The organism is Pseudomonas sp. LBUM1671 (assembly GCF_059695685.1).
Map to the genome: position 1 here is coordinate 4,742,655 of NZ_CP166782.1, position 56,741 is coordinate 4,799,395.

At 59.9% G+C, this 56,741-nt stretch carries 54 protein-coding genes and 2 pseudogenes (2 of these 56 cut by a window edge); 22 read left to right on the forward strand and 34 right to left on the reverse strand.

All coding sequences use genetic code 11. The features are described from left to right. Both ACA060_RS21930 and ACA060_RS21935 read right to left on the reverse strand, forming a co-directional pair. Positions 1–543, reverse strand: partial view of a GntP family permease gene (locus tag ACA060_RS21930; protein WP_497313162.1) — the beginning only. It extends 810 nt beyond the left edge of the window; the window shows 543 of its 1,353 coding nt (coding positions 1–543); its start codon is at positions 541–543; the stop codon falls past the left edge of the window. Between the two features lie 82 nt (positions 544–625). Further along, a complete protein-coding gene (locus ACA060_RS21935; protein ID WP_497313164.1) occupies positions 626–1,159 on the reverse strand; it encodes a gluconokinase in 534 nt (177 codons plus the stop codon). A gap of 215 nt (positions 1,160–1,374) precedes the next feature. Between ACA060_RS21935 and gntR the strand changes: the two genes are divergently transcribed. Next, positions 1,375–2,406, forward strand: coding sequence for an HTH-type transcriptional regulator GntR (gene gntR, locus ACA060_RS21940; RefSeq protein ID WP_497313166.1), 1,032 nt, complete (start codon positions 1,375–1,377; stop codon positions 2,404–2,406). Positions 2,407–2,487: 81 nt separating this feature from the next. Here the strand turns inward: gntR and ACA060_RS21945 are convergent, their stop codons facing one another. Beyond that, on the reverse strand, positions 2,488–3,360 hold the full coding sequence (locus ACA060_RS21945) for a LysR family transcriptional regulator (protein WP_497313167.1): 873 nt from the start codon (positions 3,358–3,360) through the stop codon (positions 2,488–2,490). A 121-nt stretch (positions 3,361–3,481) separates the two neighbouring features. On the opposite strand from ACA060_RS21945, the gene ACA060_RS21950 reads away from it, so the two are divergent. The 3 genes from ACA060_RS21950 to ACA060_RS21960 all read left to right on the forward strand — a co-directional run bounded on the left by ACA060_RS21950 (position 3,482) and on the right by ACA060_RS21960 (position 5,293). Next, positions 3,482–3,913 carry a PACE efflux transporter gene (locus ACA060_RS21950; RefSeq protein WP_497313168.1) on the forward strand — a complete coding sequence of 144 codons (432 nt, stop codon included), beginning with the start codon at positions 3,482–3,484 and terminating at the stop codon, positions 3,911–3,913. Positions 3,914–3,970: 57 nt separating this feature from the next. Then, positions 3,971–4,603 carry a glutathione S-transferase family protein gene (locus ACA060_RS21955; RefSeq protein ID WP_497313169.1) on the forward strand — a complete coding sequence of 211 codons (633 nt, stop codon included), beginning with the start codon at positions 3,971–3,973 and terminating at the stop codon, positions 4,601–4,603. Positions 4,604–4,762: 159 nt separating this feature from the next. Further along, entirely contained in the window at positions 4,763–5,293 is a 531-nt protein-coding gene (locus ACA060_RS21960; RefSeq protein ID WP_497318332.1) for a hypothetical protein, read from the forward strand. Positions 5,294–5,438: 145 nt separating this feature from the next. Here the strand turns inward: ACA060_RS21960 and ACA060_RS21965 are convergent, their stop codons facing one another. The 3 genes and pseudogenes from ACA060_RS21965 to ACA060_RS21975 form a co-directional block, all read right to left on the reverse strand. Next, positions 5,439–6,008 carry a methyl-accepting chemotaxis protein gene (locus ACA060_RS21965; protein WP_497318334.1) on the reverse strand — a complete coding sequence of 190 codons (570 nt, stop codon included), beginning with the start codon at positions 6,006–6,008 and terminating at the stop codon, positions 5,439–5,441. Next, positions 5,982–6,836: pseudogene (locus tag ACA060_RS21970) on the reverse strand (PAS domain-containing protein); the annotation flags it as partial. The pseudogene ACA060_RS21970 and the gene ACA060_RS21965, both read right to left, overlap by 27 nt. A gap of 283 nt (positions 6,837–7,119) precedes the next feature. Continuing rightward, positions 7,120–8,016, reverse strand: a complete 897-nt coding sequence (locus tag ACA060_RS21975) for a LysR family transcriptional regulator (RefSeq protein ID WP_109634196.1) — start codon at positions 8,014–8,016, stop codon at positions 7,120–7,122. 99 nt (positions 8,017–8,115) lie between these two features. Between ACA060_RS21975 and gstA the strand changes: the two genes are divergently transcribed. Further along, positions 8,116–8,715 carry a glutathione transferase GstA gene (gene gstA, locus ACA060_RS21980; RefSeq protein ID WP_497313170.1) on the forward strand — a complete coding sequence of 200 codons (600 nt, stop codon included), beginning with the start codon at positions 8,116–8,118 and terminating at the stop codon, positions 8,713–8,715. A gap of 141 nt (positions 8,716–8,856) precedes the next feature. On the opposite strand, the gene ACA060_RS21985 is transcribed toward gstA, so the two are convergent. The 4 genes from ACA060_RS21985 to ACA060_RS22000 all read right to left on the reverse strand — a co-directional run bounded on the left by ACA060_RS21985 (position 8,857) and on the right by ACA060_RS22000 (position 12,496). Beyond that, on the reverse strand, positions 8,857–9,870 hold the full coding sequence (locus ACA060_RS21985) for an ABC transporter substrate-binding protein (RefSeq protein WP_497313171.1): 1,014 nt from the start codon (positions 9,868–9,870) through the stop codon (positions 8,857–8,859). Beyond that, positions 9,867–10,400, reverse strand: coding sequence for a sigma-70 family RNA polymerase sigma factor (locus ACA060_RS21990; RefSeq protein WP_497313172.1), 534 nt, complete (start codon positions 10,398–10,400; stop codon positions 9,867–9,869). Before ACA060_RS21990 ends, ACA060_RS21985 begins: the two co-directional genes overlap by 4 nt. Positions 10,401–10,627: 227 nt before the next feature. After that, positions 10,628–11,419, reverse strand: a complete 792-nt coding sequence (locus tag ACA060_RS21995) for a phosphate/phosphite/phosphonate ABC transporter substrate-binding protein (protein WP_497313173.1) — start codon at positions 11,417–11,419, stop codon at positions 10,628–10,630. A gap of 135 nt (positions 11,420–11,554) precedes the next feature. Then, positions 11,555–12,496, reverse strand: coding sequence for a fatty acid desaturase (locus tag ACA060_RS22000; RefSeq protein ID WP_497313174.1), 942 nt, complete (start codon positions 12,494–12,496; stop codon positions 11,555–11,557). A 324-nt stretch (positions 12,497–12,820) separates the two neighbouring features. Between ACA060_RS22000 and ACA060_RS22005 the strand changes: the two genes are divergently transcribed. After that, entirely contained in the window at positions 12,821–13,237 is a 417-nt protein-coding gene (locus ACA060_RS22005; RefSeq protein ID WP_497313175.1) for a GNAT family N-acetyltransferase, read from the forward strand. Positions 13,238–13,375: 138 nt separating this feature from the next. Here the strand turns inward: ACA060_RS22005 and def are convergent, their stop codons facing one another. The 3 genes from def to ACA060_RS22020 all read right to left on the reverse strand — a co-directional run bounded on the left by def (position 13,376) and on the right by ACA060_RS22020 (position 15,232). Beyond that, complete coding sequence (gene def / locus ACA060_RS22010; protein ID WP_497313176.1) at positions 13,376–13,915, reverse strand: peptide deformylase; 540 nt, start codon at positions 13,913–13,915, stop codon at positions 13,376–13,378. Beyond that, the gene (locus ACA060_RS22015; protein ID WP_109634209.1) at positions 13,912–14,868 is read right to left on the reverse strand and encodes a YihY/virulence factor BrkB family protein; all 957 of its coding nucleotides are present in this window, start codon (positions 14,866–14,868) and stop codon (positions 13,912–13,914) included. Before ACA060_RS22015 ends, def begins: the two co-directional genes overlap by 4 nt. Before the next feature lie 172 nt (positions 14,869–15,040). Further along, on the reverse strand, positions 15,041–15,232 hold the full coding sequence (locus tag ACA060_RS22020) for a CsbD family protein (protein WP_010457349.1): 192 nt from the start codon (positions 15,230–15,232) through the stop codon (positions 15,041–15,043). 200 nt (positions 15,233–15,432) lie between these two features. On the opposite strand from ACA060_RS22020, the gene ACA060_RS22025 reads away from it, so the two are divergent. After that, positions 15,433–15,810, forward strand: coding sequence for a hypothetical protein (locus tag ACA060_RS22025; RefSeq protein ID WP_109634211.1), 378 nt, complete (start codon positions 15,433–15,435; stop codon positions 15,808–15,810). 228 nt (positions 15,811–16,038) lie between these two features. On the opposite strand, the gene fadD1 is transcribed toward ACA060_RS22025, so the two are convergent. Together fadD1 and fadD2 are read right to left on the reverse strand one after the other, a co-directional pair. Further along, the gene (fadD1, locus tag ACA060_RS22030) at positions 16,039–17,739 is read right to left on the reverse strand and encodes a long-chain-fatty-acid--CoA ligase FadD1 (RefSeq protein WP_497313179.1); all 1,701 of its coding nucleotides are present in this window, start codon (positions 17,737–17,739) and stop codon (positions 16,039–16,041) included. A gap of 357 nt (positions 17,740–18,096) precedes the next feature. After that, entirely contained in the window at positions 18,097–19,785 is a 1,689-nt protein-coding gene (gene fadD2 / locus ACA060_RS22035; protein ID WP_497313181.1) for a long-chain-fatty-acid--CoA ligase FadD2, read from the reverse strand. Between the two features lie 236 nt (positions 19,786–20,021). Here fadD2 and ACA060_RS22040 point away from each other — a divergent pair, with 236 nt between their 5' ends. Together ACA060_RS22040 and ACA060_RS22045 are read left to right on the forward strand one after the other, a co-directional pair. Next, positions 20,022–20,966, forward strand: a complete 945-nt coding sequence (locus tag ACA060_RS22040; protein WP_497313183.1) for an alpha/beta hydrolase — start codon at positions 20,022–20,024, stop codon at positions 20,964–20,966. 42 nt (positions 20,967–21,008) lie between these two features. Continuing rightward, positions 21,009–21,479: a MaoC family dehydratase gene (locus tag ACA060_RS22045; RefSeq protein ID WP_109634218.1), complete on the forward strand. Its 471-nt coding sequence runs from the start codon at positions 21,009–21,011 to the stop codon at positions 21,477–21,479. 224 nt (positions 21,480–21,703) lie between these two features. Here ACA060_RS22045 and ACA060_RS22050 read toward each other — a convergent pair whose 3' ends face one another. From ACA060_RS22050 to ACA060_RS22065, 4 genes are all read right to left on the reverse strand, one after another. Beyond that, complete coding sequence (locus ACA060_RS22050; protein ID WP_497313185.1) at positions 21,704–22,573, reverse strand: efflux RND transporter periplasmic adaptor subunit; 870 nt, start codon at positions 22,571–22,573, stop codon at positions 21,704–21,706. Between the two features lie 10 nt (positions 22,574–22,583). Beyond that, complete coding sequence (locus tag ACA060_RS22055) at positions 22,584–22,790, reverse strand: DUF1656 domain-containing protein (protein ID WP_008151119.1); 207 nt, start codon at positions 22,788–22,790, stop codon at positions 22,584–22,586. Then, positions 22,777–24,765, reverse strand: a complete 1,989-nt coding sequence (locus tag ACA060_RS22060) for an FUSC family protein (protein WP_497313187.1) — start codon at positions 24,763–24,765, stop codon at positions 22,777–22,779. Before ACA060_RS22060 ends, ACA060_RS22055 begins: the two co-directional genes overlap by 14 nt. A gap of 158 nt (positions 24,766–24,923) precedes the next feature. Beyond that, on the reverse strand, positions 24,924–25,391 hold the full coding sequence (locus ACA060_RS22065; RefSeq protein WP_497313189.1) for a ferritin-like domain-containing protein: 468 nt from the start codon (positions 25,389–25,391) through the stop codon (positions 24,924–24,926). A gap of 204 nt (positions 25,392–25,595) precedes the next feature. Here ACA060_RS22065 and ACA060_RS22070 point away from each other — a divergent pair, with 204 nt between their 5' ends. Further along, positions 25,596–25,832, forward strand: coding sequence for a DUF3820 family protein (locus ACA060_RS22070; protein ID WP_010457368.1), 237 nt, complete (start codon positions 25,596–25,598; stop codon positions 25,830–25,832). A gap of 26 nt (positions 25,833–25,858) precedes the next feature. Then, positions 25,859–27,040 carry an aminotransferase class V-fold PLP-dependent enzyme gene (locus ACA060_RS22075; protein ID WP_497313191.1) on the forward strand — a complete coding sequence of 394 codons (1,182 nt, stop codon included), beginning with the start codon at positions 25,859–25,861 and terminating at the stop codon, positions 27,038–27,040. Between the two features lie 2 nt (positions 27,041–27,042). Here ACA060_RS22075 and ACA060_RS22080 read toward each other — a convergent pair whose 3' ends face one another. The 4 genes from ACA060_RS22080 to zwf all read right to left on the reverse strand — a co-directional run bounded on the left by ACA060_RS22080 (position 27,043) and on the right by zwf (position 30,850). Next, the gene (locus ACA060_RS22080) at positions 27,043–27,768 is read right to left on the reverse strand and encodes an intradiol ring-cleavage dioxygenase (RefSeq protein ID WP_497313193.1); all 726 of its coding nucleotides are present in this window, start codon (positions 27,766–27,768) and stop codon (positions 27,043–27,045) included. Positions 27,769–28,000: 232 nt separating this feature from the next. Further along, a complete protein-coding gene (locus ACA060_RS22085; protein ID WP_109634229.1) occupies positions 28,001–28,666 on the reverse strand; it encodes a bifunctional 4-hydroxy-2-oxoglutarate aldolase/2-dehydro-3-deoxy-phosphogluconate aldolase in 666 nt (221 codons plus the stop codon). A 17-nt stretch (positions 28,667–28,683) separates the two neighbouring features. After that, on the reverse strand, positions 28,684–29,397 hold the full coding sequence (gene pgl, locus ACA060_RS22090) for a 6-phosphogluconolactonase (RefSeq protein ID WP_109634230.1): 714 nt from the start codon (positions 29,395–29,397) through the stop codon (positions 28,684–28,686). After that, positions 29,384–30,850 (reverse strand): glucose-6-phosphate dehydrogenase, encoded by a 1,467-nt coding sequence (gene zwf, locus ACA060_RS22095; RefSeq protein ID WP_109634232.1) that lies wholly within the window; start codon positions 30,848–30,850, stop codon positions 29,384–29,386. Before zwf ends, pgl begins: the two co-directional genes overlap by 14 nt. A gap of 227 nt (positions 30,851–31,077) precedes the next feature. Between zwf and ACA060_RS22100 the strand changes: the two genes are divergently transcribed. After that, on the forward strand, positions 31,078–31,938 hold the full coding sequence (locus ACA060_RS22100; RefSeq protein ID WP_172825977.1) for a MurR/RpiR family transcriptional regulator: 861 nt from the start codon (positions 31,078–31,080) through the stop codon (positions 31,936–31,938). Between the two features lie 192 nt (positions 31,939–32,130). Here the strand turns inward: ACA060_RS22100 and ACA060_RS22105 are convergent, their stop codons facing one another. From ACA060_RS22105 to edd, 11 genes are all read right to left on the reverse strand, one after another. Beyond that, complete coding sequence (locus ACA060_RS22105) at positions 32,131–32,985, reverse strand: D-hexose-6-phosphate mutarotase (RefSeq protein ID WP_497313196.1); 855 nt, start codon at positions 32,983–32,985, stop codon at positions 32,131–32,133. A 107-nt stretch (positions 32,986–33,092) separates the two neighbouring features. Next, the gene (locus ACA060_RS22110) at positions 33,093–34,439 is read right to left on the reverse strand and encodes a carbohydrate porin (protein ID WP_109634235.1); all 1,347 of its coding nucleotides are present in this window, start codon (positions 34,437–34,439) and stop codon (positions 33,093–33,095) included. A 230-nt stretch (positions 34,440–34,669) separates the two neighbouring features. Continuing rightward, positions 34,670–35,830 (reverse strand): ABC transporter ATP-binding protein, encoded by a 1,161-nt coding sequence (locus ACA060_RS22115; protein ID WP_109634238.1) that lies wholly within the window; start codon positions 35,828–35,830, stop codon positions 34,670–34,672. A 2-nt stretch (positions 35,831–35,832) separates the two neighbouring features. Further along, a complete protein-coding gene (locus ACA060_RS22120; protein WP_109634240.1) occupies positions 35,833–36,678 on the reverse strand; it encodes a carbohydrate ABC transporter permease in 846 nt (281 codons plus the stop codon). After that, on the reverse strand, positions 36,671–37,579 hold the full coding sequence (locus tag ACA060_RS22125; RefSeq protein WP_010457390.1) for a carbohydrate ABC transporter permease: 909 nt from the start codon (positions 37,577–37,579) through the stop codon (positions 36,671–36,673). Before ACA060_RS22125 ends, ACA060_RS22120 begins: the two co-directional genes overlap by 8 nt. Before the next feature lie 153 nt (positions 37,580–37,732). Continuing rightward, a complete protein-coding gene (locus tag ACA060_RS22130; RefSeq protein WP_497313199.1) occupies positions 37,733–39,034 on the reverse strand; it encodes an ABC transporter substrate-binding protein in 1,302 nt (433 codons plus the stop codon). Between the two features lie 117 nt (positions 39,035–39,151). Beyond that, positions 39,152–40,411 (reverse strand): D-mannose isomerase, encoded by a 1,260-nt coding sequence (locus tag ACA060_RS22135; protein ID WP_497313201.1) that lies wholly within the window; start codon positions 40,409–40,411, stop codon positions 39,152–39,154. Positions 40,412–40,681: 270 nt separating this feature from the next. After that, positions 40,682–42,151, reverse strand: a complete 1,470-nt coding sequence (locus ACA060_RS22140; RefSeq protein WP_109634246.1) for an ATP-binding protein — start codon at positions 42,149–42,151, stop codon at positions 40,682–40,684. Then, a complete protein-coding gene (locus tag ACA060_RS22145) occupies positions 42,141–42,872 on the reverse strand; it encodes a response regulator (RefSeq protein WP_109634248.1) in 732 nt (243 codons plus the stop codon). Before ACA060_RS22145 ends, ACA060_RS22140 begins: the two co-directional genes overlap by 11 nt. A 176-nt stretch (positions 42,873–43,048) precedes the next feature. Beyond that, the gene (locus tag ACA060_RS22150) at positions 43,049–43,999 is read right to left on the reverse strand and encodes a glucokinase (protein WP_109634249.1); all 951 of its coding nucleotides are present in this window, start codon (positions 43,997–43,999) and stop codon (positions 43,049–43,051) included. Next, positions 43,996–45,822, reverse strand: a complete 1,827-nt coding sequence (gene edd, locus ACA060_RS22155) for a phosphogluconate dehydratase (protein WP_109634251.1) — start codon at positions 45,820–45,822, stop codon at positions 43,996–43,998. Before edd ends, ACA060_RS22150 begins: the two co-directional genes overlap by 4 nt. 220 nt (positions 45,823–46,042) lie before the next feature. Here edd and gap point away from each other — a divergent pair, with 220 nt between their 5' ends. The 10 genes and pseudogenes from gap to ACA060_RS22205 form a co-directional block, all read left to right on the forward strand. Continuing rightward, complete coding sequence (gap, locus tag ACA060_RS22160; RefSeq protein WP_010457403.1) at positions 46,043–47,044, forward strand: type I glyceraldehyde-3-phosphate dehydrogenase; 1,002 nt, start codon at positions 46,043–46,045, stop codon at positions 47,042–47,044. A gap of 16 nt (positions 47,045–47,060) precedes the next feature. Then, positions 47,061–47,525 carry a methylglyoxal synthase gene (locus tag ACA060_RS22165; RefSeq protein WP_109634252.1) on the forward strand — a complete coding sequence of 155 codons (465 nt, stop codon included), beginning with the start codon at positions 47,061–47,063 and terminating at the stop codon, positions 47,523–47,525. A gap of 90 nt (positions 47,526–47,615) precedes the next feature. Beyond that, complete coding sequence (locus ACA060_RS22170; protein WP_109634254.1) at positions 47,616–48,134, forward strand: RNA polymerase sigma factor; 519 nt, start codon at positions 47,616–47,618, stop codon at positions 48,132–48,134. Positions 48,135–48,339: 205 nt separating this feature from the next. Then, positions 48,340–49,248, forward strand: a complete 909-nt coding sequence (locus ACA060_RS22175; protein ID WP_497313205.1) for a FecR family protein — start codon at positions 48,340–48,342, stop codon at positions 49,246–49,248. Between the two features lie 122 nt (positions 49,249–49,370). Continuing rightward, positions 49,371–51,962 (forward strand): TonB-dependent receptor, encoded by a 2,592-nt coding sequence (locus tag ACA060_RS22180; protein ID WP_497313207.1) that lies wholly within the window; start codon positions 49,371–49,373, stop codon positions 51,960–51,962. 114 nt (positions 51,963–52,076) lie between these two features. Beyond that, on the forward strand, positions 52,077–52,679 hold the full coding sequence (locus ACA060_RS22185; protein ID WP_109634259.1) for a biliverdin-producing heme oxygenase: 603 nt from the start codon (positions 52,077–52,079) through the stop codon (positions 52,677–52,679). Between the two features lie 159 nt (positions 52,680–52,838). Then, on the forward strand, positions 52,839–53,234 hold the full coding sequence (locus ACA060_RS22190) for a YbaN family protein (protein WP_109634261.1): 396 nt from the start codon (positions 52,839–52,841) through the stop codon (positions 53,232–53,234). A gap of 442 nt (positions 53,235–53,676) precedes the next feature. Next, positions 53,677–54,693 (forward strand): annotated as a pseudogene (locus tag ACA060_RS22195) (methyl-accepting chemotaxis protein); the annotation flags it as partial. Between the two features lie 102 nt (positions 54,694–54,795). Continuing rightward, positions 54,796–55,551, forward strand: coding sequence for a methyl-accepting chemotaxis protein (locus ACA060_RS22200; RefSeq protein WP_497318336.1), 756 nt, complete (start codon positions 54,796–54,798; stop codon positions 55,549–55,551). A 73-nt stretch (positions 55,552–55,624) separates the two neighbouring features. Next, a protein-coding gene (locus tag ACA060_RS22205) for a CoA transferase (protein WP_497313209.1) crosses the window boundary here: on the forward strand, positions 55,625–56,741 show its 5' portion. Its footprint extends 215 nt past the window's final position; 1,117 of the gene's 1,332 nt are visible here — the first part of the coding sequence; it begins with the start codon at positions 55,625–55,627; its stop codon lies beyond the right edge, outside the window.

The following is a 56,741-nucleotide window of genomic DNA, read 5'->3' on the forward strand; positions in this document are numbered from 1 at the left end:
TTTACCGATGTCGGCACCGAACACGCCAATGGCCAGCAACGGACCCGGGTGCGGCGGAACCAGACCGTGCACGGCGGACAGACCGGCCAGCAGCGGGATGCCGATCTTGATGATCGACACGCCGGTACGCCGGGCGACGATGAACACCAGTGGGATCAGCAGTACGAAACCGATTTCGAAGAACAGCGGAATGCCGACCAGGAACGCGGCGAACATCATCGCCCACTGCACCTTGTCCTTGCCGAACGCACGAATCAGCGTCTGGGCAATCTGATCCGCCCCGCCCGACTCGGCCATCATTTTGCCGAGCATCGTGCCCAGCGCGAGGATGATCCCGACGAAACCCAGCACCCCGCCGAAGCCGTCCTGGAACGCCTTGATGATGGTGCCGATCGGCATGCCGGAGGTCAGCCCGAGAAAGGCTGCGGCGATGATCAGGGCAATGAAGGGGTGGAACTTGAACTTGGTGATCAGGACGATAAGCCCGATCACCGTGACCACTGCATCGAGCAGCAGGAACGTCTCGTGGGACATGCCAAACATTAGGGGTGTCTCCTGGTTGTTGTTGTTATTAAAGCGAGTAAGTCGAAAGCCGTAAGGACAGCGCTATCTTTTCTGGCAAAACTCATACGGCTTGTTTCAGGCCATGAGCCTGCCACCAGTCATGGGCTTGCTTCGCCAGTTGCTCGACGCTGTGGTTCGAAGCGTCCAGAGCCAGGGTCAAGGGCTCGCCAACGGGCGATTCAAGGGTGGCGAACTGGCTGTCGATCAACGTCGACGGCATGAAGTGGCCCGGCCGATGGGAGACGCGATCAGCGGCGACTTCCGGGGTCAGTTCAAGAAACACGAAGCCCAGGCCCGGCAAGGCGCTGCGCAGGCGTTCGCGGTAAATGTGTTTGAGGGCCGAGCAAGTCAGCACCGGGCGCTGGCCTTGGGCGTCAACGCGGCGCAGTTCATCGCACAGGCTGTCGAGCCAGCCGGCACGGTCGTCGTCGTTCAGGGGGATCCCCGCGCTCATCTTTTCGATATTGGCGGCAGGGTGGAAAGTGTCGCCTTCAATGGCGGTCGCGCCGCTGAGTTGGCACAAGGCCTCGCTGACGCAAGTCTTGCCGCAACCGGCAACGCCCATGATGACCAGGGCGGTGATGGATTGATTCATGTAACACCTCAGCGCGCAGACAGCGCTACCTTTGCCAGTTGTGACACTTGAACAAAAGTAGAAGTTGCCGACGCCTTCTTGTCATTTTTGTGGGTTGCAGCATGTTCGTTCCCAATGCCAAAAAGCGGGGATCAGGCAAACCCCGCTCACGCATTTGCAGCTGCATCGAGACAGCGCTACCTTAGTGCCTCGAATTTTGTTTGGCAAGCCGTCCGATGATCTCTCCTAAAAACGATAAAAATACGCGCACCACTGGCCGCCCTACCCTGAACGAAGTGGCGCGCCTGGCCGGTGTCAGCCCGATCACCGCCTCCCGCGCCCTGCGCGGCGTCAGCACGGTGGCCACCGAACTGGTGGAAAAAGTGCAGAAAGCAGCCGCTGAACTCAACTACGTGGTCAACCCTGCCGCCCGCGCCTTAGCCTCGGCCCAGAGCCATTCGGTGGTGGTTCTGGTGCCTTCGCTGTCCAACCTGCTGTTCATCGATACGCTGGAAGCCATTCATCAGGTTTTGCGTCCCAAGGGCTTCGAAGTGCTCATCGGCAACTTCCATTATTCGCGTGACGAAGAAGAAAACCTGCTGCGCAATTACATGGCGTATCAGCCGCGTGGCCTGCTGCTCACCGGTTTCGACCGCACGGAAAGTTCGCGCCGGATGATCGAGGCGAGCAACATTCCGTGCGTGTACATGATGGAACTGGACAGTGCGGCCGGGCTCAATTGCGTGGGTTTTTCGCAACTCGCTGCGGGTGAAACGGCGGCGCAGCATCTGCTGTCCCGTGGCCGTAAACGCCTGGCCTACATCGGCGCGCAACTGGATCAACGCACGTTGCTGCGTGGGGAGGGTTTCCGCAAAGCCCTGCAAAAGGCCGGTCTGTATGACCCGGGCCTGGAAGTGCTGACGCCACGGGCTTCATCCGTCGGCCTGGGCGGCGAGCTGTTTCTTCAATTGATGGCCAGTCATCCTGATGTGGATGCGATCTTCTTCGGCAACGACGACCTGGCCCAGGGCGCACTGCTTGAAGCCATGCGCTGCGGGATTAAAATCCCCGAACGTGTAGCGATCCTCGGTTTCAACGACCTACCCGCCTCGGCGCATATGGTGCCGCGACTGAGCAGCATCAGCACCCCGCGCGAGGCGATTGGCCGGCGTTCGGCGGAGTTGATGCTGATGTTGCTGGCGGGGAATCCGGTGGCGAAACCGGTGCAAGACATGGGGTTTGAGTTGAAGGTGCGCGAGAGCACCTGATACCGCCTTCCAGCTGAAATGGATGATGTCAGTCACTGCGCCTTCGCGAGCAAGCCCGCTCCCACCGGAATCACCGCATGCTCAGCGTCCCATCAACTCCACAAACGCCAACGCGCCTTTCTGCAACGGCTGGCTCTTGAGCCACACCGCGTGCACCGGCAGCACCAAACCGTTCTCGATGTTGCGGAAACTCAGGCGCTTGAGCCTTCCGGCATCGAGCAAAGGCTGCACCACCGACAACGGAAAATTGCCCCAGCCCAACCCGGCTTCGACCATGTCCAGCGCCATGGCCAGGGTGTCAGTGCGCCAATAGGATTCGCCCACCAAGGGCCGGGTTTCACTGATCGGCAAGTCACAACTGGCAACGATGATTTGCCGCACGTGAACCAGATCCTCCAGAAACAGATCCTCGCCCTGAAACAGCGGATTGTCAGCCGCCAGCGTGGCGATCATCCGCTCTGTACCGACGAACTGGAATCGCTCCAGCACGTTCATGCTCAACCCGGCGAACGCCAGGCAAACACTGACGCGGCCGCTGTGGAGCATCGCCAGCACATCGTCCTGGGGCGCGCTGAGTACTTCTATTTCCAGCAGCGGATGACGCTCGGCGATGACCTTGATCGCGGCCAGCAAACGGCGCTTGTCGAGGTCTGCCACGACGCCAATCGACAACTTGCTTTCCAGCCCCAGCGACAGTTCGATCGCATGCACTTGCAGCTGCTTGAGTTGTTCGGCGATCAACCGCGCGTGCGGCACCAGCGCGCTGGCCATCGCCGTCGGCACCGGTTCGCGATGGCTGCGATCGAACAGCGGATAACCGAGCTCGGCCTCCAGATTGGCAATGCTCATGCTCACCGCCGACGGCACTTTACCCAACGCACGCGCTGCCGCGGAAAACGAGCCGCGCTCGATCACGGCAAGGAACAACTCGATGCTGTCGCTGTTGAAATTCATCCCTCGTCCTATCAATAAAACTGAAAGCTACTGACTTTTTCTGTCAGCTCTATTGAAGCTATCTTTCGCCGCCTTCGCCAGTGCTCCTGGCTTCAAGTTCGCAAAAAAGAGGCAAATCTGCATGCAAGGCGTTAAACGCAAACTGGTCTACGTGTCGCTGTACGAAGTCATCGGCATGACCTTCTCGGCTCTGGGCCTGGCGCTGTTGTCCGGCACCTCGCCGGGCAGCACCGGCCCGTTGGCGGTGATCATCACCACCATCGCGGTGACCTGGAATTTCATCTACACCTCGTTGTTCGAACGCTGGGAAAGCCGCCAGCCATCGCGCACGCGCACCGTTAAACGGCGCATCGCCCATGCCGTGGGATTTCAACTAACCTTGATAGTGTTTCTCATCCCGCTGATCGCCTGGTGGATGAACATCAGCCTGGTGCAGGCCTTCCTGCTGGACTTGGCGCTGATCATTTTCATCCCGTGCTACACCTTCGCGTTCAACTGGCTGTTTGATCGCACCTTTGGGTTGCCGGCCTCGGCATTGCCGGATCCGGTTTGAAAACCGCGCAAGGTCTGTCAGATTCCTGAAGCGTCGAATCGCTAACGGAGTAGCTCAATGGAACATGCACTGAAAATCCTCGGCAAAGCGTCATCCATCAACGTCAGAAAGGTCCTGTGGACCTGTGAGGAACTGGCTGTTGCTTACGAACGTGAGGACTGGGGCGGCGGTTATGCGTCCACCCACACGCCGGAGTTTCTCCGGCTCAATCCCAATGCCCAGGTGCCGGTGATCATCGACGACGCGGGCGTGCTGTGGGAGTCCAACACCATCTGCCGCTATCTGGCCGGCAAGCACCACAACACCGAGCTGTTACCGCACGACCCGGCCGCGCGCGCTCGGGTCGAGCAGTGGATGGACTGGCAAGCCACCGAACTCAATGCCTCATGGAGCTACGCGTTCACGGCATTGGTGCGCAAGGATCCGGAGTTCCAGGATCCGCATCACATTGCCGCCGGTGTACGTGGCTGGAACCAGAAGATGGGCATCCTCGAGCACCAGCTCACGACCACCAAAGCGTATGTCGCCGGCCCACGTTTCACCCTGGCCGACATCGTCATCGGACTGTCCGTCAACCGCTGGTTGATGACGCCGATGGAGCGGCCCGACTACCCGGCCATCGACGAGTATTTTCAACGACTGGCACAACGTCCGGGCTTCCTCAAATACGGCTGCAATGGTTTGCCTTGATGCCAATGCTGCTTGCCGCCGGGCGGCAAAGGTTAACCGCAAAACCTGCGCCGCCCGCCTCGAAAAACATGTAACTAGCTGACACATATAGTATTTTTTATATAGGCATACTATTTGCTCAACACACTGCACCACAAACACCTACAAGGTCGACTCACTATGTTGGTCAGTGAAAAACAAATACAAATGATCCCCTTGTCCAAGCGGCCAGGGAAGAACTCGACCGCCGAAGCCGCTGACGGACTTCAGGGTGCGATGCTGCAAACGTTGCAAAGCAACGTTCAGGCGAAAGCTGCGCAGATAGAGCAATCGGCCACCCAAAACGCCACGCAGCAAGTCAGTGAGGCGAGCAGAATCAGCGACAACGTGGATGAAGCCTTCGCGAAAACCCGCGTGGGACTGCAAGCCTCGTCCGCCAAACTTCCAGTCGAGACTCAATTAGCCACGGATGCCTTCAAGGAATACATGAGCAAAACCCCGGAAGAGCGCATGCAAGACGCCATTCTGGAAGAGATGGGTTTGACGAAAGAAGAAGTGGAGCAAATGCCGCCGGAGAAACAGCAGGCGATTGCTAAAGAGATGGCCGAGCGCATGGAGGACAAGATCAAACTGGCGCAGGCCGAGAAAGAAAACGCCAGCAGTGAAAAAGGCAGCAGCCAGGTGGTCGACAAGTTTCTTGCTTCGCTTTAACAGCTGGAACAACGCGACCCGTGTATGAGCTGTCGAGTGAAACGAGGCTGCGATCTTTTGACCTTGATCTTTTAGAAGCAAGATCAAAAGATCGCAGCCTCGTTTCACTCGACAGCTCCTACAGGGGCCGTGTTGTTTGCGCGAATCAGTTTATCTGCAAGGTCGAACTGAACTGACTTATCGCATCCACCACATGTCGCGACCCTTGCTGTATCTCCAGAATCACCTCCCCCGCTTCATTCGCCAGTTCCACCCCAAGTCCGGTTCGGCTCAAGCTCGACTGCATGCTCGATACCGCGCTCAACGACAGATCGTGGTTCCTGCGCACCACGTCGACAATCTCCAGCGTCGCCTGGCTCGTGCGTGCCGCGAGGCTGCGCACTTCATCGGCCACCACCGCAAACCCGCGCCCATGCTCCCCCGCCCGCGCCGCTTCGATGGCTGCGTTGAGCGCCAGCAAGTTGGTCTGGTCGGCGATGCCGCGGATGGTCTGTACGATGCTGCCGATGATGTCGGACTGTTTGCTCACCGCATCAATGCTCAGCGCGGCTTCGTTCAGGTCCCGGGAAATGTCCTGAATGATCTGCACGGTTTGCTGCACCACCTGAGAACCTTTCTGCGCACAGGCATCGTTTTGCACCGACGTGCTGTGCGCCGACTCAGCAGCGGTTTGCAGAGTGGTCACTTGCTGGGTGATGTCACTGGCAAACTTCACCACTTTGTATAGCCGGCCCTTGGCGTCGAACAAAGGGTTGTAAGAGGCTTCGAGAAAAACCGTATGGCCGTATTTGTCTTTGCGCTCGAAACGGTGCGAGTGATATTCGCCGCGATTGAGTGACGCCCAGAACGCCTTGTAAGCCTGCGACTCGGCTTCGGCGCGGTGACAAAACAGGCTGTGGTGCTGACCCACCACTTCGTTGAGCGAGTAATGCATCGTCTTGAGGAAGTTTTCATTGGCTGCGATGACTTTGCCTTCCGGGGTGAATTCGATCACCGCCATGGAGCGACCGATCGCGGCGAGCATGCTCTCTTCTTCATGTTCCTTGTAAACCCGGGCGGAGATGTCAGTGGCGACTTTGATCACGCTTTTCACCTGGCGGTCGGGACCGAACACCGGCATGTAACTGGCTTCAAGCCAGATCTCTTTGCCTTTCTTGTTCAGCCGTAAAAAGGTGCCGCTGACCGGTTCGCCACGGGCCAGGTCTCGCCACAACTTCGCGTAAGCGTCGCTGCGGTAATACGTTTCTTCGCAAAAGATCCGGTGATGTTTGCCGCGCACTTCGTCGGCGCTGTAACCCATCACGCTGCAGAAGTTGTCGTTGGCCTCAAGCACGATACCGTCGGGAGTGAATTCAATCATCGCCATCGAACGGCTGACAGCCGCCAACTTGGCATTGGCTTCGCTCAACGCGCCGCTGTAGCGTTCGATTTCCAGCAGGTCAGCCTTGTGATGTAGGTTAAACATGGTCGTATCACCTTTAGCGCGCTCTTTTGAATGATGAAAGTTCTTTGGCCTTTCAACGGATCCGCCACATCGTTCCATGGAACAGGCACACGCGTTCCTCCACGGGAGGAAGTGTCAGGTGATCAATGATGTTCAATCGGAGAGTCCATGTAGCAACGCTCTTATCAAGACATCCTTCTCTTGATAGCCCGGGACCGGGCCAGCCCTGATGTTTTAATAAGTCATTCCCTTAACCGCACAGCTCCTTGTTGCTCCGTGTCGGTGCCTTGGTTTGGGCACTCTTGCTGCGCCCTCTTCAAATGGCGAGCGACATGATTAGCTACGAGTCAGCTTAGCCAGCCACTTCAGGGACGCAAGGCCACTAGTCGGCCAGTATTGAGGACAAAATCGGTTCAGCGAGCATGTCCAGCAATGCCTGCACCGCTGGCGAGGTTTTTTTATCGGGGGCGGCCACCAGGGCGAACTCGCGATGGATTCGCGGATGCACGGGCACCACGCGCAGGCCTTGGCGATTGCCCGGCAAGGTCATTTCCGGCACCAGGGTGACACCGATGTTTTCGCGCACAAGCGTGAACGCGCTGCTCCATTCACGGACCTCGACCCGCACATCACTCAACTGCAAACCAGCCTCGGCGGCGAGGCTTCGTGCGTTGGTTGAGCAACCGCCCGTGGCCAGCACAAAAGGCTGTTCAGCCAACTCCGCAAGTGTCACGCCCTCCTCGTTCGAACGGCGGGCCAGCGGATGCCCGCCGGGCAGCACCGCCATCCACGCATCGCGCCCCAACCGTCCGGCATTGCGCTCGGGCGGCGGGTTCAACACTACGCCGACATCGACCAGCCCGGCCCCTAGCAGGGCTTCCACTTCATCGTCGCTAACTTCCAGCGCCACCACCTGGATGCCGGGATACAGGCGATTGAACCGGCGCAACAGCGGCGGAAGAAAAGTCGCCAGCACCATGGGAAAACTGGCGAGGCGGATAGTCCCACGCTGGATATCTTTGGCGGCATCGACGGTGCTGCGAATGTTTTCCAGGGCGCCAAGCATCATGCGCGCCTGCTCGATGACCGGCAGGCCGATGGCTGTCGGCAGGGTCTGGCGATTCTCCCGGCTGAACAGCTGAACGCCGAGGGTGTCCTCGATCAACGCCAATGCCTGGCTGGCACCGGACTGGGTCATGCCGACCCGCTCGGCGGCCCGGGTGATGTTGCCGGTGTCCGCCACCGCCACCACCATTCGCCAGTGCATCAGATTCATCATGGCAGTAGCTTTCCTTATGGCAGCGCTCTGAAAGATTAATTTTACCGAGGGTGCCGCGCACTATGACACTGGCGCAAATCCCTCACCAGAGCCCTGCCGATGAAGTTGTATTACGCCCCGAACGCCTGCTCGCTGGCGCCGCACATTGTGCTTCGTGAACTGGATTTGCCGTTCGAATTGATTCGCGTCGATAACCGCACCAAGACCACTGTCGCGGGTGATGACTTCCTGGCGATCAACCCCAAGGGTTACGTCGCAGCGTTACAACTTGAGAACGGCGAGGTGCTGACCGAAGGCCCGGCGATCCTGCAATACCTGGCGAACCTGCGCCCCGAGGCAAACCTTGCGCCGCAGATCGACACGTTCGAGCGGGTGCGGTTGCAGGAGTGGCTGAACTTTGTCTCGACCGAGATTCATGGTGGCCTGGGCTGGCTGTTTAATGCCGGGTTTCCAGATGAGGTGAAAGCGCTGATCAAGGCGAAGTTGTTCAAGCGGTTGGCAGTGCTGAGCGAGACGCTGGAGCGCCAGGAGTATTTGATGGGTGATTTCAGCGTGGTTGATGCGTATTTGTTTACGGTACTGCGTTGGGCACCACTGTTTGCGATTGATCTGGGCCAGTGGCCGGCCTTGGTGCGGTTTCAGTCCAGGATTGACCAGAGGCCAACCGTCAAGGCGGCGTTGGCGGCTGAATCCTTGTAAGCCTTGAGACCATCGCGGGCAAGCCCGCTCCCACAGGGATCGTCGGTGAACACACTATTGGTGTACAACCGAGGTCCACTGTGGGAGCGGGCTTGTTCGCGAATGCGGTGGCTCATGTACCGCAAAATCATCAGGAGACAACTACAAACTCGCACTCACTCTGGTCGCCACCTCCCCCGGCACCCAGGCTTTCCAGATCTGCGGCTGATCGCGCAAAAACGCCTCGGCCACCTGACGCGGTTGCTGGCGTTTTTCACTCATCTGCCCCAGCGTCTGGTTCAGCAGATCAATCGGGAAATCGACCTTTTCAAAGAACGCCACCAGGTCCGGGTACTGCGCCTTGAAAGGCGCCGAGACGCCAATCGCCAGGCTCGCCGGCATCGAGCGCGTACCTTTAGGGTTTGGATTTTTCGCATCGGCCAAGGTCTTCCAGGCTTCGGCATCGAACGGCGGCTCGTCGAGCTTCACCAGTTTGAAACGGCCCAACAGCGGCGTCGGCGACCAGTAGTAGAACAGCACCGGTTTGCCGCGGCGGATCGACGAAGCGACTTCGGCATCCAGCGCCGCGCCGGAGCCGGTGCGGAAGTTGACGTAGCTGGCGGTCAGGTCATAGGCCTTGAGTTTCTGACTGTTGACGATCTCCGAGGTCCAGCCGGTCGGGCTGTTGAGGAAACGTCCGCGGCTCGGGTCTTCCGGGTCACGGAACACGTCCTTGTAACGGGCCAGGTCGGCAACGGATTTCAGCTCAGGAGCCAACGGTTTGATGCCGCGCTCGGGGTCGCCCTTGATTACGTATTCCGGCACCCACCAACCTTCGGTGGCGCCCTTGACCGTGTCGCCCACACCAAACACCTTGCCCTCGGCGGACGCCTTGACCCATGCCGGACTGCGCCCGGCCCATTCCTCGCCGATCACCTGAATGTCGTTCTTGGCCAACGCCGCTTCGAGGCTGACGGTGCTGCCCGGCAAGGTATCGGTCGGGTAGCCGTAACCCTTCTCGACGATCAGCCGCAGGATTTCGGTGATCAGGCTTCCACTCTCCCAGGTGATGTCACCGAAGTGAATCGGTGCGGTTTTTTCGGCTGCCGGAACGTGGCTGGCCACCAGGCTCAGGGCCAGCAGCGAACTGCCGAGCAGGGTTTTGATCGATCTCATGCGGACCTCTGGGTCAGGGGTTGGTTGGCGCTGTGCTGGGCGCACAAGGCGTGGGTGCGGGTCATGTAAACGCTGACCGAGCGTTGGGAAATACCCAGTTCGGCGGCGATTTGCGGGTAGGTCAGGCCGTCGACACGGGACATCAGGAACGTCGCCCGGACCTTGCCCGGTATGCGGTCGAGGGCGCGGTCCAGGCTCTTCAGGGTTTGGGATAGCTGCAGCAAATCCTCAGGCGAGCGTCCACCGACAAGGTCGGCCTGCTGCAGTTGTTCCAGGTGTTGGCGTTCCAGGTCGCGGCGACGCCAGAGCTGATAAACCAGGCGACGGGCGATGGTGGTGAGCAAGGCGCGAGGTTCGCGGATGGGTGTCAGCGCTGGCGACTCGAGCAACTGTACGAAGGTTTCGGCGGCGATGTCTTCGACGCTGGCGTTGGTGCCCAGATGTCGGCGCAAGCGTGCGCACAGCCACGGGTAATGAGCGCGGAACAATCCGCCTACGTTGTTTTGATGGGATGCGTCGGTGCCGGACATAGAGGCTCCAAGGGTTAGGGTTCGCTGAATGTCCGGTGATCCGGTGGCGAGATCCTAGCAAGGCGCCTTATTCTTTAATAATACTTAAAAAGTATTTTTATATTCTATTAATGCATTAAGCAGTTGACAGAACGCAGCCTCGTTTCACTCGACAGCTGCTACAGATGGACACCAATCTCCCGTAGCAGCTGTCGAGTGAAACGAGGCTGCGTTCTTTTCGCTCCCCCCTACCGCAATCGCCCATACCCCAACGCTTCAGCCTCCTGCTCATAGTCGAGAATGACTTGATAGTCGTTCTCGGTGGCCGGCAACACTTCCTGCAGGCCGAGGATTTGCGCGACATCGGGCAACTCATGCAATGAGGTGTTCATCACCTGCCGAAGCGCTTCAACCTGTTCATCGGTCAGCGTCGCCGCCGTGATGTACGGCAAGGTCGGGCTGAACGCACTGCGGGCCACGACGCGCAGGCCGGCGACCTCTTTGTCGGCATGCCGCGCCAGGTAGGCGAAGGTCACACTGTCGATGGCCGCCAGGTCTGCAAGCCCTTCGCGCAGCCAGCGCAGACTTTCGCGGTGGCTGCCGCTGATGGCGACACTGGAAAAGAACTGTCCGTCGCGATGCAGTGGCGCCAGTCGGTGCCGCAACAGGTTCATGCCGCTGTTGGAGTCTTGGCCATTGATCACCCCGCGACTGCCGCGCAACTCAAGCAAGGTTCGCCGTGGGTCATCGGCGCGGCTCAGCAGCAGGCTGCAATGGTTGCCGCCATCGCTGTCGGGAAGTTCATAGCGCGGCCGACCGATGACCCGGACTTTGCCGCGCAAGGTGGTCATCAGCGGGTAGCCGCAGGTTTGGGTCAGCAGCACATCCGGCGATAACCAGAGTTCGGGCAGCGACAGGCCTTCGGCACTCAAACGGGAATGGCCCAGGTGATCGAGGATGCGCGAGAGCCAGCGTTCGTTCGCCGCGCGGATCGGCTCGGGGGCGACGTACATCAGGAGTTCAGCGAGGTGTTGTGTCATCGAAATCTTCCCATACAACGATAATCCCCTGTGGGAGCGAGCCTGCTCGCGATGGCGGTGTGTCAGGCAACATCAATGTTGAATTTTAATGGCCCCATCGCGAGCAGGCTCGCCCACAGGGGACCTCATTCGCAATCAGTGGAACGGATGCCTCGGGCTATCGATGGCTTTCACGCCATTCTCCCGCCACAACTGCCCATAACCCCGCACCAGAAACCCGCCGCTGCGCGCCAGCCATTGCTCGCGACGCGCGTGGTAGGCGCGTGGCAAGTCGTACCAGGGCAGGCCCGGCAAGTCGTGATGCACCAAGTGAAAATTCAGGTTCAGGAACAGCCAGCGCCACGGCCAGGCCGCTTCGTTGAGCACGGTGCGTTGTTCGGGTGCGGCGTGTGGGCGGTGTTCATAGTAGGAGCGAATCATCGCAATCGACAGCGCCGGCACGCTGATCAGCAACAGGTAATGCCAGACCGGCAGCACACTGTAGCGCGCGATGAACACCAGCATCAGCAGGGTCAGCCCGCCGTGGGTCAGCCACATCAACCACGCCTGCCGCTCACCGTGGATCAGCCGTTGCAGTTCTTCCTTCGCCAGCGCCAGCAGGGCCAGCGGCGCGCCGAGCATGAAGCGCCCGAGCACGGTTTTGTTCAGCCAGTGCAGGCCTTGCTCAAACAGTGAACGGCCCTGCCACTGCTCGGCCGTCAGGTAACGGCTTTCCGGGTCGCGACCGGGCAAGGTCAGGTCTTCGTCGCGGTGATGCAGCAAATGGCTGTCGCGGTACAGGGTGTAGGGGTACCAGACGGCGAACGGGGCGTAGCCGAGGACTTTGTTCAGCGATGTCCAACGAGTGGGATGCCCGTGAAGCAACTCATGTTGCACCGACAACCAGAGCACCACCAGCGGGATCAGCAACACCGTGCTCCACCAGAGCCCCAGTCGATTGCTCCCCAGAACAATGCTGAACCAGCCGCCATACACGCCGATCAGCAACAGCCAGGTCGGCCACTCGGTGCGAGCGGTCAGGCGTTGGCGCAGGGTTTCGATTTCTTCTCGGTGGGCGGCATCGAAGTAATGGGGCATGGCGTTGCTCAGATCGGGGACCAGTCCCCTTCTGTGCAATGGCGCAGGGAAATCTTGCAGATTATTTGGTGATCGTTCCCAGAGCGTGGGAACGATCGATTAAAGCGGGATCAATGACCGAACACATCCACCTTCTTGGCCTTCTTGTCTGCGCGCTTTTCATCGGCGGTTTTCGCCGGTTTCTTCTTTGCCGCTTTTTTTGAATCCATGCCTTTGGCCATGATACGTACTCCACTCATACGGGATGTGAGATCAGGTATACACCTATCCCCGGCCGCGCGTTCTTTTATAATCGTCCGCTTTGCGCACCGACAGATCAAACCCATGCCCGACACCCAGTACACCCTGCTCGCCGAGCCGTTATGGCCGCTGATGAACAAGTTTTATCGCGCCCACCAATCGTCGATGAAAGCCGTCCGTGATGCTCAGCTGTGGGTCGCCCGGCGCGACGAGATCATTGGCGCGCTGTGTCTGCGGCCGGTCTCGGGTGGGCATTGGTTGACGGGGTTGTTCATCGATCCGGCCTGTCGGGGACAGGGGATCGCGGCGGGGTTGATCGCCGAAGCGGTGCGCGGTCTCGACCAACCGGTCTGGCTGTTCTGCCACCCGGACTTGCGAGGCTTTTATGAACGCCGAGGATTTTCCTTCGATCCGCACATGCCCTACGCCATGATCGAACGCCTGAGCCGTTACGCGCGCAGCAAACCGATGATTGCCATGGGCCTGGATCCAGCCAGGTAACTCACGCCAGCCTTTTGAAGATCATAGAGTGGGAGCGGGCTTGCCCGCGATGAGGCCTGTACATTCAACACGGATGTTGTCTGACAGATTGCTATCGCGGGCAAGCCCGCTCCCACAAGGTCTTGCGGTGTCCAAAGCTTAGTCGTCGGCGTTAGGGTCAAGGTCCGGGAACATCACTTCGGTGAACCCGAATTTGCTGAAGTCGGTGATCCGCGACGGGTACAGCCGGCCGATCAGGTGATCGCATTCATGCTGCACCACCCGCGCATGGAATCCCTCGGCAATCCGCACAATCGGCTGGCCCTTGGGATCAAACCCTTCGTAGCGAATCTGCTGATAACGATCCACCGCCCCACGCAGGCCGGGGACGGATAGGCAACCTTCAAAACCCTCTTCCATCAGCGGGCTCAACGGCGTGATCAGCGGATTGATCAGGATGGTCTGCGGCACCGCTTCAGCATCCGGGTAGCGTTCACTGTGCTCGAAGCCAAAGATCACCAGTTGCAGATCGACACCGATCTGCGGCGCGGCCAGGCCAACGCCGCCGACGCTTTCCATGGTCTGGAACATGTCGTCGATCAGTTGCCACAGTTCAGGGCTGTCGAACATTTCAGCCGGGACCGGCGGGGCAATGCGCAGCAGGCGCTCATCGCCCATTTTCAGGATTTCACGGATCATTTGGTGACTTCGTCAGTGGGGGTCTTGATCGAGTGATCCCGACCCAGCCCCGAAACGTGGTGTTTGGGTTCGTGGTCGAGTTCGCCGGGGACTTTTTCGCCATCATTCTTGCCCTCGGTCGACATGTGTTCGATCACCGCATTCATCTCCGCGCCGAGCAACAACACCGCCGCGGAAATATAGAAATAGAGCAACAGCACGATGATCGCGCCGATACTGCCATACATGGCGTTGTAGTTGGCGAACTCCTTGACGTACAGGCCAAAGCCCACGGAAGCGAGGATCCACACCACCACCGCCAGCACCGAGCCCGGGGTGATAAAACGAAACTCCTGCTTGACGTCGGGCATGACGTAATAAATCAGCGCCACGGCGACCATCAGCAAAATCACCACCACGGGCCAGCGAACGATGGTCCACAGGGTCACGATGAAATCTTCCATGCCCACTTGCGCAGCAATCCAGCCCATCAGTTGTGGCCCGAGCACCATGAGTGCGGCGGCGATCAGCAGCATGCCGGCGATGCCCACCGTGTAGATAATCGACAGCGGAAAGCGCTTCCACGCGGGCCGGCCTTCGACCACGTCGTAGGCGGCGTTCATCGCGCTCATCATCAGCCGCACGCCGGCGGACGCGGTCCACAGGGCAATCACGATACCAATCGACAGCAAGCCACCCTTGGACTGCTGGAGTTGGTCGATCACCGGGTTCACCTGTTCCAGCGCCTGGGGCGGCAGGACCAGCTCGGATTGCAGGCGCAGCCAGGAGAAGAAGTCCGGCAGGTGCAGGAAACCGATCAGCGCGATGAGAAAAAGAATGAAGGGGAACAGCGAAAACAGCATTTGATAGGCCAATGCCGAGGCATAGGTCGACATCTCGTCATCGACGAACTCGGTGACCGTGCGCACCATGACACGGTGCAGGCGCAAGCCTTTCATGTGGGGGAAAAACATTAGCGTCTCCTTTCGCCGCAAGATTGGGTTGAAGTCGAGGCGACTCAGGGGCCGTTTTCTACATCAAAGTAGCCTACTTGGCGACTTTGAAACAATTTCCGTGTGCAAGTTCAGGCTGACACAAAAACGGCCATCCGTGGATGGCCGTTCATGTTGCTCGTCAAAGGCCGAATCACGCCTTGTCGACGCCTTTCTTGATCGCGTCCTTGGCCTTGCCCACCGCTTGCTGGGCCTCGCCTTTCCTTTCCTGCACGACGCCTTCGGCGCGCATTTTGTCGTTACCGGTGGCCTTGCCGACGCCTTGCTTGACGTTGCCGGCGGCTTCGTTGGCCATGCCTTTTACTTTATCGCCAGTGCTGCTCATGGTGTTTCTCCTGTGAACAATTCAACGGAAAAAGTCGTTACACAAAGATTGACCCGGGGCATTTGCACGGAGTTTCATTTATTTTCAGTCACGCATTTCATCGTTCAGCGCAGGTTGGGCTTTATGTTTGCCGACCAACCCCCGAGAATGCGCAACGTATTCAGGCCATGGCGCTGAAGATCCAATCCCGTAGGAATGTTATGAAACTCGATAAAAAGCAGGCCATTGCCCGCAGAAACCAGGAACTTGGCGGTGCTGTGCTTGGCGTCAACAACTGCCATTTCACCGAACTGAACCGCAACCGCAACATCTGGTGGTTCGATATCCCGGTGGCGCGCCTGGCCATTGGTCAGTACGAATGGGTTCACCTGCTGATGCACACGCCGGATACCGACGAACTGCTGCACCTGAAAGTGCCGACGGTGTTCCTGCGCGAGAAGCTCGAAGGCCTGGTGGTGCGCAACGAAGGCAAGCGTAAAGCCGCTTTGAGCCTGGAACTGAGCGCGGACAAGGATTCGTACCTGCAAGACATGCGCCCGGCGGGCACTAACGTCAATTTCGCGCCGTTTCGCCTGTAAATAACACTGAGTACCTGTGGCGAGGGGATTTATCCCCGTCCGGCTGCGCAGCAGTCGTAAACCCGGTGAACGCAGTGTTCCTGTTGAAATGCGGTTGCAGGTTTTTGGGGCCGCTGCGCGACCCGACGGGGATAAATCCCCTCGCCACAGATAAATCCCCTGAACACATAAAGCACTTCTGATATCGCCATAAACAAAAAGCCCCGCATCTGCGGGGCTTTTTGTGGGTTACGCGCTGACTTTCTTGCCGTTGAGCTTTTTCAGTTCTTCGTCGCGCAACTCGCGGCGCAGGATCTTGCCGACGTTGGTGGTCGGCAGCGCATCGCGGAACTCCACGGAGCGCGGGACCTTGTAGCCGGTCACGTTCGCACGCATGTGCTCCATCACCTGCTCCTTGGTCAACGTCACACCTGGTTTGGCCACGATGAAAATCTTGATCGCTTCGCCCGACTTCTCGTCCGGCACGCCGATGGCCGCGCATTGCAGCACGCCCGGCAGGGTCGCGAGCACGTCTTCCAGTTCGTTCGGATAAACGTTGAAACCGGACACCAGAATCATGTCTTTCTTGCGATCGACGATGCGCATGTAACCATCCGGCTGAATCACCGCGATGTCACCGGTCTTCAACCAGCCTTCGCTGTCGAGCATTTCATCGGTGGCGTCCTGACGCTGCCAGTAGCCCTTCATCACTTGCGGACCTTTCACACACAGTTCGCCGATTTCGCCTAACGGCTGCTCGACGCCGGCATCGTTGATGACTTTGCACACGGTGGACGGAACCGGAATACCGATGGTGCCGATCTGGATGTGCTGGATCGGGTTCACAGTGGCCACCGGGCTGGTTTCGGTCATGCCGTAACCTTCGCAGATGGCGCAACCGGTGACCGCTTTCCAACGCTCGGCCGCGGCCAGTTGCAGGGCCATGCCGCCGGACAGGGTGACTTTCAGTGCGGAGAAATCCAGCTTGCGGAAGCCTTCGTTGTTGCACAGCGCCACGAACAAGGTATTGAGGCCGACGAAGCCACTGAACTTCCACTTCGACAGTTCCTTGACCATCGCCGTCAAGTCGCGCGGGTTGCTGATCAGGATGTTGTGGTTGCCGATCAGCATCATCGCCATGCAATGAAAGGTGAAGGCATAGATGTGGTACAGCGGCAGCGGTGTGATCAGGATCTCGCAACCTTCATTGAGGTTGGACCCCATCAGCGCCTTGCACTGCAGCATGTTCGCCACGAGGTTGCGATGGGTCAGCATCGCGCCCTTGGCCACGCCGGTGGTGCCGCCGGTGTATTGCAGGACGGCAACGTCGCTGCTGGCCGGGTTGGCTTCCGCCACTGGCTGGCCGTGGCCCTTGCTCAACACGTCGTTGAACTTGATGGCCTTGGGCAAGTGATACGCCGGGACCATCTTCTTCACGTACTTGATGACGCTGTTGACCAGCAGGCGCTTGAGCGGTGGCAGCAGGTCGGCCACTTCGGTGACGATCACGTGCTTGACGCCGGTTTTCGGCACCACGATCTCGGCCAGATGCGCCATGTTGGCCAGGCAGACCAGGGCTTTGGCACCGGAGTCGTTGAACTGGTGTTCCATTTCCCGCGCGGTGTACAACGGGTTGGTGTTGACCACGATCAGCCCGGCGCGAATGGCACCGAATACGGCTACCGGGTACTGCAACACGTTGGGCAGTTGCACGGCAATTCGATCGCCAGGCTGCAAGTCGGTATGCTGTTGCAGGTAAGCGGCAAAGGCACCGGACAATTCGTACAGTTCACCGTAGGTGATTGTCTTGCCCAGGTTGCTGAATGCCGGTTTGTCGGCGAAGCGCTGGCAGGATCGTTTCAACACTGCCTGAATATTCGGATACTCGTCTGGATTGATCTCGGCAGCAATCCCGGCAGGGTACTTATCCTTCCAAAAGTCTTCGTTCATGGAAGCCCACTCCTCAGCAACGCGAATTCAGCACCGCATTTGATGCGATTATTATTGGTGTGTGTTTGTCGGTGAATCTAGCGCTTTTATAAGCCCGAGAAGTCACAAAGCGCGCCGAGAGTAGCAGCTTTGCCAAGGGTCGACTAGAGCCAAAAGCGGCCTCTATGGTCACAATTGTGACTCAAGAATTACTAGCGGTCATTTTAGAGCAAAGATTCTATACAACCCTGAAAAGCCCCGTATTTCGGGGCCTTCCCTTTAAAAGCATCGCGGGCAAGCCCGCTCCCACAGGATCAGCGATGACCTTGTGGGAGCGCGGCTTGCCCGCGAACCGCGCAAAGCGCGGCCATTCAACGCCTATGCAATATCCCGCAACTCCCGCCGCAGAATTTTCCCGACTGGCGTCATCGGCAACGACTCACGCAACACAATGTGCTTGGGCACTTTGTACGCCGTGAAGTTTTCCTTGCAGTACGCCTTCAACTCTTCAAGGCTGACCCCCGACTCGCGGGCCACCACAAACAACTTCACCGCCTCCCCCGAACGCTCGTCCGGCACGCCGATCACTGCGCAGTTGGCAACTTTCGGATGAGCCATGACGATGTCTTCGATTTCGTTGGGGTACACGTTGAAACCCGAGACGATGATCATGTCTTTCTTGCGATCGACGATGCGCACAAAACCGTCCGGGTCGATCACCGCGATATCGCCGGACTTGAACCAGCCCTCGGCATCCAGCACTTCGGCGGTGGCTTCCGGTTTCTGCCAGTAGCCCTTCATGATCTGCGGGCCCTTGATGCACAATTCGCCGCGTTCGCCCAAGGGCTGCTCGACGCCTTCATCGTTGATCACTTTCAATGTGGTGCCCGGTACCGGCAGGCCAACCGTGCCGATCCGCGATTTGTCGCCGTAGGGGTTGGTGCAGGCCACCGGTGAGGTTTCGGTCAGGCCGTAGCCCTCGGTGATGCGGCAACCGGTGAGCTGTTCCCAACGCTCGGCGGTGGCCTTGACCAGCGCGGTGCCGCCGGAGTTGGTGAGTTTGAGGCTGGAGAAATCCAGGGTCTTGAAATCCGGGTGATCCATCAGCGCTACGAACAGCGTGTTCAGCCCCAGCAACGCCGAGAACCGCCATTTCTTCAGCTCCTTGATGAAGCCGCCGATGTCGCGAGGATTGGTGATCAGCACGTTGTGGTTGCCGGTCACCATCATGCACATGCAGTTCGCCGTGAAGGCATAGATGTGGTACAGCGGCAGCGGCGCGATCATCACTTCCTGACCTTCGCGCAGCAACGGCTGACCGTCGCTGCCGAACTGCCCGAGGCACGCCCGCGCCTGCTGCATGTTGGCCACGAGGTTGCCGTGGGTCAGCATCGCACCCTTGGCCAGGCCGGTGGTGCCGCCGGTGTATTGCAACACGGCGATGTCATCGAGACTGACTTTCAGCGGCTTGATGCCCAGGCCACGGCCCAGACGCAACGCGCTCTTGAAGGAAATCGCCTGCGGCAAGGAATAGGCCGGGACCATCTTCTTGACCTTGCTGACCAGGGTGTTGACCAGCCAGCCCTTGGCGCTGGGCATCAGGTCGCCCATCTTCGCTTCGATCAGGTATTGGATGTCGGTGTCGGGCAGCACTTCCTGGACCTTCTGCCCGAACATGTTCAGGTACACCAGCGCCCGGGCACCGGAGTCCTTGAACTGATGACGCATCTCCCGCGCGGTGTACAGCGGGTTGGTGTTGACCACGATCAGCCCGGCGCGCAACGCACCGAATACGGCAATCGGGTAATGCAGGACGTTGGGCATCTGCACCGCGATGCGATCCCCCGGCACCAGATCGGTGTGGGCTTGCAGGTAACCGGCGAACGCCAGGCTGTAGCGTTCCAGTTCGGCGTAGGTCAGGGTCACGCCCATGTTGCTGAAAGCGGGGCGATCAGCGAATTTCTTGCAGGAACGCTCGAACACCTCAAGCACCGACTTATAGGCCCCAAGGTCAATATCCAGGGGCACGCCGGCCGGGCGTTTGTCATTCCAGAAATCAGGTTGCATTGTTCTTGTCCTCTTTACCTGAGCCTATCCGGGCCGCTTTTCTGTCTTCTTCAACACAAAGAGCGAAGAGCGGGGCTTCACGGACACTAGCAGCTATGGCCAATCAGGCAAATATGCCAACGGGCGTCATTGACCGTGTGAATCTTGCTGCAGCAGCGTGGCCTGATCAGACGGGAGCGAAAGGATGCGCTATACAATGCATCGTGCCTGTGACCCATCCATGCAAAGGAATCGCCATGATCCACGACACTTTCTGGCTGACCGCGAGTGACCGCAGCCGCCTCTTCGTCAACCAGTGGCTGCCCGATCCGCCTTTGAAAGCGGTGATCCTGCTGGCCCATGGCATGGCCGAACACAGTGGTCGCTACGCGCGCCTGGCGGAGAAATTCTGCGGGCAGGGTTACGGCGTCTACGCGCCGGACCTGCGTGGACATGGCAAAACTGCCGAAAACGGGACACTCGGCCATTTCGCCGACGACGATGGCTGGTGCAAAGTGGTCGGCGACCTGGCCAGCCTCAACCAGCACATCGGCCAGCAACATCCCGGCGTGCCGATCGTGCTGCTCGGCCACAGCATGGGCAGCTACATCGCCCAGGCCTATCTGCTGCATCACAGCGCCAGCCTGCATGGCGCGGTCCTCAGCGGTTCGAACTTCCAGCCCATCGCGCTTTATCGCGCGGCGCGACAAATCGCCCGGCTCGAACGCCTGCGCCAGGGCGGCAAGGGTCGCAGTGCGCTGATCGAGTGGCTGTCATTCGGCTCGTTCAACAAGAAATTCAAACCGGTGCGCACGCGGTTCGACTGGCTCAGTCGTGACCCGGCGGAGGTTGATCTGTACGCCAACGACCCGCTCTGCGGCTTTCGTTGCACCAATCAGCTGTGGATCGATTTGCTCGGCGGCTTGCAGCAAATCAGCAAAGCGTCCAATCTCGCTCAGATTGATCCGGGCCTGCCGCTGCTGGTGATTGGCGGTGAATGTGATCCGGTGAGCGAAGGCAAGCGTCTGAACGATCTGGCCGATGCGCTACGCGCGGCCGGCAGCCAGAACCTGCAACTGACTATTTACCCGCAGGCACGGCATGAACTGTTCAACGAGAGCAACCGCGATGAAGTGATCGATGACGTGTTGAACTGGATCGCCCAGGCGCTGAGCCACCGCCGGCCACCCAGATCAGAATAGTTTTTTTGTGAATTTATTTATTCGTGACAGGAATTGAAACAGATGACCCAGGTTACCAACACCCCTTACGAAGCCCTCGAAGTAGGCCAGACCGCCAGCTACAGCAAGACGGTCGAAGAGCGCGACATTCAGTTGTTCGCCGCGATGTCGGGTGATCACAACCCGGTGCACCTGGACGCCGAATACGCCGCTGGCACCATGTTCAAAGAACGTATCGCCCACGGCATGTTCAGCGGTGCGCTGATCAGCGCGGCCGTGGCGTGCGAGTTGCCTGGGCCGGGCACTATTTATATCGGTCAGCAGATGAGTTTTCAGAAGCCGGTGAAGATTGGCGACACCCTGACCGTGCGTCTGGAAATCCTCGAGAAGCTGCCGAAGTTTCGTGTGCGGATCGCGACTCGCGTGTTTAACCAGCGCGATGAATTGGTGGTGGATGGCGAGGCCGAGATTCTTGCGCCGCGCAAGCAGCAGACCGTAGCGTTGACTACCCTGCCGGCGATCAGCATCGGCTGATTTGGGGAGGGGGGGGGGGTCAGCTGAATCCACCCCTCACCCTAACCCTCTCCCCAAGGGGTAGAGGGGACCTACCGAGGTGTACTTTCGGGTTACATCGACCTGGGAGTTCGAGTCGAACTCAGGCTCTGAAAAGCCCCCGATCGGCTCCCTTTCCCCCTCTCTCCTCTGGGGAGAGGGCTGGGGTGAGGGGTGGTTCTTAAAATCAGGCATCGATCTAAAACTCACCGCGACCGCTCACCCTCCTCAACCTGCACACTCGCCGTCATCCCCGAACTCAAGTTCATCCCTTCCGGCAACTTATCAATCTTGATCCGCACCGGAATCCGCTGTGCCAGCCTCACCCAGTTGAACGTCGGTTCGACCTCCGCCAGCAACTGCCCGTCCGGGGTGGTATTACGATCGGTAATCCCGCGGCTGATGCTTTCCACATGCCCGTCCAGCGCTTCGCCGGCGCTCATTAACCAGACCTTCACCGGATCGCCCACCCGAATCCGCGGCAACTTGGTTTCCTCGAAATACGCCTGCACATAAAAAGTCGAATCATCGATCAACGCCATCACTGGTTGCCCGGCATTCACGTAATTGCCTTGGGCCAGACGCAGGTTGGTGATGTGGCCGCTGCGAGGCGCATGGACCTGGCTGCGCGCCAGATTGAGTTCCGCGACCTTGGCTTCCGCCTGGGCTTCACGCAGTTCACCACGGGCGATGCCGGCGTTGATTTGCGCGTTCTCGCGCAGTTCGGCGCTGATCGCTTGTGGCCCGAGACTGGCGCGCCGACTGGCTTCGCGTTCGCGCAGATTGAGCTGCTGCTGACGGGTCTGCACCACCGCCTGGGCTTTCTCCAGCGCCGCTTCGAAACGGTCACGATCAATGCTCAGCAACAGATCGCCGGCCTTGACCGGCTGGTTATCGAACGCCTTGAGCTCACGCACCCAACCCGAGACGTCCGGGGCGATCACCACCACGTCGGCGCGGATCCGCGCATCCCGGGTCCAGGGCGTGAGCATGTAGTACTGCCACAAATGGAAGCCGGCAAAGATCGCCACCGCCACCAGGCACAGGGTTACCGCGACACGTACGGGGGTACGCATTTTTTACTCCTTATAAAGGTCCGAGGACGACGGTGATCAGGGTCAATACACAGACGTACAAGGCGCAATCAAACAATGCTTCGTGCCAGATCCAGCGGCCGACCGGCGTCAGGCGCAACAGCATGCGCAAGGCTCCTGTGACGAGCAGCGCCAGCAGCACATAAATCAGAAACGGACTGAGCAGCACGCCGCCCACCGACCATTCACGCAAGCCCATGGCTTTGCTCCTGTTGACGGCACCAGGCGCGCCAGCTGCTTTGCAATTGCAGCACGGCGCCTTGGGCCAGTTTCACGGCATCGCTGGGCGGCAACGCGTACAAAGTTTTCAGAAAGTCTTCGCTGGGCTGTTCCAACGCATCGGCGCAGCTGCCTGCAGGACCTTGTTCGAGGACTTTTTCCAACTGTTCGAGATATCGCCGTTGAGGCGCACTGACTGGCACTTGCGCCACTGCCAGGCTCAAACGCAGATGCAGCAATTCATCGCCGATATCGAGGCCGAGCAAGCCGTCATCCCAGCGACTGCGCGCCGGTTCCGGCAACTCGGGGTAGTGCCGCGCCAGTTGCAGCAGACGGTCGGCCATGCGTCCGCCAAACCAGCTTTCGGCACCGCGCAGATTGCGTCGGGTCAGCCGCACCAGATCATCGAGGGTCGCCGCCAGCAAGCGCCGGCCATGCCACGCAGGGTTACGCAGGATCAGCAAGTGGAACGCCAGCACCGCCGCGCCGACACCGACCACCATCGCCTGGGCGCTGTTGAAGAACGTGGCGACGTCGAATTTCATCGCGTTCAGCGGCGACACCAGCACGATAAAGTGCAGACAGAACGAAGTGGCCGTGGCGCCGATCTGTGGCTTGGCCATGCCCAGCGCACCGAAAAACAACGGCACGCCCATGCCCATGCAGAGCAACGCAAAACCGCTCCATTGCGGCAACAAAATCTGCCCGACGAAAAACGCCGCCGGGATCGCCAGAAAAATACCCCGCATGAAACTCATGCCGATCTGCGCACCGTTCTCGCGGCTGGCAAACAGGCTGCACACCACACACGTCAGCACCAGGGCGCCGGAGGCGGCGGGCCAGGCAGTCGCCAGCCAGAAGCACGACACCACCAGAAACGCCAAGGCACTGCGCGCACCGAACACCAACGCCAATGACAGGTCGCGGTGCGGCGTCAGGGTGCGTGGCGGATCGACCGTTTCGCGGCCCTCCTCCACCGCTTTCAACGCAGCGGTGGCCGCCATCGCGGTATCGAGCAGCAAGGTGAAACGGGCCAGGCAATAACTCTGCGCAGAGCTGATGTGCGGATCGTGGGAAGCATCGAGCAACCTTGGCCGCAGCGCTTGCAGAGTCGCGGTATCAGCACCACTGAGGGCGGCCTGAACCTCGGTCATCCAAGGCAGCAATTGCGCGGCTTCCTGTGGCTCCAATTGCTTCCACTGACGGCGAACCGAACGGGCGATGCGCAGCAGCATCAAGAGCTTCTGGCTCAAACCGCTGATGGCTCGTGCGCGTTGCCGACCGAGGCCACCTTCAAACCAGGCATGTTCGCGCTGGGCATCGACGGCGACAATTCGTCCAAGGATTTCCAGCAGGCCTTTACGCGCCTGAGCATCGCCGGCCAGGGTGGCACGCGCTGCATTCATCCCGCTGTTCCAGGCGGCTTGCGCCTGATCCGCCAGTTGCCGCTCGACCCGCATCGGCCAAATCAAGGCGCTTGCCGCCGTGGCGCAGAGGATGCCCAGACAGATTTCCGTGCAACGCGCGACGGCTTGATCGAACACCGTCAGCGGATGGGTAATGGCCGGCAACGCGATGATCGCCACCGTGTAACCGGCCAGCACAAAAGAATAGGACCACGCGCTGCGCAACAGCGTCGAACTCGCCGTACACAACCCGAGCCACAGCGCCAATGCCAGTAGAAACAGCCAGGGCGTCTGGGCGAACAATCCCATGAACACCACCGACATGATCGTTCCGACCAGCGTGCCGAGCAGCCGCGCCAACCCCTTCTGCACCACCATTCCGGACAACGGTTGAGCGACGATGAACGCGGTCATCAGCGCCCAGGCCGGTTGCTCCAGGCCCCAGCGCAACGCCAGCCACAGGGCCAGGCCGCCGCCGATCAAGGTCTTGATCGCGAACTGGAGGGCGCGGCGGTCAGGCGCAAACAAGGCCTGCAAAGTGATAGGCACGTAGAAGACTCTTGAAGGGACGTTTTTAACGATAGTCGGGTTCACTGAAGTCACTTGAAAAACAAATTATTAGCTAGCTATCTATCGCCCGTCCAGTGTTAATTCCCAGGCACAAAAAAACGCCAGACTGGCTGGCGTTTTTGACAGACTACGAATGCTTAAGAGCGAGCGCGAGCCTGGTTACGCAGGGCTTTTACCTGATCGTGATTGCGTTGCACGCCATGATATTGACGTTCAACCAAGTCACGAATGCCCACCAGGTTGTGCTTGTTGATTTTCTCGATGGCTTCTTTGTAAGCCTTCAGCGCATGGTCTTCGCCGCGTTCGGCTTCGTTCAGCACGGCTTCTTCATCCTTGCCGGTGAACACGGCTTTCACGTCGACCCAGCGACGGTGCAGGTCACCGCTGACACTGGTGGAAGTTTCCGGATCGCCACCCATCGAACGCACGGCGCTCTGGAGTTCGGCAGCTGCGGTGGCGCAGTCATTGGAGCGTTGCACGAACAGGGTTTTGAGTTCAGGGTGTTTGATGTCTTCAGCGCAAGTCTTGAACCCTTCCTGACCGTCTTTGCTGGTTTCAATCAGGTCGTTGAGTACAGAGATCGCTTCTTTATTCATGTCGGTCATTTTTCAATTCCTTGCGGGTTGATGAAAGATGTAATAGCTATTGCACCCTGCATGCCAGCTTTGAATTGATCATTTATTCCTTATATTTCAAATACTTAGTTTTATCTCAAAAATCCGTATCCGCTTTTTTTGCATGAACTGTCAATTGGCCTGCATGCAGAATGCCTGTATTTTTCCAGCCTGATGAATCAAGACGACCGATAGATGAACCCTGAAAAGCTCGAACTGTTGATCACCCGCGAAATGCCCTTCGGCAAATACAAGGGTCGGATCATTGCCGACCTGCCCGGCCAATACTTGAACTGGTTCGCCCGAGAAGGTTTCCCCCATGGCGAACTGGGCGGTTTACTGGCCCTGATGCAGGAGATCGACCATAACGGTCTGTCGGACCTGCTCGAACCACTGCGCGCCAAACACGGCAAACCGGCCCCGCGCCACTGAAATCGCAATCAAGAACCGAGTAGCTCATGCCCGATAACACCCGTCGCGCCCGTGATGAACACTTCTGGAAGACCTTTGCCGACCGCTACGCAGTCGAACCCGGGCCCATCAACCTGGAAAACGGTTATTTCGGGCGCATGTCGCGCACCGTCGTCGAGGAGTATCAGCGCAACATAGAGCTGATCAACCGCAGCAACTCGGTGCATGTGCGCCAGCGTTTTGAACAGGTCGAGAGCCTTGAGATCCGGGCACAGCTCGCCAGCCTGATCGATGTTCCCGCCGAAGCCGTGGCCCTCACCCGCAACGCTTCGGACGGCCTGCAATCACTGATCCGCAACTACAATCGCCTGCAACCGGGCGATCAGGTGCTGATTTGCGACCTGGAGTACGACACGGTGAAAGGCGCAATGCGATGGCTGGCGCGGCATCGCGGCGTGGAAGTGATTGAAATCGACCACGCGCATCCCGCAACTTTTGACAGCTTGCTGACCACCTATCGCGACGCGTTCGAGCGTTATCCAAAGCTCAAACTGATGGCCCTGACCCACGTCACCCATCGCACCGGATTGGTCATGCCGGTGCAGGCCATTGCTGCTGCCGCGAAGGAGCACGGCATCGACGTGATCCTCGATGGCGCCCACGCCCTCGGCCAGATCGAGTTCAATCTGGATGAGCTGGGCATCTCTTTCGCCGGCTTCAACCTGCACAAATGGATCGGCGCCCCGCTCACGCTGGGCTTCATTTACATTGCCCCTGAGCGCCTGGCTGACATCGACCCGGACATGGGCGAGATGCATTTCCCGGTCACCGATATTCGCGCCCGCACGCCGTACAGCACGCCGAACATCCCGGCGCTGCTGACGCTGCCGCTGGTGTTCGAGGAGCATCTGGCCATGGGTGGCGTCGCCGCCAAGAGCACACGGCTCAACTACCTGCGCAACCGATGGGTCAACGCGGTTCGCGAGTTACCGGGGATCGATGTCATGACCCCCGATGACCCGCGACTGTATTGCGGCATTACCTCGATGCGTTTTACCCGGCATACCGATCAACAGGCGATGGTCGAGCGACTGCTCAACGACTACAACCTGTTCACCGTGGTCCGCAGCGGTGCGGCGAGTGGGCCCTGCATTCGAATTACGCCGGGGCTCACGACCAACGCTGCCGAAATGGATCTGCTGGCTCGGGCGCTGACCGAATTGCGCTGACGTCAGACCGTGTACTTGTCGAAGTCCTCGGGTCTGATTTGCATCGAGGCGGCGAACGTGTCGATTCCGATGGTCGTGTGGCCGAAAAAGCCGTCTTCGTTCGAGTCTCGACCGAGGGTGTGGACCGTTAATGTCGAGGCCTCGCCGCCCTGATGCAGGTAATGAAAGTCTTCGTTGTTGGTCAGCGGCGAGGCGGATCGACCGCAGTACTCCCGAGTGTTGAGCACCGAACGCGAGGCGGGTTCGGGAAAGTAGAGCTGGCCGACCCAGGCGACGTGCCGCTCGTCGAGAAAATTGTTGCCGGACGTGATGCGCACAGCGACATGGATGTGCAAGGCACGACCGGCATAGAACCCCGGATAGATAGTGGTAAACCGCACCACGCCTTTTTTATCGGTGAATTGCCCGCCACGCAGATAGGTGTCGTCATCAGTGCGCGGGACCGAGCCGATGTCACCGACATCGACCTCCTTGTCCGGGTTGATCTTGCTCCAGCCCGAATAGGCACCTCGCGCATTGCAATGCCAGATATCAACCAAGGCCCCGGTCACGGGCTGACCGGTCATGGCATCGACAATCGCCAGGCGCAGCACCAGGGGAATGCCATCGGCGCTTTCGCTGATGTTGCGTCGGATCAGTTTCGGATTACGGAAATACGGGCCGGCGATTTGCTCGGGAGACAGCAGGTAAACCGGGGGGGTGGGTGCAACTGAGGTGTAGTCGTCCATGACGTTCTCTCTTCCATAAGATGAACGCAGGTTAGCGCTGGTTGAACGACGAGATGCGGTAACTATGTATCGCATCATTTCCCTTGTAGGAGCGAGGCTTGGTGGCGAGGGGATTTATCCCCTCACCACAAAGGCTGGCTCCCACAGATTATTTGGGCAAAAAAAAACGGTGCACCGACCAAGCGCACCGTAAAGCCGTAGAACACACAACGAAGTGTTTGGTAAAAGCCGATCAGTCCAGCAGCGCCAATGCCTCGGCGGTGCATTCCTGAATCCGGGCCCAGTCGCCGTTCTTGATCCACTCCGGATCAAGCATCCAGCTACCGCCCACGCACATCACGTTTTTCAACGCCATGTAGCTCTTGATGTTGGCCGGGCTGACGCCGCCGGTCGGGCAGAATTTCACTTCACCGAACGGGCCGCCGAGGGCCTTGATGGCCGCAACGCCACCGCTGACTTCCGCCGGGAACAGCTTGAAGCGACGATAACCCAGGCCATAGCCTTCCATGATGCCGGACGCGTTGCTGATGCCTGGCAACAGCGGGATCGGGCTGTCGACGCTGGCTTCGAGCAGGTCACGGGTGATGCCGGGGGTGACGATGAACTGCGAGCCGGCTGCTTCGGCAGCAGCGAGCATGTTGCGATCCAGCACAGTGCCGGCACCGGTCACCAGTTCCGGACGCTGCTCTCGCAGAATCTGGATCGCCCTGAGACCGAACTGCGAACGCAGCGTCACTTCCAGGGCAGTCAGGCCACCAGCGGCCAAAGCGTCGGCCAGTGGCAGGACGTCCTGTTCGCGAGCGATGGTGATCACCGGCAGGATCCGCGCCTTGGCGCAGAGGCTGTCGATCAGGGCAACTTTGTCCGCCATGGAAACGGTCGGGGATGTCATTGTCATAGCGGCTGATCCTTGGCTCATGGGCACCAGTAAATCTCTAACGTAGGTTGCAGAAACGCGCGAATCGGCATGGCGGCGACATCGTCACCGGCCAATGCGGCACTCAGGGTAGTCAGTTTGGACTGACCGGAAATCGATAGAACGGTGGTCTTGGCCGAAGCCAGCAGCGCACGACTCATGGTCAGGCGCTGATGCGGCACGGTCGGTGCCAGCATCGGGTAGCAACGACGTGTGCCGTCGGCTTTCAAGGCGTCGGCCAGGTTCGGGCTGTTGGGGAACAGCGAAGCGGTGTGACCGTCATCGCCCATGCCGAGGATCAGTACGTCGATCGGCGGCAACTCGGCGAGCAAACGGTCGGCCTGCTCGGCTGCCAGCTCAAGGTTCGCGGTGGCGCTGTACAGGCTCAGAAACTGAGCCTTGGCCGCCGGGCCTTGCAGCAGATAACGCTTGAGCAGGCCGGCATTGCTGTCGGCATGCTCGACCGGCACCCAGCGCTCGTCGGCCAGGGTGACAACGACCTTGGACCAGTCCAGTTTCTGCTTCGCCAGGTTCTGGAAAAACGCCACAGGGCTACGACCACCGGACACCACAAGCGTCGCGCTGCCGCGAGCGTCGATGGCATCACTCAGATGCTTGGCCACATTCAGTGCCAGACCATCGGCCAGCAGCACCGGGCTCTTGAACTCATGGGCGCTGACGCCCTGAGGCAGTTGCAAATTAGATATCGCCATACCACGACCTCCCATCCCGCGTGATCAGAGCAATGGAGCTCATCGGCCCCCAGGACCCGGCCGCGTACGGCTTGGGCGCATCACCGGATTTTTTCCACCCGGCGATCAACTGGTCACACCACTTCCACGCGGCTTCGATTTCATCTTTACGGACAAACAGGTTCTGATTGCCACGCATCACTTCCAGCAACAACCGCTCGTAGGCATCGGGAATCCGAGCGCTACGCCATGTGTCGGAAAAATTCAGCTGCAATGGACCGCTGCGCAGCTGCATGCCCTTGTCCAGGCCTTGTTCTTTGGTCATCACGCGCAAGGAAATGCCTTCGTCCGGTTGCAGGCGAATAATCAGCTTGTTGCTGATTTGCAGGCGCTGCTCGGGGGCGAAGATGTAGTGCGACGGTTCCTTGAAGTGGATGACGATCTGCGACAGCTTCTGCGGCATGCGCTTGCCGGTACGCAGGTAAAACGGCACGCCGGCCCAGCGCCAGTTGCGGATGTCGGCACGCAGGGCGACGAAGGTTTCGGTGTCGCTCTGGGTGTTGGAATTCGGTTCTTCCAGGTAGCCCGGCACCGGTTTACCTTCGCTGTAGCCGGCGATGTACTGGCCACGCACCACTTGCGTGGTCAGGCCTTCCGGGCTGATCGGCGCAAGGGCCTTGAGCACTTTGACTTTCTCGTCGCGGATGCTGTCGGCAGACAGGTCGGCCGGCGGGTCCATGGCGATCAGGCAGAGCAGTTGCAGCAGGTGATTCTGGATCATGTCCCGCAGCTGACCGGCCTTGTCGAAGTAACCCCAGCGACCTTCGATCCCGACCTTCTCGGCCACAGTGATTTCCACGTGGGAGATGTAATTCTGGTTCCACTGGGTTTCGAACAGGCTGTTGGCGAAACGCAGGGCGATCAGGTTCTGGACGGTCTCTTTGCCCAGGTAGTGGTCGATGCGGTAGGTGCGGTTCTCCGGGAAGAACTGCGCCACGGCGTCGTTGACCTTGCGCGAGGACTCCAGGTCCGAACCGATGGGTTTTTCCAGCACCACGCGGGTGTTTTCGCTCAGGCCGACCTTCGACAGGTTCTCGCAGATTGCACCATAAACCGCGGCCGGCGTGGCGAAGTAGGCAATCACACGCTGGGCGCTGCCGGCCATTTCGGCCAGGGCGACGTAATCGTCAGCCTTGAGGAAGTCGACATGCAGGTAGCTCAAACGGGCCAGGAAGCGTTCGACCACAGCTTCGTCCAGCTCGGCACCTACGTAACGGCGCAGTTCGGAGGCGATGAACGCCAGGTGTTCCTGCTCACTGCCCGGCTCACGGGCCAGCGCGATAATGCGCGTATCCTCGTGCAGGAGGCCTGCGCCATCGAGTTGATAAAGGGCAGGAAACAGTTTGCGCAGGGCCAGATCGCCGAGGGCGCCGAACAAGGCAAAGGTGCACGGTTCAACCGTAATCGAAGGCATGATGTTTGTTCTTTTATCAAGTTAATCTACAAATACCTTTTTTCAAGGCATCACTCAAGGAAAAATGTAGTAATAACCACAACATTTTCGCAAAATACAGATTCCGAGTGGTGGTCGGTCGGAGCCATCAGTAGGATAGGCCACCGTTACGGGCCGTATCAAAGGCCCAATTTGCATAGCCGAACGCTTATTTGCGCTGCTGACCTAAGGAACATGAAATGGACCGCGTGCGAAATTTACTGGAACAGATCCAGAATCGCCTTGAAGACCTGAACAAGGCAGAACGCAAAGTCGCCGAAGTCATCCTGCTCAACCCAGAGCAGGCCACCCGGTTCAGCATCGCCGCGCTCGCCCAGGCCTCTAAAGTCAGCGAGCCGACGGTCAACCGTTTCTGCCGTTCGTTTGGCGTCAGCGGCTACCCGGAACTCAAGCTTCAATTGGCCCAGAGCCTGGCCAGTGGCGCGGCGTATGTCAGCCGTGCGGTCGAGGCCGATGATAATCCGGAGGCCTATACCAAAAAGATTTTCGGCAGCGCCATCGCCTCTTTGGACAGTGCGTTACAGGCGCTTGACCCGAACCTGATCAGCCGCGCCGTCGACCTGTTGATCCAGGCCCGGCAGATCCACTTCTTCGGCCTCGGCGCCTCGGCCCCGGTGGCACTGGACGCGCAGCACAAGTTCTTCCGTTTCAACCTGGCCGTCACCGCCCATGCCGACGTGCTGATGCAGCGCATGATTGCGTCGGTGGCGCACACCGGCGAATTGTTCGTGATCATTTCCTACACCGGCCGCACCCGAGAACTGGTGGAAGTGGCGCGCATCGCCCGGGAAAACGGTGCTTCGGTGCTGGGTCTGACGGCCGAAGGTTCGCCACTGGCCAAGGCCAGTACCTTGAGCCTGAATATTCCGCTGCCGGAAGACACCGACATCTATATGCCGATGACGTCGCGGATCATCCAGCTGACCGTGCTGGATGTGCTGGCCACCGGCATGACCCTGCGCCGGGGTGTGGATTTCCAGCCGCATTTGCGCAAGATCAAAGAGAGCTTGAATGCGAGTCGGTATCCGGTTGGGGATGAGTTCAACTGACCCTTCAAAAACCACCCCTCACCCCAGCCCTCTCCCCAGAGGGGAGAGGGGGAAAGGGAGCAGATCTTCATGCTCTTCAAAACCTGAGTTCAACTCAAAGCTTCAGGCCGACGTAGATTGAACAATCAACGCGGTCAGTCCCCTCTCCCTCCGGGAGAGGGTTAGGGTGAGGGAGCAATCGCCCTGACACACCTAAGCTCCCACCCGCGCCTGCAAACTCAAATGCGCCTTCTGCCCCGGCGCCAGGCTCAAACTGTCCGTCCCGCCACTCGCCGCCTCGACACACACAAACTCTGAAATCTCGTTCCAACTCACCCCCAGCAACGGCCGCGAGCCCGGATGCCAGACCACCGTGTCCGCATGGTCGCCGGTGTCGATGCACAATTCCCGCTGCCAGGCATGGTCCTTGAGCTGCAATTCACCGTCATGCTGGAACACCCGCTGACACCCGCCTTCGACTCTCAACTCCCCTTCCTGCTGGCAAACCTGGCGATTCAACTGGTCATAACCCTGCGCACCATCGAGCCCAGACAGCGCTATCTCACCCACGTCACCAATACGCCAATAGGCATGCAACGCCTGGCTCAATTGGCACGGCAGGCTGTCCTGATGCTCGGTGCTCAGGCGTAGATCCATGCGCTCGCCCAAGTGTGCGTGCAGGTCCACTTGCCAGTCGCACAGCTGAAGTTGCCAATGCAGGCGCACGCCATCGTCGTCATGGCTGCTGTCGAGTAGCTTCCAGTCGATCAGCCGTGCCCAGCCATGGGACGGCCAGGCGTTTTCGCTGGGATGACGGCCATACCACGGCCAGCACACGGGCACGCCACCACGAATCGCACCGACTTGCGGCCACTTCGCCGCGCACCAGAGCCAGGGTTTCTGCCCTGTTGGCTGGAAGTGCAGCAATTGCGCGCCCTGACGACTGAACACCGCCTGACACAGCGGATGGTCGATCACCAGCACGTCGCGCTTCTGATAGCGCTCCCACGCAAACACCGGACGCTCGCGCAAGGATTTGAAGAAGCGTTGTAGCGGATGCTCATGCATGTGCCACTGTCCTGAAAATCACCCGGGGTGCGCCGCCCCAAAAAAAAGCGGACAGCCAGGGCTGTCCGCAAAAATGCGCACATAGAGAGGAGCTTATCGCAACAGCGTTAGAACACCGACTGAATTTTCAGGCCGGCCACCAGCGCGTTGTCGACTTCATCCACACCGCCCGGGTGAGTGATGTATTGCAGGTTGGGACGCACGGTCAGCCAGTTGGTAACGTGGAAGCCGTAGTTGATCTCGTAGTTGTACTCAGTGTTACGCAGCGGCGCGAACAGCGGGTCCTGATAGTCCGTGACATTGTTGGAGGCGTTGACCAACTCCGAGTTTTTCTTCACGTCATCGTTGACATGGATACGCGCGGCACCGATACCGAAGTCATCCTTCGGACGTGCATCGAACGGGCCCTTGTACACCAGCATCAGCGACTGATAGTTGTCGACGAAGTTGGTGTCCTTGTCATGGAAAGTAGCGTTGGCAGCAATGTTCAGACCGCGGGACGCGTCACCGTTGTGAGTGGTGAGTTGTTGTTGCGCCACGAACCAGTAGCCGGATTTGCTGCTGTGGCTGCGATAGGCATTGCCGCTGGTTGCCGCATCATCGCCGTTATCGTCTTCACGAACGTCGTCGGCCTTGGCCGTGCTTTTGTAATAACCGACACGGTATTCGCCCGGCAGGTTGCCAGGGTTAGGCAGCCAGACCAGTTCGACCGGCAACACGGTGCCTTTGGTACCACTGCCGCTGAGCTTGAAGCCGTTACCGTGCTCCAGTTGCGACGGGTTCTGGTTGTACGCGCCGATCTGCGCATACCACTCAGGCGAGATGTTGTACTTCACGCGGACCGCAGCTTGCATGACCGGCCAGTTGTACCAGATGTTGGTCGCCCAGTTACCCGCTTGGGAACCGCAGAACGCCAGGTTCTGGAACTCGCACGGGAAGGTGTTGAAGTCTTCGCCTTCGCCGAAGTAACCAGCCTTGACGTCCAGTTTGCCGTCGAGGAACTGGTGTTTGATCCACAACTGGGTCAGACGGACCATGTGGCCACGGCCGTAGACTTCCTGGGAAGAACTCAAGGTGCCGGCACGCGGATCGCCGACACGGTCATTGGAGATGTTTTCACCGTTACGGTTGGTGAACTGGACCTTGGCCTGGGTGTTATCCCAGCCCCACAACTTTTGCAGGTCCAGCGCCACGCCCAGACCAAACTGGTCGGCGTAACGCGCGGTCTTGTCGTTGTTGTAGCCGCCGTGAAGGTTTCCACCCACTTCACCGACGTAGTCCATCTTGATGTCGATACCCTGCTCGATCAGCTTGGTCCGCTCGCCACCCCAATCACCGGTCATCCATTCGGAATCGGCGCTGAACGCGTCAGCCGCGTGCACACTACCGGCCAGCATCATGGCCGCAACCGCGGACAACTGGCAGATAAGCTGAGCGTTGTTCTTCTTCTTCATCCCTACATCCTCGTTTTATTGTTATTAACTGTTTTTATTTAACGCGGTTACATCAGGTGCGATGCGCGACAGGCCGCGCACCGCATATCCCCCCTGTAGGAGCCAGGCTTCGTGGCGAGGGGATTTATCCCCGTTGGGTCGCGAAGCGGCCCTAAAAAATGGGACTGCTGCGCAGTCCAACGGGGATAAATCCCCTCGCCACAAAAGCCGGCTCTTACAGTTTTTGATCTTCAGCGGCCTTTGAATTGAGCGACGTTGGCGCTGTGGCTCTCGGCTTTTGGCTGACCGGCCACCCCCAGGCGTTCCCCGGTCTTGGCGTCGAACAACAGCACTTTCGATGGGTCGAATTGCAGGGTCAGGGTCTCGCCCACGTTCGGCGCGACGTCCGGTGCCAGGCGGCAGCAGACTTTGGTTTCATTGAGATTGACGAACACCAGCGTGTCGGGACCGGTCGGTTCGGTGACCTGGACTTCGGCGCGAATGGTCGGTAAACCGTTCGGCTCGCTGCCCGCCAGCACGATCTGTTCCGGACGCAGGCCGAGGATCACTTCGCGATCTTCCAGACCAGCGTCCTGCATGCCCAACGGCAATTCGCAGCGCGCCTGGCCGCTGTCGAGCAGTGCGATCAGACGACCTTCCTTGCGTTGCAAACGCAGGGGGATGAAGTTCATCGGCGGCGAACCGATGAAGCTCGCCACAAACAGGTTGGCCGGGTTGTTGTAGATGTCTTTCGGCGTGCCGAACTGCTGGATGATCCCGTCCTTCATCACCGCCACTTTGTCGCCCAGGGTCATCGCTTCGATCTGGTCGTGGGTCACGTAGACCGTGGTGGTTTTCAGGCGCTGGTGCATCAGTTTCATTTCAGTGCGCATCTCGACGCGCAGCTTGGCGTCAAGGTTGGACAGCGGTTCGTCGAACAGGTAGATCTTCGGCCGCCGCGCCAGGGCACGGCCCATTGCAACACGCTGTTGCTGACCGCCAGAGAGTTGGCCGGGCTTGCGGTTGAGCAGGTGTTCGATCTGCAGCAGCTTGGCCACCCGCGCCACTTCCGCTTCGATGTCGGCGGCGGGCATTTTGCGGATCTTCAAGCCGAAGGCGATGTTCTCGCGCACGCTCATGGTCGGGTACAGCGCGTAGGACTGGAACACCATGGCGATGTCACGGTCTTTCGGGCTCATGCCGCTGACGTCCTGGTCACCGATCATGATCGCGCCGCCGGTGATGGTTTCCAGGCCGGCGATGCAATTCATCAGGGTCGATTTGCCGCAACCCGAAGGTCCGACCAGGATCAGGAACTCACCGTCCTTGATCGACAGTTCGATGTTCTTGAGGGTGTCCGGCAGGCCGGGACCATAGGTCTTGTTTACATTGCGTAGTTCGAGCGTAGCCATGATTACCCCTTGACTGCGCCGGCCGTCAGCCCGCGCACGAAATACTTGCCTGCGACCACATAGACCAGCAGGGTCGGCAGCCCGGCGATCATCGCCGCCGCCATATCAACGTTGTATTCCTTGGCCCCGGTACTGGTGTTGACCAAGTTGTTCAACGCCACCGTAATGGGTTGCGAATCACCGCTGGAGAACACCACACCGAACAGGAAGTCGTTCCAGATCTGGGTGAACTGCCAGATCAGGCAGACCATGATGATCGGGGTGGACATCGGCAGGATGATCAAGCGGAAGATGGTGAAGAAACCCGCACCATCGAGCCGCGCGGCTTTCACCAGCGCATCGGGAACGCTGACGTAGTAGTTACGGAAGAACAGCGTGGTGAACGCCAGGCCGTAGACCACGTGCACGAACACCAGGCCGGTGGTGGTACTGGCCAGGCCCATCTTGCCGAGGGTGAACGAGGCTGGCAGCAGGACGGTCTGGAACGGCAGGAAGCAACCGAACAGCAACAGGCCGAAGAACAACTGCGAGCCACGGAAGCGCCACATCGACAGCACATAGCCGTTCAGCGCACCGATGGCGGTGGAGATCAGCACCGCCGGGACGGTGATCTTGATCGAGTTCCAGAAGTACCCGTCCACCGTGCCCCAGGCCTTGACCCAGCCGATGCCGCTGACCACGGTCGGCCAGCTCAGCAGGTTCCCGGAGTTGATGTCTTCCGGCGTCTTGAAGCTGGTCAACAGCATGACCACCAGCGGTATCAGGTAAAGGCATACGGCCAGGATCAGCACGCCGTAGATCGCGATGCGACTCAGGCTGATGGAAGGTTTGGCAGAGAAACTAGTCATGGCGCTTGGTCCTCAGCTCGGAGTACAGGTAAGGCACGATGATTGCGAGAATCGCACCGAGCATCAGAATCGCACTGGCCGAACCCATGCCCATCTGGCCGCGGCTGAAGGTGAAGGAATACATGAACATCGCAGGCAGGTCGGAGGAGTAACCCGGGCCGCCGGCAGTCATTGCCGCCACCAGGTCGAAACTCTTGATCGCGATGTGGGCCAGGATCATCACGGCGCTGAAGAACACCGGGCGCAGGCTCGGCAACACCACTTTCAGGTAAATGCGCGGCATGCTCGCACCATCGATCTGGGCGGCACGGATGATCGATTGATCAACCCCACGCAGGCCGGCCAGGAACATCGCCATGATGAAGCCCGAGGCTTGCCAGACCGCAGCGATCACCAGGCAATACACCACGCGATCCGGGTCGATCAGCCAGTCCAGGCGAAAGCCTTCCCAGCCCCAGTCCCGTAACAATTTGTCCAGGCCCATGCCCGGGTTGAGCAGCCATTTCCAGGCAGTACCGGTAACGATCATCGAGAGCGCCATCGGGTACAGGTAAATGGTGCGGATGAAACCTTCGCGGCGAATGCGCTGATCAAGAAACACGGCCAGCAGCACACCGATCACCAAGGTGATGCCGATGAACATGCCGCCGAACACGGCCAGGTTCTTGCTCGCGACCCACCAACGGTCGTTGTCGAACAGCCGCTGATACTGCGCCAGGCCCGCCCACTTGTAAGTCGGCAGGAAGGTCGAGGTGGTGAACGACAGGATGAACGTCCACAGGATATAGCCATAGAAGCCCACCAGGACGATGAACATGCTCGGCGCCAGCACCAGTTTCGGTAGCCAGCGCTGCAGTGCATCGAACGGCGAGGCCTTGCTGAACACAGCAACAGAACTCATGGGAAGATCCCGTACGAAGAAAAAGGATTACAAACGCATTCCCTTGTGGGAGCGGGCTTGCTCGCGAAGGCGTCGTGTCAGGCAACTATGTATGAACTGACACGACGCTTTCGCGAGCAAGCCCGCTCCCACAGGGGCCTGCGCGGCTAGCGGTTACTTGGCTGCTTTGACGGCCGTGCCCAATTGTTTGGCGGCAGTCGCAGGATCGGCTTTCGGATCGTTGATGAAGTTGGTCACCACATCAAAGAACGCGCCTTGTACCGCCAGCGTGGTCGCCATGTTGTGCGCCATGCTCGGCTGCAGGCCGCCGGACTTGGCGTCCACCAGGAAATCCTTGGCAGCGGTCTGGGCGCAGGAGTCGAAACCGTACTTGCCCATGTCGTTCAGCATGTCGATTCGAACCGGGATCGAACCCTTGTTGATGCTGAAGACTTTCTGGAAGTTCTCACCCAGCACGACCTTGGCAATGTCCTGCTGCGCGGCAGCAGTGCCCTTGTCTTTCTGCTTGAACACCGCCAGGGAGTCGATGTTGTAGGTGAAGGCCTTGTCGGTGCCCGGGAACGCTACGCACTCGTAGTCCTTGCCGGCGACTTTGTTGGCTGCGGTCCACTCGCTCTTGGCCCAGTCACCCATGATCTGCATGCCGGCCTTGCCGTTGATGACCTTGGCCGCTTCCAGGTTCCAGTCCTGGCCTTTGCCGTCGGCGTCCATGTAGGTCGCGACTTTCTTCAGCTCGGTCAGCGCCTTGACCATTTCAGGACCGGTCAATGCAGCGTTATCCAGGTCGACCAGGGCTTTTTTGTAGCCGTCCACGCCCATGACCGAAAGAACTACCGCTTCGAACACGGTGCTGTCCTGCCAAGGCTGGCCGCCGTGGGCCAGGGCGATGAAGCCCGCTTTCTTCAGCTTGTCACCGGCTGCGTAGAATTCTTCAAGGGTGGTGGGTGCTTTTTCGATGCCGGCTTTCTTGAAGACTTCCGGGTTGATCCACAGCCAGTTGACGCGGTGAATGTTCACCGGCACGGCCACGTAGTCACCCTCGTACTTCACGGTATCGGAGACTTTCTTGTCGAGCAGGCTGTCCCACTTCTCTGTCTTGGCTGCGTCTTTCAAGACGTCGGTGTCGAGCAGACCGGTAGACGCCCATTCCTGGATGTCCGGGCCTTTGATCTGCGCTACACCCGGCGGGTTACCGGCAACGGCGCGGCTCTTGAGTACGGTCATGGCGGTCGCACCGCCACCACCGGCAACGGCGCCGTCCTTCCAGGTGAAACCGTCTTTTTCAACTTGTGCCTTGAGCACATCGACAGCCGCTTTTTCACCACCGGAGGTCCACCAGTGAACGACTTCTACCGAACCTTTGGAATCGGCGGCAAGCGCACTGACAGGGAATGCAGAGATAGGAAGCAATGAGGCAAGAGAAATGACAGTAGCGAGGCGAGAAATCGCATTCATCTAGAATTACCTTTCTTGTTGTTATGCATGCAAGTCTGGTGCTTGCGCTGCATAGGATTTTAAACAGGAGTCATCCCTTCGCAGGTAACGAAGGGACGCGTGAATGTCACCACATGGTTACACAGGAGCGCTCTGGGACAACTGCCCCAAGGCACTGGCCATGCTCGGCGCCAGTGGCAGGCGCGGAATCAGGACAGCTTGCCAGGCGTGATACAGATCAGGTTTTCCGGCCCAGATATCGGCGCTCGGGCGGTTCTGCGGATCGAGTTCATGGTGCCAACTGCCATCGCAACGGTCGATGAAATGACTGTCACAGAATTCCCAGAACAACCGGTACCAGGTTTCGTATTGCTCATCGCCGGTGCGTTTAAGCAGCGCGCTGGCGGCAGCGCTGGCTTCGCAATGGGTCCAGTGCAATCGGTGGCGAACCACCGCGCGGTTGTCCCAGTCGAGGGTGTAGACAATCCCCGGCGCGCCATCAATATTCCAGCCGTGACGGCAATTGTGATCGAAGAGTTTTTGCGCGTCGGTGGCCAGCCAGCCCGGCGTGAGCATGCCGGCCTGAACCCGCGCGGCTTCGAGGTGCAGCAACAGCCGCGCCCATTCGAACCCGTGGCCCGGCGTGGTGCCGTAGGGGCGAAAACCGTCCGCCGGATTGTCGTGGTTGTATTCGCGCAGCGGCTGCCAGTCGCGATCAAAATGCTCGACCACCAGGTAGTCGTTGGCGGCGGCGTGACCATGGATCACCCGCTCGACAATGCGTTGAGCGCGGACCAGCCAACGGTGCTCGTCGGTGACATCCGCCAGGGCGAGAAAGGCTTCGGTGGCGTGCATGTTGCTGTTGGCGCCGCGGTAGGCTTCTTCAGCGCTCCAGTCGCGGTCGAAGGATTCGCGCATTGCGCCCTCCTCCTCGCTCCAGAAATGCGTGTCGATGATGTTGATCGCGTCATCGAGCAACGCTTGGGCGCCGGGGCGTTGTGCGACCACGGCGGAACTCGCGGCCAGCGCAACGAAGGCATGCAGGTAAGCGGCCTTGCCGGTGTTGCCATCGCGATGATGGGCCACTGCAAACCAGCCACCGTGTTCGGCATCACGCAACGGGCCGCTGAGCGCCTGGATGCCGTGATCGACCAGCTCGGCAAAACCCGGCAAGCCCTGGATGTGCGCCATGGCGAAGCTGTGGGTCATGCGTGCGGTGTTCATGGTTTCGGCGTGGGCGTTGGCCGGCAGCCGGCCCTTTTCATCGAGGTTACCGAAGCCTTCGGCAAGCTTCGAAGCCTTGGCAAATGCGAGCAGGCGCAAGCCTTCGGCAGCGAGCCATTGCTGATGGGCAGGTGCGTTGAGCCAACTGCTGAACGCCGGTTGGAAGGTGTCCATGGGGTGCCTTTTTTGTTGTTTTGACTGGGGGCAGTCTAAACAACGGGCGGGGGCCGGCTTGTAACGAAGGGGGCGAGTTATGTCACCGGGTTGTGACATTTACTCAGAGTCTGTGGCGGGTGATGACCTGTGGTGAGGGGATTTATCCCCGTTCGGCTGCGTAGCAGTCGTGAAACCATTGCACTCGGTGTACCTGATACACCGCAATTGCAGTTTTTGGGGCGGCTACGCCACCCAACGGGGATAAATCCCCTCACCACAGGGTCCGTGTCAATCGATCGAACGAGGCAACTGCAACGTCACCCGCAACCCACCCTCACGCAGATTCTGCAGGCTGACCTCACCGCCATGGCTATGGGCAATGTTGCGCGCAATCCCCAACCCCAAGCCATAACCCTGCTGCTGCCCGGCCAGGCGGAAATGCGGTTCGAACACCTGCTCCATCCGTTGCTCCGGCACGCCCGGCCCTTCGTCATCGACGTGCAGGATGAAAGCGCTCTCGTCGTCATCGATGTGCAAATGCGCGTTCTGCCCATACTTCAGCGCGTTGTCGATCAGGTTGCCAATGCAACGCTTGAGCGCCAGCGGTTTGCCCGGATACGCCGCCAACGCCCGGCCCTGTTGAGTCACGCGCCCATTGCCGTTGGGCGCCAGGTACGGTTCCACCAGGCAATCGAGCACATGGTTGAGGTCCACCGGTTCGATGTTTTCGTGGATGTCGGTGTCTTTCACGCATTGCAGCGCGCCTTTGACCAACAGCTCCAGTTCATCCAGATCGCGGCCGAACTTGGCTTGCAGCTGTTCGTCTTCAAGCAATTCGACCCGCAGTCGCAAGCGGGTAATCGGCGTGCGCAGGTCATGGGAAATCGCGCTGAACAACTGGCTGCGTTCGGTCAGGTAGCGGCTGATGCGCTCGCGCATTGCGTTGAACGCGCGGCCTACTTCCACCACTTCACTGCCGCCGCCCTCTGCCACCGGCTCGACTTCGGCACCGAGGGACATGTCCCGCGCTGCTCGCGCCAGACGCTTGAGCGGACGACTTTGCCAGTGCACCAGCAAGCCAATGAACAACAGCAAGAAGCCGCTGGTGAGTACGATGAACCAGACTTGCTGCGCTGGCAGGCCTTGCTCTTCAAGACTGGTGTAGGGCTCGGGCAGCAAGGATGCGATGTACAGCCACTCGCCCGGCGCCATCTGAATTTGCGTGACCAGCACCGGCGGGTTCACCGGTTCCAGCGTGAGCGCGTAATGCGCCCAGGAGCGCGGCAATTCATCGAGCTTCAGCCCGCTGTTGAAGATCCGCAGGTCTTCGGGGCTGACGAAGGTTACAGAGATATCCGTGTCTTGGCCGAGAGACTCGCGCAACACCTGGTCCACAGCCTTGAGTACGGCTTCCTTGCGCGGGGTGATCGGCAGCACTTCCATGCCCAAGGGCTTGTCGTTAAGGGTCACCACGAACCGGGTGCCGCCCATGCTGCGCAATTGGTCGAGTACCAATGGCCGAAACGCGACCGGCAGCGAGCGGAAATAACTGACGCTGGCGGTCATCGAATGCGCCAGGCTGCGGGCGCTGGTGACCAGGCCTTCGAGCTGGGTGGCGCGCAGTTGCGAGACCCAGATCACGCTCGACAACGCCTGTGCGAACAGCACCGCCAGCAGGGTCAGCAGCAACATGCGCCCGAGCAGCGAACGTGGCATCGGCACGCGGGCAGCGAGCGAGCGGAGAAACTCAGTGGCCATTGCTGGCAACCACATTGGCTGCCAGTTGGTAGCCGCTGCCGCGCACGGTACGAATCAGTCGCGGCGGTTTCTCGGTATCGCGCAGACGCTGGCGCAAACGGCTGACCGCCATGTCGACTATGCGGTCCAGCGGCATCAGATCGCGGCCACGGGTGGCATTGCCGATGGTGTCGCGATCGAGGATTTCCTGCGGGTGATCGAGGAACAGTTTCAGCAGCGCAAAATCAGCCCCGGAGAGAATCACTTCCTCGCCGTCAATGTGGAACAACCGGTGACTGACCATGTCCAGCCGCCAGTCATCGAACGCCAGCACTTCACCGCCGGAACGCTCCTGACCGAACTGGGCGCGACGCAACAAGGCCTTGATACGCGCCTGTAATTCACGGGGGCTGAAGGGTTTGCCGAGGTAGTCATCGGCGCCCAGTTCCAGGCCGATGACACGGTCGGCTTCGTCGGAGCTGGCGGTGAGCATAATGATCGGCACCTGCGCCTGGCGCGGGTGCTGGCGGATCCAGCGGCAGAGGCTGAAACCGTCTTCGTCCGGCAGCATCACGTCGAGGATCACCAGATCGCTCGGCGCGTCGTTCATGGCTTGGCGAAAGCCTGCGCCATCGGGCGTGGTACGGACCTGGAAACCGGCGCGGGTCAGGTAGGTGTCCAGCAACTCGCGTATCTCTTGATCGTCATCGACCAACAAAATCGACTTGTTGACTGAGCTCACGGGGCGGCGTCCTTGTTGTTTGAATTGGGCGGATTATGCCTGATGAACCTTGGAAATTTGTTGCCTGTTCTGGCCTCATCGCGGGCAAGCCACGCTCCCACAGGATTATCTACATTCTGAAAATGTGCGCATAACCTTGTGGGAGCGGGCTTGCCCGCGATGAAGGCGACTCGGTTTCAGGCCTGATCGAGCGCCACACCCGCACCCATCAACCCGGAATACGGCGCCGTCACCAGCCACACCGGGATGCCTTTGAAGTAATCGCTCATGCAGCCCTTGTCGGCGAAGCACCGGGCGAAACCGCTTTCAACGAAGAAATCGGCAAACCGTGGAATCACCCCGCCAACGATGTACACGCCACCGCGCGCACCCGTGGTCAGCACGTTATTGCCGGCGACACGGCCGAGCCAGCAGCAGAACTGCTCCAGCACTTCCAGTGCAATCGGATCACCCGCCAGACCGGCAGCGGTAATCGACTCCGGGGTATCGAGCACCGGCTCATGCCCGTCCACCGCACAAATCGCCCGGTAGACCCGCGGCAAACCGCTGCCGCTCAACGCGGTTTCAGCGCTCACATGCCCGATCTCATTGAAGATGTGCTGCCACAGTTGGGTTTCACGCGGACTGCTCAGAGGCAAATCGACGTGACCACCCTCGCCCGGCAACGCGGCGAAACGGCCTTCGCCCAGGTCCAGCAAGGTGCCAACGCCCAGGCCCGTGCCCGGACCGATCACCACGGCCGGCCGCAACGGTTCCGGCGTGCCTTCGCACACAACGCGAAACTCGTCCGGCTGCAAGCGGGTCATGCCCAGCGCCATGGCCGAGAAATCATTGACCAGCAACAGTTGATCGACCTGCAAGGTCTTGCAAAAACCTTTGCGACTGAGCCGCCAGTGATTGTTGGTGAACTTGAATTCGTCACCACTCACCGGGCCGGCGACCGACAGGCACACCGAGCCGATCGAACCCGGCGCCAAGCCAAGCCCGCTCAGGTAGAGGGCAATGGCCTCCTCCGGGCTGGCGTGGTCGGCCGTCGCCAACACCTGGATTGCTTCCAGTTGCTGGTTTTTCCACAACGCGAAACGTGCGTTGGTCCCACCGATGTCACCGACCAAAGCCAGTTTCAATTAAGCGTCTCCAGGGCAGAAGTAAAGGCGCTGGCGCCCTGCTCTGCGGAGCTGAAGGCCATGCGCATGAAACCAAACAGTTCGCGACCGCTGCCAATGTTATTGCCCAACAGGCCCTTGGCCGGGGTGCGCGCTGCGAATTCGTCGGCGTCCACCTTAAGCTCCAGGGTGCCTTTGACGCCATCGACGCGGATGATATCGCCCTCTTGCACCCGCGCAAGAGCGCCGCCGACATAAGCTTCGGGGCTGACATGAATTGCCGCCGGGATTTTCCCCGACGCACCGGACATGCGCCCGTCCGTCACCAGCGCGACTTTGAAGCCGCGATCCTGCAGCACGCCGAGGAACGGCGTCATCTTGTGCAACTCAGGCATGCCATTGGAGCGCGGGCCCTGGAAGCGCATCACCGCGACAAAATCCTTCTCCAGCAAACCGGCCTTGAACGCATCGGCCAAATCCTGCTGATCCTGGAACACCATTGCTGGTGCTTCGACGATCTGGTTTTCCAGAGCGACAGCAGAAACTTTCATGACGCCGCGACCGAGGTTGCCTTCCATCACGCGCAGGCCGCCTTCTGGCGAGAACGCGCGCGCGACCGGGCGAAGAATGTTTTCGTCGAGGCTTTCGATCGGGCCTTCGCGCCAGACCAGCTCACCGTTATCGAGGAACGGTTCCTTGGTGTAGCGGCTCAGGCCGTGGCCGAGCACCGTGTTGACGTTTTCGTGCAGCAGCCCGGCTTCCAGCAGTTCGCGAATCAGGAACGACATGCCGCCCGCCGCCTGGAAGTGGTTGATGTCGGCTTTGCCGTTCGGGTAGACGTGGCTCAGGGTCGGCACGACTTCGGAGAGGTCGGCCATGTCCTGCCAGGTCAGTTGAATGCCCGCGGCCATGGCGATGGCCGGCATGTGCAGCGTGTGGTTGGTCGAGCCGCCAGTGGCGTGCAGCGCCACGATGGAATTGACCAGCGAGCGCTCGTCGACGATTTCGCCGATGGGCATGAAGTCGCCGTTCTGCTTGGTCAGGCGCGTAACCTGATGCGCGGCTTCGCGGGTCAGCGCGTCGCGCAATGGCGTGTTCGGGTTGACGAAAGACGCGCCGGGCAAGTGCAGGCCCATGACTTCCATCAGCAACTGGTTGGTGTTGGCAGTGCCGTAGAAGGTGCAGGTGCCGGGGCTGTGGTAGGACTTCATTTCCGATTCCAGCAGCTCTTCGCGGCTGGCCTTGCCTTCGGCGTAGCGCTGGCGCACGTCGGCTTTCTGCTTGTTGGAAATGCCCGAGACCATCGGCCCGCCCGGGACGAAGATCGTCGGCAGATGACCAAAACGCAGCGCGCCCATCATCAGGCCCGGCACGATCTTGTCGCAGATGCCGAGCATCAGCGCGCCATCGAACATGTTGTGGGACAGCGCCACGGCGGTAGACAACGCAATCACTTCGCGGCTCGGCAGGCTCAGCTCCATGCCCGGCTCGCCCTGGGTCACACCATCGCACATCGCCGGAGTGCCGCCGGCGAACTGGCCGACCGAGCCGATTTCGCGCAGGGCTTTTTTGATCTGTTCAGGAAAGACTTCGTACGGCTGATGCGCCGAGAGCATGTCGTTATATGACGAAACAATCGCAATGTTGGCGGAGTTCATCATCCGCAGACTGTTTTTGTCTTCGGTGCCGCAACCGGCCACGCCGTGGGCGAAGTTGGCGCATTGCAGCTTGCCGCGCATCGGACCGTCGCTGGCTGCATCACGAATGAGCGCAAGGTAAGCCTCACGGGTTGCACGGCTGCGGGCGATAAGCCGTTCGGTGACCTCAATTACGCGGGGATGCATGTGTAGAACTCCAGGCTAACGGATGTGGCGACCTGATTGTCTATGCTGAGCAAGAGCCGGTGTCGATGGGATGACAGACGGTTTTCTTGATCGGTCGGACCAGTTGATTCAGGTCACTCGTTGTAGATTGAACAAAATATTGCCATTAAAAAGGCTTGTTTTCTATTTTTATGCGAATAATCTTGTAATTCCAACAACAAAACGACGGCGGCCCTGTTAAATGACTCTTCGAATCGCAATCAATGGTTTTGGCCGAATTGGCCGCAACGTCCTGCGCGCACTGTATACCCAAGGCTATCGCCAGGACTTGCAGATCGTTGCCATCAATGACCTGGGCGATAGCGCGATGAACGCTCATCTGCTCAAGTACGACACTGTTCACGGCACGTTCGACGCCGATGTCCAGCACGATCAGGAAAGCCTGACCGTCAACGGCGACCGTATTGCAGTCAGCGCCATTCGCAACCCGGCCGAGCTGCCTTGGGCCGCGGAAAAAATCGATGTCGTGTTTGAATGCACCGGTTTGTTCACCGACCGTGCCAAAGCCGCCGCGCATATTACGGCCGGCGCGCGCAAAGTGATCATCTCGGCCCCGGCCAAAGGCGCCGACGCCACCGTGGTGTACGGAGTCAACCACGACATTCTGCGCCAATCGCACCAGATCATTTCCAACGCGTCTTGCACCACCAACTGCCTGGCCCCGGTGGCTCAGGTGCTTCACCGCGAGCTGGGCATCGAAAGCGGTCTGATGACCACGATCCACGCCTACACCAACGACCAGAACCTGACCGACGTCTACCACACCGACCCTTACCGCGCCCGTTCGGCCACCCAGAACATGATCCCGAGCAAGACCGGGGCGGCGGAAGCGGTCGGCCTGGTGCTGCCGGAACTGGCGGGCAAACTGACCGGCATGGCCGTGCGAGTTCCAGTGATCAACGTATCGCTGGTGGACCTGACCGTGCAGCTCAAGCGCGAAGCGTCGGCCGATGAAGTCAACGCGCTGCTCAAAGAAGCCAGCCAACACTCGAAGATTCTCGGCTACAACACCTTGCCGCTGGTCTCCAGCGACTTCAACCACAACCCGCTGTCGTCGATCTTCGACGCCAACCACACCAAGTCCAGCGGCAAGCTGCTCAAGGTACTGGCCTGGTACGACAACGAATGGGGCTTCTCCAACCGCATGCTCGATAACTGCCTGGCGCTGTGCAACGCCGAATAACCGTGGAGCAACACCGATGATCGGTATCAGCTTCACGCAAAAGACCATGGCGGCGCGCAAGCGTATCGCCCTGGTCGCCCATGACCACTGCAAGGTGTTTTTGCTGGACTGGGCCGAGCGCCAGAAAGACAAGCTCGCGCAACATGAACTGGTCGCCACCGGCACCACGGGTTTGTTATTGCAACAACGCCTGGATCTGCCGGTGGAAAGCATGATCAGCGGCCCTTTGGGCGGCGACCAGCAACTCGGTGCGCGCATCGCCGAGCAGCGGGTCGACATGCTGGTGTTCTTCTGGGACCCGTTCGAACCACAACCGCATGACCCGGACATCAAGGCGTTGCTGCGGGTCGCGGCGGTCTGGAACATTCCGGTTGCCTGCAACGAATGCAGCGCCGACTACCTGCTCAGCAGTCCGATGATGGAACAGGCGCACGAACACCGCATCCCCGATTACGCGACCTATCTGCTGGGTCGAGCGTAGTCCTTCACAAATCAGCTTCACAAATCAGCACTTGACCACTCGAACGGATGATAAGCATTATCATTCGCTCGAAATGGATCAGGTCCTCCCGTGAGTCAATCTCGCTTCAATCACGTCTTCATCGCCCAGCGAGTCTCTCTGCTGCGCACGCTGGAGCGGATGGTCAACAATCACAGCACCGCCGAAGACCTCTTGCAGGAGACCTACCTGCGAGTGACCCGGGCGCTGAGTGAACGGGCCATCGATCACCTTGAACCCTTCGTTTTCCAGACCGCTCGCAACCTGGCGCTGGACCATTTGCGTGCGCGGCGCATTCAGTCGCGCACGATGCTCGACGACGTGCCACTGGACGTGGTGGAAAGCGTCGCCGCCCCCGCCAGCAGCGCCGAGGATGCTGCCCATGCCGAACAATTGCTGGAGCGTTTGAACGTGAGCCTCAGTGAACTCAGCCATCGCCAGCAGCAGATTTTCATCCTTAGCCGACTGCACGGGCACAGTTATCTGGAGATCGCCGAAAAACTCAACGTCTCATTGAGCACCGTGCAGAAAGAACTGAAGCTGATCATGGCGATCTGTATCGGCGTCGCTGAACGGTTAAACGGGGACTGAGTCTGTAGGTTTATTCTCTACCTGCCGGGATCGCCTGCGCTGGCCTTCGGGCTTTGCTACCCTTGCCCACTTTCAAGCTTCACTCATAAAACAGCCGTGCACAGACACTGCCGAGGAAACACCGTGACGGACACGCTTCCAGTGCCTCCCCCCGCCCCCCCCCGCCCCCCCTTTGCCCTCCCCGGCGCGGGACGCCGCAAGCGCGATGGACCAGGCGCTGGACTGGCTGATCGTGCTGGGCAGTCCGAGCGAGGAACAGGCCCGACAGTTCCATGCCTGGCTGGCCGCCGATCCGTTGCATGCCGAAGCGTTTGCCAAGGCCCAGGCGATCTGGGATGGCCCGCAAGTGGTGCAATGCGCACAAAACCTCGCCGACCGGCCGCCGAAAGTCACCGTGCTGTCGCGCCTGCGCCCGCACTGGAAACCGCTGGCCACCGCCGCCGTGTTGATCCTCGGCCTGTTCAGCTTCAGCAACCTGCCGATGCGTCTCCAGGCCGATCACTTGACCGTGGTCGGTGAACGCCAGCGTCTGCAACTGGAGGACGGCTCGAAAGTCCTGCTCAATACCAACTCGGCGTTCTCCAGCACCATCAACGATCAGCAACGCGTGGCCCGGCTGTATCAGGGCGAGGCGTTTTTCGAGGTGCCGGCCAACCGCGGCCAGCCACTGGAAATCGATGCCGGACCGGTCAAGGCCAGTGTGCGCGACACCGCGTTTGCCGTGCGTTATCTGGACGGCGTGGCACAGGTTCGGGTGCAGCGTGGCGATGTCGACTTGCGAGCGACCCGCGACGACGCACGAATTCGCTTGTCCGCCGGAGAAAGCGTGCGCATCGGCCCCAACGGTTTCGATCGCCCGGCCAAGCTCGATGCCGCCACCGACCTGGCCTGGGTCCAGGGCCGACTGGTGTTCGAGAACTGCCCGCTGAACCAGGTGCTGGCGGAGCTGCGTCGCTATTATCCGGGCTGGATTATCAACAACAACGAGCAGTTGGCCGACGTCGCCGTGACCGGCAATTACCGGCTCGACCAGCCGCTGGACGTAGTCCGCTCCCTCGCTCACATCACCTCGGCACGCCTGCAGGAATTCCCCGCCTTGGTCATCCTAAACTAAATGAGAATTATTTTTACTCGATAGCGAAAGCTCGTTCGTCTCGTTATAGCCAATGCAATTGATTCGCATCTCGACATGCCAATCAGCACCTATAAAGATTCGTGCGACACGGAGCGCTATCGATGTCCTCTCGCCATACCCGCCAGTCCTCTTCACCTTCCCGCGTGCTGTCGCTGCTGACGGCCGCCATCCTGATGGCCGGCACCGCGCCGTTGATGGCCGCCACGTCTGCCCAGCAGCCAACCCGCACCATGGGCGATTACACATTTGCCATCCCGCAGCAGTCGCTGGTCTCGGCACTCAACGCCTTTACCGCGGTGACAGGCTGGCAAGTCGGCTTGCCGGCCGAACTGGCGGACGGTGTGGCCTCGCCGGGTGTGCGCGGTTCGTTGCCGCCGGAAAAAGCCCTCGATCGCCTGTTGGTGGGGACCAACCTGAGCTATCGCAAACTGGGCAGTAACAACATCGTGCTGGAGAAGCGCAGCAACAATGGCGCGATCAACCTGGCCCAGGTGACCATCAGCGCCACCCGCCAGGAACAAAGCATCGCCAGCGTGCCGAGCACCGTCACTGTTCACACCCGCGAAGAGCTGGACCGCAGCAACGTCAATACCATCAAGGATCTGGTGCGCTACGAACCGGGTGTCTCGGTGGGCGGTGCCGGGACCCGCGGCGGGATCAGCGGCTACAACATTCGCGGCATCGATGGCGACCGGATCCTGACTCAAATCGACGGTGTCGAGATTCCGAACGGTTTCTTCAACGGTCCCTACGCCAAAACCCAACGTAATTACGTCGACCCGGAAATCATCAAGCGCGTCGAGATTCTGCGTGGCCCGGCCTCGGTGCTCTACGGCAGCAATGCCATCGGTGGCGCCGTCAGTTATTTCACCCTCGACCCGGACGACATCATCAAGCCCGGCCAGGACGTCGGGGCTCGCTTGAAGACCGGTTACAGCTCCGCTGACGAGAGCTGGCTGAAGTCCGCCACCGTCGCCGGCCGTGCCGATCAGTTCGACGGCTTGCTGCATTACAGCCAGCGCGACGGTCACGAAACCGATTCTTATGGCAGCAACAACGGCACCGGTCTGGACCGCACTGCCGCCAACCCGGAAGACGTGCGCGCCACCAACGTATTGGCCAAGATCGGCTGGAACTACAATGCAGATTCACGCCTCGGCCTGACCTACGAGAAGTACAAGGACGACCGCGACACCGATCAGAAAAGCGCTTACGGCGGCCCGTACTTCAACGGCCAGCCAACCATTCCGAACAGCGTGTTGCCCGGCGGCATGTACCAGTGGCGCACCGGTAACGACACCATCACCCGTGAGCGTTTCGGCCTGGAACACCGCTTCGCCCTCGACAGCCTGCTGGCCGACAACGTCAAGTGGAGCCTGAACCACCAGACCGCGAAAACCGATCAGAGCACCGAAGAATTCTATTTCCCGATCACCCGACGAGTGCTGCGCACTCGCGACACAATCTACCAAGAGAAACAGTGGGTCTTCGACGCCCAACTGGATAAAGCCTTCAGCATCGCGGACACCGAGCACTTGCTGACCTACGGCACCACCCTCAAGCAACAGAAAGTCACCGGCTCGCGCAGCGGCGACGGCAAGTGCCTGGCGGTCGGTCGCGGCTGTACGGCCATCGGCGCGACCAGCGCGGCCGATGTACTGAGAAAATCCAGCGACTTCCCGGACCCGAGCATCAATACCTACAGCCTGTTCGCCCAGGATGAAATCCGCTGGAACCAGTGGACCTTCCTGCCGGGCCTGCGCTACGACTACACCCAGCTCAAGCCGCACATCACCCAGGAATTCCTCAACACCGTGGCCGCCGACGGTCGCGGCACCGTGAGCGATGAGAACAAGACCTGGCACAAAGTTTCACCCAAGTTCGGCCTGACCTATGCCCTGACCGATCAGTACACCTGGTATGGCCAATACGCCGAAGGTTTCCGCACGCCAACCGCCAAGGCGTTGTACGGGCGCTTCGAAAACACCACCACCGGCTACAGCGTGGCGCCGAACCCGGACCTGGAACCGGAAAAAAGCAAAAGCTACGAAACCGGCCTGCGCGGCAACTTCGAGTCCGGTTCGTTCGATGTGGCGGTGTTCTATAACAAGTACCGCGACTTTATCAACGAGGACGCGGTCACCCCGGGTTACAGCGAGCTGACCTTCCAGAGCAACAACATCAAACACGCGACCATCAAGGGCGCCGAGATCAAGGGCCGCCTGAACCTCGACGCGTTCGGCGCCCCACAAGGTCTCTACACCCAGGGCTCGGTGGCCTACGCCTACGGTCGCAACAACGACACCGGCGAGCCGATCAACAGCGTCAACCCGCTGACCGGCGTGTTCGGCCTCGGTTACGACCAGGACAACTACGGCGGTTTGCTCAGCTGGACGCTGGTCAAGCGCAAGGATCGGGTCGACGACAGCAACTTCAAGTCGCCGGATGGCGTGAGCAGCCAGTTCAAGTCGCCGGGCTTCGGCATGCTCGACCTGACCGGCTTCTACAAAGTCACCGACGATGTGACAGTCAGCGCAGGCGTCTACAACCTGACCGACAAAAAATACTGGCTGTGGGATGACGTGCGCGGTTACGACAGCGTCGGCGAAGCGGCCGTGCTCAGCCCGGCCAACCTGGATCGCCTGACCCAACCGGGTCGCAACTTCGCGGTCAATCTGGTCTGGGATATCTGACCCAATCCACCTCACATCGCGGCTTTATAACAGCCGCGACGTGAGGATTTTTTACTGTCCGGCGCCTCCCCATTCGTCTCGTTACCAAGCGCCTCTTTTCCTCAAGGATATTTCATGACCACTCAGGACACTGCTCAACGCCCAGCTCTGCGTTCGCAACGCTTGAATCAGATCACTAACGAGCCTCACACCAGACTCGATGCGTTGGTCAAAGCCCACGCACCGTTTGAGACGCGAGCCAACTTCGCCCGTTTTGTGGCTGCGCAGTATCTGTTCCAGTCGGAACTGGCGTCGCTGTACAACGATGCCGAGCTGACGGCCATCGTCCCCGACCTGCCGGCGCGCTGCCGGGCCGAAGCGGCCAAGGCTGACCTGGCGGATCTGGTAACCGAAGTACCGGCACCGGTTGCCGGCGCGGTGAAGCATCCAGGCAAAGCCGAAGCGCTGGGCTGGTTGTTTGTTTCGGAAGGCTCAAAGCTCGGCGCAGCGTTCCTGATCAAGCGTGCCGTGGGTCTGGGCCTGAGTGAAACCTTCGGCGCCCGTCACCTCGGCGAACCGGCCGGCGGCCGCGCTGAAGGCTGGAAAAGCTTCGTTAGAACCCTCGACTCGTTGGCGTTCAGTGCTCAGGAAGAGGCTGAAATCGAGCAAGCCGCTGTCGCTGCGTTCAACCGCTTCACCGTGCTGCTGGAACAGGCTTACACCCCAGAACCCGCCTGAAACACAATCCCTGTGGGAGCGGGCTTGCCCGCGATGACGGCTTAACATTCAACAGAGATGCTGAATGTTACATCGCTATCGCGGGCAAGCCCGCTCCCACAGGGGACAGAGTAAGTCTGCTAGATCCTGATCAAGCCTCAATGACCATCCGTGAGCCCTATGCCTCACCTTTCCACCTCCAAACTCACCCGAATCTTCTTCGGCCTGCTCGCCTATGTCAGCCTCGGCATCGGCCTGATCGCCATCGTGATTCCCGGCCTGCCGACCACCGAGTTCATCCTCCTCGCCGCCTGGGCCGCGACCAGGAGTTCGCCGCGCCTGAGTGCCTGGCTGGAAAACCATCGGCTGTTCGGTCCCCTCCTGCGCAACTGGCGCAACGGCAAAATCATCGCCCGCCGGGCCAAGGTCAGCGCCACCGTCAGCATGCTGCTGTGCGCCACGCTGATGCTGGTCATGCTCGATCACGGCTGGCCGATCTACCTGGCGATTGCCGGTATGAGCCTGGGCAATCTGTGGCTGTGGTCGCGACCGGAATCGCTGCCGAAAATCTCCTGAATTCCTGGCCTTTTCAGGGAGTTTTCCTGCGCAAACGTTCAACCATGACCGTTCGTCGGTGCCACCATCATGCATCCTCGCCCTACGCCGATGTGCATTAAATGGCGCTGAATGGATTTGGCGAACCGGGCCGACATCGGCCCACAGCCAACACTCCATCCCTTCGCGAGTTCGCCCTATGTTCGACTCTCTCTCTATCCGCCTGAAAATCGTCCTGCTGTCCGGCCTGTGCCTGCTTGGCGTGGTCTCGTTGATCGTCGGCATGAACATTTACCAGACCAACCAGAACGATGAACTGGTCAGTGCCTCGAGCAGCAAGATGCTCACCGCCAGCGTGCAGGACCTGCTCCAGGCCAAGGCCGCCGAGCAAGCGGTACGGGTGCAGAAGACGTTCGGTGAAAGCCTGTTGGTGGTGACCGCCCTGGCCGATCAGATCAAGGACATGCGCGCCCTGGCCGCCAAGCGCTCGCTTGAAGCCGGGGCCCTGCGTGAAGAGTTGAACCAGAGCCTGAAAACCGCGTTCGAGCGCAACAGCAAAGTGCTGGGAATCTGGCTGGCGTTCGAGCCCAATGGCCTCGACGGCAAGGACAGTGAATTCGCCAACGACGCGGCGCGCCAGTCCAACGAAGCCGGGCGTTTCGCCAGTTACTGGAGCCGTGCTGGCGGGGCCGGGATTAACACGATCATGGTCGAAGACGACATGACCAAAACCACCTTGAGCCTCAGCGGCACGCCTTACAACAGCTGGTACACCTGCCCTCGCGACAGCAAGCGCACCTGCCTGCTGGACCCGTATGCCGACACCGTCGGCGGCAAGGAAATGCTGATGACCACCATTTCCGTGCCGCTGTTGGTGGACGGCAAATCCATCGGTGTGGTCGGCGTGGACATCGCCCTCGACGCCCTGCAAGCGGCCGCGGTCGACTCCCAACGTGACCTGTTCAACAGCGCCGGGCACATGCTGATCGTCTCCGGCAGCGGTGTACTGGCCGGTTATAGCGTCGACGCGACCAAGGTCGGCAAAAGCATCGATGCCACCCTGGGCGCAGACGGCAAGGACATCCTGCAACTGCTCAGCGGCGGCTCGCCGAAAATCCTCGAACAAGGCGATGTGATCCGTGCGGTGTACCCGGTCAGCCCGATCAGCGACTCCAAAGCCTGGGGTGTGGTGATCGACCTGCCGAAACAAGTGCTGCTGGCCGATTCGGTGAAGCTGCAAGCGGTACTCGATGACGCCCAGCAAAGCGGCACGATCAAAGCGGTGCTGGTGGCTGTCGCTGCCGGTCTGGTCGGCCTGTTGCTGATCTGGCTCACCGCCTCGGGCGTGACCCGGCCGATCAACAGCGTCGCCGAAATGCTCAAGGCGATTGCCAGCGGAGACGGTGACCTGACGCAACGCCTGCACTACAGCAAGAAAGATGAACTGGGCGAACTGGTCAGCTGGTTCAACCGTTTCCTCGACAAGCTGCAACCGACCATCGCGCAGATCAAACAAAGCATCACCGACGCCCGTGGCACCGCCGACCAGTCTTCGGAGATTGCCCGTCAGACCAGCGAAGGCATGCAAGTGCAGTTCCGCGAAATCGACCAGGTCGCCACCGCGTCCAACGAAATGAGCGCCACCGCCCACGAGGTCGCCAACAGCGCGTCGAACGCCGCCAACGCGGCCAAAGGTGCGGATCAATCGGCGCGAGATGGCATGTCGATCATCGAACGCAGCACCCGCGACATCAATCAACTGGCCGACGAAGTCAGCAAGGCCGTGACCGAAGTCGAAGCGCTGGCGGTCAACAGCGAGCAGATCGGTTCGGTGCTGGAAGTGATCCGCAGTATCGCCGAGCAAACCAACCTGCTGGCCCTCAACGCAGCCATCGAAGCGGCACGTGCCGGTGAAAGCGGTCGTGGGTTTGCGGTGGTCGCCGATGAAGTGCGCAACCTGGCCAAACGCACCCAGGATTCGGTGGAAGAAATCCGCATCGTCATCGAGCGCATCCAGACCGGCACCCGCGGCGTGGTCGCCACCATGCATTCGAGCCAGACCCAGGCCCACAGCAACGCCGGGCAGATCCAGCAAGCGGTGCAAGCTTTGAGCAAAATCAGCGACGCAGTCACCGTGATCAGCGACATGAACCTGCAAATCGCCAGCGCCGCCGAACAGCAAAGCGCGGTGGCCGAAGAGGTCAATCGCAACGTCTCGGCGATCCGCACCGTCACCGAAACCCTGACTGGCCAGGCCACCGAATCGGCGCAGATCAGCAGCCAGCTCAACTCCCTGACCACCCACCAGATGAAATTGATGGATCAGTTCCGCGTGTAATTGGCCCACCGCAGATCCCCTGTGGGAGCAGTGTTTTGATCTATGCTCGGGCTCTCGTTCCGGAGGGCCTTCGATGACTGGTTTACTCACGTCCATTCAAGCCGCACTCGGCTTGCCGCACACACCGATTTCTTTTACGTCGAGCGGCGCCCTGCCCTCGGCGTTTGCCGTGACTGACCTGGCCTGCGCCAGCATCGCGGCCGCCGGTCAAACGGTCAGCGAATTACTGCAGCAGCACACCGGTCGTTTGCCCAGCCTTGAAGTCGACCGCCGCCTCGCGTCTTTCTGGTTTGCCACCTCGATTCGCCCCGTGGGCTGGAGCGTTCCGCCGCTGTGGGACCCGGTGGCCGGCGACTACGCCACCAAGGACGGCTGGATCCGTCTGCACACCAACGCGCCGCATCACCGCGCCGCCGCCGAAAGCGTGCTCGGCGCCTGTGCCGACCGTGCCGCGATGGCGAGCAAGGTCGCGCAATGGGCGAAAACCGATCTGGAACAGGCCGTGGTCGATGCCGGTGGTTGCGCCGCCGAAATGCGCAGCTGGGCACAATGGCAGGCGCATCCCCAAGGCTTGGCGGTTAACGCCGAGCCGTTGATTCAGTTCAGCGCCGACAGCGGTCAACACGCGAAACCATGGATCGGTTCTGTGGCGCAACCGCTGGCCGGAATCAAGGTGCTGGACCTCACGCGCGTGCTCGCAGGCCCTGTCGCCAGCCGTTTCCTCGCGGGTCTCGGCGCCGATGTGTTGCGCATCGACCCACCGACCTGGAGCGAACCGGGCGTGGTGCCTGAAGTCACCTTGGGCAAACGTTGTGCGCGGCTGGACCTGCACAACCATGACGATCGAGCCGTGTTCGAAAGCCTGCTCAAGGACGCCGATATCATCCTCCACGGCTACCGCGCCGACGCACTGGAAAAGCTGGGTTACAGTGCCTGCGAGCGTGAAAAGCTGGCACCGGGCCTGATCGATGTATGCCTCAACGCCTATGGCTGGAGCGGCCCGTGGCAGCACCGCCGCGGCTTCGACAGCCTGGTGCAGATGAGCAGCGGAATTGCTGATGCGGGCATGCACTGGAAGAAAACGGACAAGCCGACACCGTTGCCGGTTCAGGCGCTTGACCATGCGACCGGGTATTTGATGGCGGCTGCGGCGATCACGTTGTTGGGGCGTGGTGGGTCGGCCAGATTGT

What these genes read in the sequence shown, in the direction of transcription:
- ACA060_RS21935 (WP_497313164.1), bottom strand. Translation starts at nt 1,159, where the DNA reads ATGAATCAATCCATCACCGCCCTGGTCATCATGGGCGTTGCCGGTTGC.
- gntR (WP_497313166.1), top strand. Translation starts at nt 1,375, where the DNA reads ATGATCTCTCCTAAAAACGATAAAAATACGCGCACCACTGGCCGCCCT.
- ACA060_RS21945 (WP_497313167.1), bottom strand. Translation starts at nt 3,360, where the DNA reads ATGAATTTCAACAGCGACAGCATCGAGTTGTTCCTTGCCGTGATCGAG.
- ACA060_RS21950 (WP_497313168.1), top strand. Translation starts at nt 3,482, where the DNA reads ATGCAAGGCGTTAAACGCAAACTGGTCTACGTGTCGCTGTACGAAGTC.
- ACA060_RS21955 (WP_497313169.1), top strand. Translation starts at nt 3,971, where the DNA reads ATGGAACATGCACTGAAAATCCTCGGCAAAGCGTCATCCATCAACGTC.
- ACA060_RS21960 (WP_497318332.1), top strand. Translation starts at nt 4,763, where the DNA reads ATGTTGGTCAGTGAAAAACAAATACAAATGATCCCCTTGTCCAAGCGG.
- ACA060_RS21975 (WP_109634196.1), bottom strand. Translation starts at nt 8,016, where the DNA reads ATGATGAATCTGATGCACTGGCGAATGGTGGTGGCGGTGGCGGACACC.
- gstA (WP_497313170.1), top strand. Translation starts at nt 8,116, where the DNA reads ATGAAGTTGTATTACGCCCCGAACGCCTGCTCGCTGGCGCCGCACATT.
- ACA060_RS21985 (WP_497313171.1), bottom strand. Translation starts at nt 9,870, where the DNA reads ATGAGATCGATCAAAACCCTGCTCGGCAGTTCGCTGCTGGCCCTGAGC.
- ACA060_RS21990 (WP_497313172.1), bottom strand. Translation starts at nt 10,400, where the DNA reads ATGTCCGGCACCGACGCATCCCATCAAAACAACGTAGGCGGATTGTTC.
- ACA060_RS21995 (WP_497313173.1), bottom strand. Translation starts at nt 11,419, where the DNA reads ATGACACAACACCTCGCTGAACTCCTGATGTACGTCGCCCCCGAGCCG.
- ACA060_RS22000 (WP_497313174.1), bottom strand. Translation starts at nt 12,496, where the DNA reads ATGCCCCATTACTTCGATGCCGCCCACCGAGAAGAAATCGAAACCCTG.
- ACA060_RS22005 (WP_497313175.1), top strand. Translation starts at nt 12,821, where the DNA reads ATGCCCGACACCCAGTACACCCTGCTCGCCGAGCCGTTATGGCCGCTG.
- def (WP_497313176.1), bottom strand. Translation starts at nt 13,915, where the DNA reads ATGATCCGTGAAATCCTGAAAATGGGCGATGAGCGCCTGCTGCGCATT.
- ACA060_RS22015 (WP_109634209.1), bottom strand. Translation starts at nt 14,868, where the DNA reads ATGTTTTTCCCCCACATGAAAGGCTTGCGCCTGCACCGTGTCATGGTG.
- ACA060_RS22020 (WP_010457349.1), bottom strand. Translation starts at nt 15,232, where the DNA reads ATGAGCAGCACTGGCGATAAAGTAAAAGGCATGGCCAACGAAGCCGCC.
- ACA060_RS22025 (WP_109634211.1), top strand. Translation starts at nt 15,433, where the DNA reads ATGAAACTCGATAAAAAGCAGGCCATTGCCCGCAGAAACCAGGAACTT.
- fadD1 (WP_497313179.1), bottom strand. Translation starts at nt 17,739, where the DNA reads ATGAACGAAGACTTTTGGAAGGATAAGTACCCTGCCGGGATTGCTGCC.
- fadD2 (WP_497313181.1), bottom strand. Translation starts at nt 19,785, where the DNA reads ATGCAACCTGATTTCTGGAATGACAAACGCCCGGCCGGCGTGCCCCTG.
- ACA060_RS22040 (WP_497313183.1), top strand. Translation starts at nt 20,022, where the DNA reads ATGATCCACGACACTTTCTGGCTGACCGCGAGTGACCGCAGCCGCCTC.
- ACA060_RS22045 (WP_109634218.1), top strand. Translation starts at nt 21,009, where the DNA reads ATGACCCAGGTTACCAACACCCCTTACGAAGCCCTCGAAGTAGGCCAG.
- ACA060_RS22050 (WP_497313185.1), bottom strand. Translation starts at nt 22,573, where the DNA reads ATGCGTACCCCCGTACGTGTCGCGGTAACCCTGTGCCTGGTGGCGGTG.
- ACA060_RS22055 (WP_008151119.1), bottom strand. Translation starts at nt 22,790, where the DNA reads ATGGGCTTGCGTGAATGGTCGGTGGGCGGCGTGCTGCTCAGTCCGTTT.
- ACA060_RS22065 (WP_497313189.1), bottom strand. Translation starts at nt 25,391, where the DNA reads ATGACCGACATGAATAAAGAAGCGATCTCTGTACTCAACGACCTGATT.
- ACA060_RS22070 (WP_010457368.1), top strand. Translation starts at nt 25,596, where the DNA reads ATGAACCCTGAAAAGCTCGAACTGTTGATCACCCGCGAAATGCCCTTC.
- ACA060_RS22075 (WP_497313191.1), top strand. Translation starts at nt 25,859, where the DNA reads ATGCCCGATAACACCCGTCGCGCCCGTGATGAACACTTCTGGAAGACC.
- ACA060_RS22080 (WP_497313193.1), bottom strand. Translation starts at nt 27,768, where the DNA reads ATGGACGACTACACCTCAGTTGCACCCACCCCCCCGGTTTACCTGCTG.
- ACA060_RS22085 (WP_109634229.1), bottom strand. Translation starts at nt 28,666, where the DNA reads ATGACAATGACATCCCCGACCGTTTCCATGGCGGACAAAGTTGCCCTG.
- pgl (WP_109634230.1), bottom strand. Translation starts at nt 29,397, where the DNA reads ATGGCGATATCTAATTTGCAACTGCCTCAGGGCGTCAGCGCCCATGAG.
- zwf (WP_109634232.1), bottom strand. Translation starts at nt 30,850, where the DNA reads ATGCCTTCGATTACGGTTGAACCGTGCACCTTTGCCTTGTTCGGCGCC.
- ACA060_RS22105 (WP_497313196.1), bottom strand. Translation starts at nt 32,985, where the DNA reads ATGCATGAGCATCCGCTACAACGCTTCTTCAAATCCTTGCGCGAGCGT.
- ACA060_RS22110 (WP_109634235.1), bottom strand. Translation starts at nt 34,439, where the DNA reads ATGAAGAAGAAGAACAACGCTCAGCTTATCTGCCAGTTGTCCGCGGTT.
- ACA060_RS22115 (WP_109634238.1), bottom strand. Translation starts at nt 35,830, where the DNA reads ATGGCTACGCTCGAACTACGCAATGTAAACAAGACCTATGGTCCCGGC.
- ACA060_RS22120 (WP_109634240.1), bottom strand. Translation starts at nt 36,678, where the DNA reads ATGACTAGTTTCTCTGCCAAACCTTCCATCAGCCTGAGTCGCATCGCG.
- ACA060_RS22125 (WP_010457390.1), bottom strand. Translation starts at nt 37,579, where the DNA reads ATGAGTTCTGTTGCTGTGTTCAGCAAGGCCTCGCCGTTCGATGCACTG.
- ACA060_RS22130 (WP_497313199.1), bottom strand. Translation starts at nt 39,034, where the DNA reads ATGAATGCGATTTCTCGCCTCGCTACTGTCATTTCTCTTGCCTCATTG.
- ACA060_RS22135 (WP_497313201.1), bottom strand. Translation starts at nt 40,411, where the DNA reads ATGGACACCTTCCAACCGGCGTTCAGCAGTTGGCTCAACGCACCTGCC.
- ACA060_RS22140 (WP_109634246.1), bottom strand. Translation starts at nt 42,151, where the DNA reads ATGGCCACTGAGTTTCTCCGCTCGCTCGCTGCCCGCGTGCCGATGCCA.
- edd (WP_109634251.1), bottom strand. Translation starts at nt 45,822, where the DNA reads ATGCATCCCCGCGTAATTGAGGTCACCGAACGGCTTATCGCCCGCAGC.
- gap (WP_010457403.1), top strand. Translation starts at nt 46,043, where the DNA reads ATGACTCTTCGAATCGCAATCAATGGTTTTGGCCGAATTGGCCGCAAC.
- ACA060_RS22165 (WP_109634252.1), top strand. Translation starts at nt 47,061, where the DNA reads ATGATCGGTATCAGCTTCACGCAAAAGACCATGGCGGCGCGCAAGCGT.
- ACA060_RS22175 (WP_497313205.1), top strand. Translation starts at nt 48,340, where the DNA reads ATGGACCAGGCGCTGGACTGGCTGATCGTGCTGGGCAGTCCGAGCGAG.
- ACA060_RS22180 (WP_497313207.1), top strand. Translation starts at nt 49,371, where the DNA reads ATGTCCTCTCGCCATACCCGCCAGTCCTCTTCACCTTCCCGCGTGCTG.
- ACA060_RS22185 (WP_109634259.1), top strand. Translation starts at nt 52,077, where the DNA reads ATGACCACTCAGGACACTGCTCAACGCCCAGCTCTGCGTTCGCAACGC.
- ACA060_RS22190 (WP_109634261.1), top strand. Translation starts at nt 52,839, where the DNA reads ATGCCTCACCTTTCCACCTCCAAACTCACCCGAATCTTCTTCGGCCTG.
- ACA060_RS22200 (WP_497318336.1), top strand. Translation starts at nt 54,796, where the DNA reads ATGCAAGTGCAGTTCCGCGAAATCGACCAGGTCGCCACCGCGTCCAAC.